At 67.1% G+C, this 56,990-nt stretch carries 56 protein-coding genes, 4 tRNA genes and 3 pseudogenes (2 of these 63 running past the window's edge); 31 read left to right on the top strand and 32 right to left on the bottom strand.

Features of this window, described 5'->3' with window-relative positions; all coding sequences use genetic code 11:
• The 3 genes from pstS (QJR12_RS05210) to pstA (QJR12_RS05200) all read left to right on the top strand — a co-directional run.
• The coding region annotated (pstS, locus tag QJR12_RS05210; RefSeq protein ID WP_300579611.1) for a phosphate ABC transporter substrate-binding protein PstS crosses the window boundary (this coding region is incomplete at its 5' end): on the top strand, positions 1-149 show 149 of its 720 nt. 571 nt of the annotated region lie to the left of the window's left edge.
• Positions 150-216: 67 nt separating this feature from the next.
• A complete protein-coding gene (gene pstC, locus QJR12_RS05205; RefSeq protein ID WP_300579644.1) occupies positions 217-1,221 on the top strand; it encodes a phosphate ABC transporter permease subunit PstC in 1,005 nt (334 codons plus the stop codon).
• Between the two features lie 2 nt (positions 1,222-1,223).
• A complete protein-coding gene (gene pstA / locus QJR12_RS05200; RefSeq protein WP_300579610.1) occupies positions 1,224-2,129 on the top strand; it encodes a phosphate ABC transporter permease PstA in 906 nt (301 codons plus the stop codon).
• Between the two features lie 84 nt (positions 2,130-2,213).
• Here pstA (QJR12_RS05200) and QJR12_RS05195 read toward each other — a convergent pair whose 3' ends face one another.
• Positions 2,214-4,238 (bottom strand): protein kinase, encoded by a 2,025-nt coding sequence (locus tag QJR12_RS05195; protein ID WP_300579609.1) that lies wholly within the window; start codon positions 4,236-4,238, stop codon positions 2,214-2,216.
• A 37-nt stretch (positions 4,239-4,275) separates the two neighbouring features.
• Positions 4,276-5,379 (bottom strand): phosphate ABC transporter substrate-binding protein PstS, encoded by a 1,104-nt coding sequence (gene pstS / locus QJR12_RS05190; RefSeq protein ID WP_300579608.1) that lies wholly within the window; start codon positions 5,377-5,379, stop codon positions 4,276-4,278.
• A 336-nt stretch (positions 5,380-5,715) separates the two neighbouring features.
• On the opposite strand from pstS (QJR12_RS05190), the gene QJR12_RS05185 reads away from it, so the two are divergent.
• Positions 5,716-6,162, top strand: coding sequence for a pyridoxamine 5'-phosphate oxidase family protein (locus QJR12_RS05185; RefSeq protein ID WP_300579607.1), 447 nt, complete (start codon positions 5,716-5,718; stop codon positions 6,160-6,162).
• A gap of 26 nt (positions 6,163-6,188) precedes the next feature.
• Here the strand turns inward: QJR12_RS05185 and QJR12_RS05180 are convergent, their stop codons facing one another.
• The gene (locus QJR12_RS05180; protein WP_300579606.1) at positions 6,189-7,238 is read right to left on the bottom strand and encodes a CoA transferase; all 1,050 of its coding nucleotides are present in this window, start codon (positions 7,236-7,238) and stop codon (positions 6,189-6,191) included.
• A 277-nt stretch (positions 7,239-7,515) separates the two neighbouring features.
• Here QJR12_RS05180 and QJR12_RS05175 point away from each other — a divergent pair, with 277 nt between their 5' ends.
• Complete coding sequence (locus QJR12_RS05175; protein ID WP_300579605.1) at positions 7,516-9,063, top strand: amidase; 1,548 nt, start codon at positions 7,516-7,518, stop codon at positions 9,061-9,063.
• 98 nt (positions 9,064-9,161) lie between these two features.
• Here the strand turns inward: QJR12_RS05175 and QJR12_RS05170 are convergent, their stop codons facing one another.
• Complete coding sequence (locus tag QJR12_RS05170; protein ID WP_300579643.1) at positions 9,162-9,809, bottom strand: M15 family metallopeptidase; 648 nt, start codon at positions 9,807-9,809, stop codon at positions 9,162-9,164.
• 555 nt (positions 9,810-10,364) lie between these two features.
• Complete coding sequence (locus QJR12_RS05165) at positions 10,365-10,679, bottom strand: hypothetical protein (RefSeq protein ID WP_300579604.1); 315 nt, start codon at positions 10,677-10,679, stop codon at positions 10,365-10,367.
• On the opposite strand from QJR12_RS05165, the gene QJR12_RS05160 reads away from it, so the two are divergent.
• The gene (locus QJR12_RS05160) at positions 10,668-11,276 is read left to right on the top strand and encodes a hypothetical protein (RefSeq protein ID WP_300579603.1); all 609 of its coding nucleotides are present in this window, start codon (positions 10,668-10,670) and stop codon (positions 11,274-11,276) included. The two genes, QJR12_RS05165 and QJR12_RS05160, sit on opposite strands and share 12 nt — an antisense overlap.
• Positions 11,277-11,511: 235 nt before the next feature.
• On the opposite strand, the pseudogene QJR12_RS05155 reads toward QJR12_RS05160, so the two are convergent.
• The 4 genes and pseudogenes from QJR12_RS05155 to QJR12_RS05140 all read right to left on the bottom strand — a co-directional run.
• Positions 11,512-11,676 (bottom strand): annotated as a pseudogene (locus tag QJR12_RS05155) (hypothetical protein); the annotation flags it as partial.
• A gap of 105 nt (positions 11,677-11,781) precedes the next feature.
• Positions 11,782-11,855 (bottom strand) — tRNA-Phe (locus QJR12_RS05150).
• A gap of 29 nt (positions 11,856-11,884) precedes the next feature.
• Positions 11,885-11,958: transfer RNA gene (locus tag QJR12_RS05145), tRNA-Asp, on the bottom strand.
• Positions 11,959-11,994: 36 nt separating this feature from the next.
• Positions 11,995-12,068: transfer RNA gene (locus QJR12_RS05140), tRNA-Glu, on the bottom strand.
• Positions 12,069-12,190: 122 nt separating this feature from the next.
• Here QJR12_RS05140 and QJR12_RS05135 point away from each other — a divergent pair.
• From QJR12_RS05135 to phoU, 9 genes are all read left to right on the top strand, one after another.
• Positions 12,191-12,263 (top strand) — tRNA-Lys (locus QJR12_RS05135).
• Between the two features lie 132 nt (positions 12,264-12,395).
• A complete protein-coding gene (locus tag QJR12_RS05130) occupies positions 12,396-13,511 on the top strand; it encodes a F420-dependent hydroxymycolic acid dehydrogenase (protein WP_300579602.1) in 1,116 nt (371 codons plus the stop codon).
• Positions 13,512-13,616: 105 nt separating this feature from the next.
• On the top strand, positions 13,617-14,027 hold the full coding sequence (locus tag QJR12_RS05125) for a metalloregulator ArsR/SmtB family transcription factor (RefSeq protein ID WP_300579601.1): 411 nt from the start codon (positions 13,617-13,619) through the stop codon (positions 14,025-14,027).
• Positions 14,028-14,159: 132 nt separating this feature from the next.
• Complete coding sequence (locus QJR12_RS05120) at positions 14,160-14,363, top strand: zinc transporter Slc39a7 (protein ID WP_300579600.1); 204 nt, start codon at positions 14,160-14,162, stop codon at positions 14,361-14,363.
• A gap of 226 nt (positions 14,364-14,589) precedes the next feature.
• Positions 14,590-15,192 carry a TetR/AcrR family transcriptional regulator gene (locus QJR12_RS05115; protein WP_300579599.1) on the top strand — a complete coding sequence of 201 codons (603 nt, stop codon included), beginning with the start codon at positions 14,590-14,592 and terminating at the stop codon, positions 15,190-15,192.
• Between the two features lie 144 nt (positions 15,193-15,336).
• Positions 15,337-16,353 (top strand): acyl-ACP desaturase, encoded by a 1,017-nt coding sequence (locus tag QJR12_RS05110; protein ID WP_300579598.1) that lies wholly within the window; start codon positions 15,337-15,339, stop codon positions 16,351-16,353.
• Between the two features lie 6 nt (positions 16,354-16,359).
• Positions 16,360-17,493 (top strand): tRNA dihydrouridine synthase DusB, encoded by a 1,134-nt coding sequence (dusB, locus tag QJR12_RS05105; protein ID WP_300579597.1) that lies wholly within the window; start codon positions 16,360-16,362, stop codon positions 17,491-17,493.
• A 202-nt stretch (positions 17,494-17,695) separates the two neighbouring features.
• Positions 17,696-19,870 (top strand): LCP family protein, encoded by a 2,175-nt coding sequence (locus QJR12_RS05100; protein WP_300579596.1) that lies wholly within the window; start codon positions 17,696-17,698, stop codon positions 19,868-19,870.
• A gap of 120 nt (positions 19,871-19,990) precedes the next feature.
• Entirely contained in the window at positions 19,991-20,659 is a 669-nt protein-coding gene (phoU, locus tag QJR12_RS05095; protein ID WP_300579595.1) for a phosphate signaling complex protein PhoU, read from the top strand.
• Positions 20,660-20,687: 28 nt separating this feature from the next.
• On the opposite strand, the gene pstB is transcribed toward phoU, so the two are convergent.
• The 6 genes from pstB to QJR12_RS05065 all read right to left on the bottom strand — a co-directional run bounded on the left by pstB (position 20,688) and on the right by QJR12_RS05065 (position 26,447).
• Positions 20,688-21,464, bottom strand: coding sequence for a phosphate ABC transporter ATP-binding protein PstB (gene pstB, locus QJR12_RS05090; RefSeq protein ID WP_300579594.1), 777 nt, complete (start codon positions 21,462-21,464; stop codon positions 20,688-20,690).
• Positions 21,465-21,473: 9 nt separating this feature from the next.
• Positions 21,474-22,388 carry a phosphate ABC transporter permease PstA gene (pstA, locus tag QJR12_RS05085; protein ID WP_300579593.1) on the bottom strand — a complete coding sequence of 305 codons (915 nt, stop codon included), beginning with the start codon at positions 22,386-22,388 and terminating at the stop codon, positions 21,474-21,476.
• Entirely contained in the window at positions 22,385-23,410 is a 1,026-nt protein-coding gene (pstC, locus tag QJR12_RS05080; RefSeq protein WP_300579592.1) for a phosphate ABC transporter permease subunit PstC, read from the bottom strand. Before pstC (QJR12_RS05080) ends, pstA (QJR12_RS05085) begins: the two co-directional genes overlap by 4 nt.
• Before the next feature lie 83 nt (positions 23,411-23,493).
• Positions 23,494-24,582, bottom strand: a complete 1,089-nt coding sequence (pstS, locus tag QJR12_RS05075; RefSeq protein WP_300579591.1) for a phosphate ABC transporter substrate-binding protein PstS — start codon at positions 24,580-24,582, stop codon at positions 23,494-23,496.
• 171 nt (positions 24,583-24,753) lie between these two features.
• Positions 24,754-25,689 (bottom strand): mycothiol synthase, encoded by a 936-nt coding sequence (gene mshD / locus QJR12_RS05070; protein ID WP_300579590.1) that lies wholly within the window; start codon positions 25,687-25,689, stop codon positions 24,754-24,756.
• On the bottom strand, positions 25,686-26,447 hold the full coding sequence (locus tag QJR12_RS05065; protein WP_300579589.1) for a response regulator transcription factor: 762 nt from the start codon (positions 26,445-26,447) through the stop codon (positions 25,686-25,688). The genes mshD and QJR12_RS05065 overlap by 4 nt, the downstream gene beginning before the upstream one ends.
• Positions 26,448-26,625: 178 nt before the next feature.
• Between QJR12_RS05065 and lmeA the strand changes: the two genes are divergently transcribed.
• From lmeA to QJR12_RS05030, 7 genes and pseudogenes are all read left to right on the top strand, one after another.
• Positions 26,626-27,438, top strand: a complete 813-nt coding sequence (lmeA, locus tag QJR12_RS05060; protein WP_300579588.1) for a mannan chain length control protein LmeA — start codon at positions 26,626-26,628, stop codon at positions 27,436-27,438.
• Positions 27,435-27,854: a thioredoxin family protein gene (locus QJR12_RS05055; RefSeq protein ID WP_300579587.1), complete on the top strand. Its 420-nt coding sequence runs from the start codon at positions 27,435-27,437 to the stop codon at positions 27,852-27,854. The genes lmeA and QJR12_RS05055 overlap by 4 nt, the downstream gene beginning before the upstream one ends.
• 50 nt (positions 27,855-27,904) lie before the next feature.
• Positions 27,905-27,967, top strand: a complete 63-nt coding sequence (locus QJR12_RS17720) for an Ms5788A family Cys-rich leader peptide (RefSeq protein WP_366526290.1) — start codon at positions 27,905-27,907, stop codon at positions 27,965-27,967.
• Between the two features lie 61 nt (positions 27,968-28,028).
• Positions 28,029-28,487: pseudogene (locus QJR12_RS05045) on the top strand (DUF4395 domain-containing protein); the annotation flags it as partial.
• A gap of 113 nt (positions 28,488-28,600) precedes the next feature.
• A complete protein-coding gene (locus QJR12_RS05040) occupies positions 28,601-29,434 on the top strand; it encodes a sulfurtransferase (RefSeq protein ID WP_300579586.1) in 834 nt (277 codons plus the stop codon).
• A 2-nt stretch (positions 29,435-29,436) separates the two neighbouring features.
• The gene (locus QJR12_RS05035; RefSeq protein WP_300579585.1) at positions 29,437-29,739 is read left to right on the top strand and encodes a DUF1416 domain-containing protein; all 303 of its coding nucleotides are present in this window, start codon (positions 29,437-29,439) and stop codon (positions 29,737-29,739) included.
• A 196-nt stretch (positions 29,740-29,935) separates the two neighbouring features.
• Positions 29,936-30,565: an FABP family protein gene (locus tag QJR12_RS05030; RefSeq protein ID WP_300579642.1), complete on the top strand. Its 630-nt coding sequence runs from the start codon at positions 29,936-29,938 to the stop codon at positions 30,563-30,565.
• A gap of 31 nt (positions 30,566-30,596) precedes the next feature.
• Here QJR12_RS05030 and QJR12_RS05025 read toward each other — a convergent pair whose 3' ends face one another.
• Positions 30,597-31,457, bottom strand: coding sequence for an aminodeoxychorismate lyase (locus tag QJR12_RS05025; protein WP_300579641.1), 861 nt, complete (start codon positions 31,455-31,457; stop codon positions 30,597-30,599).
• Positions 31,458-31,566: 109 nt separating this feature from the next.
• Between QJR12_RS05025 and QJR12_RS05020 the strand changes: the two genes are divergently transcribed.
• Together QJR12_RS05020 and QJR12_RS05015 are read left to right on the top strand one after the other, a co-directional pair.
• A complete protein-coding gene (locus QJR12_RS05020; RefSeq protein WP_300579584.1) occupies positions 31,567-32,661 on the top strand; it encodes a folate-binding protein YgfZ in 1,095 nt (364 codons plus the stop codon).
• 135 nt (positions 32,662-32,796) lie between these two features.
• Positions 32,797-32,988 (top strand): DUF3073 domain-containing protein, encoded by a 192-nt coding sequence (locus QJR12_RS05015; RefSeq protein ID WP_300579583.1) that lies wholly within the window; start codon positions 32,797-32,799, stop codon positions 32,986-32,988.
• A gap of 116 nt (positions 32,989-33,104) precedes the next feature.
• Here QJR12_RS05015 and purM read toward each other — a convergent pair whose 3' ends face one another.
• The 8 genes from purM to QJR12_RS04975 all read right to left on the bottom strand — a co-directional run bounded on the left by purM (position 33,105) and on the right by QJR12_RS04975 (position 42,934).
• Positions 33,105-34,187: a phosphoribosylformylglycinamidine cyclo-ligase gene (gene purM, locus QJR12_RS05010; RefSeq protein ID WP_300579582.1), complete on the bottom strand. Its 1,083-nt coding sequence runs from the start codon at positions 34,185-34,187 to the stop codon at positions 33,105-33,107.
• Between the two features lie 153 nt (positions 34,188-34,340).
• Entirely contained in the window at positions 34,341-35,906 is a 1,566-nt protein-coding gene (gene purF, locus QJR12_RS05005; RefSeq protein ID WP_300579581.1) for an amidophosphoribosyltransferase, read from the bottom strand.
• A 116-nt stretch (positions 35,907-36,022) separates the two neighbouring features.
• Positions 36,023-36,412: a sterol carrier family protein gene (locus QJR12_RS05000; protein WP_300579580.1), complete on the bottom strand. Its 390-nt coding sequence runs from the start codon at positions 36,410-36,412 to the stop codon at positions 36,023-36,025.
• A 67-nt stretch (positions 36,413-36,479) separates the two neighbouring features.
• Positions 36,480-36,812 (bottom strand): YnfA family protein, encoded by a 333-nt coding sequence (locus QJR12_RS04995; protein ID WP_300579579.1) that lies wholly within the window; start codon positions 36,810-36,812, stop codon positions 36,480-36,482.
• A 79-nt stretch (positions 36,813-36,891) separates the two neighbouring features.
• Positions 36,892-37,524 (bottom strand): CPBP family intramembrane glutamic endopeptidase, encoded by a 633-nt coding sequence (locus tag QJR12_RS04990; protein ID WP_300579578.1) that lies wholly within the window; start codon positions 37,522-37,524, stop codon positions 36,892-36,894.
• Complete coding sequence (locus tag QJR12_RS04985) at positions 37,524-39,290, bottom strand: alpha/beta hydrolase (RefSeq protein ID WP_300579577.1); 1,767 nt, start codon at positions 39,288-39,290, stop codon at positions 37,524-37,526. The genes QJR12_RS04990 and QJR12_RS04985 overlap by 1 nt, the downstream gene beginning before the upstream one ends.
• 4 nt (positions 39,291-39,294) lie before the next feature.
• Positions 39,295-41,616, bottom strand: a complete 2,322-nt coding sequence (gene purL / locus QJR12_RS04980) for a phosphoribosylformylglycinamidine synthase subunit PurL (RefSeq protein WP_300579640.1) — start codon at positions 41,614-41,616, stop codon at positions 39,295-39,297.
• Positions 41,617-41,677: 61 nt separating this feature from the next.
• On the bottom strand, positions 41,678-42,934 hold the full coding sequence (locus tag QJR12_RS04975) for a M18 family aminopeptidase (RefSeq protein WP_300579576.1): 1,257 nt from the start codon (positions 42,932-42,934) through the stop codon (positions 41,678-41,680).
• Between the two features lie 44 nt (positions 42,935-42,978).
• Between QJR12_RS04975 and QJR12_RS04970 the strand changes: the two genes are divergently transcribed.
• The 5 genes and pseudogenes from QJR12_RS04970 (at position 42,979) to QJR12_RS04950 (ending at position 46,163) form a co-directional block, all read left to right on the top strand.
• A complete protein-coding gene (locus QJR12_RS04970; protein ID WP_300579575.1) occupies positions 42,979-43,998 on the top strand; it encodes a Dyp-type peroxidase in 1,020 nt (339 codons plus the stop codon).
• The gene (locus QJR12_RS04965; protein ID WP_300579574.1) at positions 43,995-44,792 is read left to right on the top strand and encodes a family 1 encapsulin nanocompartment shell protein; all 798 of its coding nucleotides are present in this window, start codon (positions 43,995-43,997) and stop codon (positions 44,790-44,792) included. Before QJR12_RS04970 ends, QJR12_RS04965 begins: the two co-directional genes overlap by 4 nt.
• Positions 44,793-44,843: 51 nt before the next feature.
• A pseudogene (locus QJR12_RS04960) lies at positions 44,844-45,008 on the top strand (pyridine nucleotide-disulfide oxidoreductase); the annotation flags it as partial.
• Between the two features lie 72 nt (positions 45,009-45,080).
• A complete protein-coding gene (locus tag QJR12_RS04955; protein ID WP_300579573.1) occupies positions 45,081-45,536 on the top strand; it encodes a cupin domain-containing protein in 456 nt (151 codons plus the stop codon).
• Positions 45,537-45,674: 138 nt separating this feature from the next.
• The gene (locus QJR12_RS04950) at positions 45,675-46,163 is read left to right on the top strand and encodes an RICIN domain-containing protein (protein WP_300579572.1); all 489 of its coding nucleotides are present in this window, start codon (positions 45,675-45,677) and stop codon (positions 46,161-46,163) included.
• On the opposite strand, the gene purQ is transcribed toward QJR12_RS04950, so the two are convergent.
• Positions 46,164-46,838, bottom strand: a complete 675-nt coding sequence (gene purQ / locus QJR12_RS04945) for a phosphoribosylformylglycinamidine synthase subunit PurQ (RefSeq protein ID WP_300579571.1) — start codon at positions 46,836-46,838, stop codon at positions 46,164-46,166.
• A complete protein-coding gene (gene purS, locus QJR12_RS04940) occupies positions 46,835-47,074 on the bottom strand; it encodes a phosphoribosylformylglycinamidine synthase subunit PurS (RefSeq protein WP_300579570.1) in 240 nt (79 codons plus the stop codon). The genes purQ and purS overlap by 4 nt, the downstream gene beginning before the upstream one ends.
• Before the next feature lie 76 nt (positions 47,075-47,150).
• Here purS and QJR12_RS04935 point away from each other — a divergent pair, with 76 nt between their 5' ends.
• Positions 47,151-47,789 (top strand): MBL fold metallo-hydrolase, encoded by a 639-nt coding sequence (locus QJR12_RS04935; protein WP_300579569.1) that lies wholly within the window; start codon positions 47,151-47,153, stop codon positions 47,787-47,789.
• 19 nt (positions 47,790-47,808) lie between these two features.
• On the opposite strand, the gene QJR12_RS04930 is transcribed toward QJR12_RS04935, so the two are convergent.
• Both QJR12_RS04930 and QJR12_RS04925 read right to left on the bottom strand, forming a co-directional pair.
• Positions 47,809-49,473: an FAD-binding dehydrogenase gene (locus tag QJR12_RS04930; protein WP_300579568.1), complete on the bottom strand. Its 1,665-nt coding sequence runs from the start codon at positions 49,471-49,473 to the stop codon at positions 47,809-47,811.
• Between the two features lie 26 nt (positions 49,474-49,499).
• The gene (locus tag QJR12_RS04925) at positions 49,500-50,204 is read right to left on the bottom strand and encodes a DUF2334 domain-containing protein (RefSeq protein WP_300579567.1); all 705 of its coding nucleotides are present in this window, start codon (positions 50,202-50,204) and stop codon (positions 49,500-49,502) included.
• A gap of 343 nt (positions 50,205-50,547) precedes the next feature.
• Here QJR12_RS04925 and QJR12_RS04920 point away from each other — a divergent pair, with 343 nt between their 5' ends.
• Positions 50,548-52,122, top strand: a complete 1,575-nt coding sequence (locus QJR12_RS04920; protein WP_300579639.1) for a DHA2 family efflux MFS transporter permease subunit — start codon at positions 50,548-50,550, stop codon at positions 52,120-52,122.
• A gap of 126 nt (positions 52,123-52,248) precedes the next feature.
• Here QJR12_RS04920 and QJR12_RS04915 read toward each other — a convergent pair whose 3' ends face one another.
• The 4 genes from QJR12_RS04915 to QJR12_RS04900 form a co-directional block, all read right to left on the bottom strand.
• Positions 52,249-54,393 (bottom strand): S9 family peptidase, encoded by a 2,145-nt coding sequence (locus QJR12_RS04915; protein WP_300579566.1) that lies wholly within the window; start codon positions 54,391-54,393, stop codon positions 52,249-52,251.
• Positions 54,390-55,283, bottom strand: coding sequence for a phosphoribosylaminoimidazolesuccinocarboxamide synthase (locus QJR12_RS04910; protein WP_300579638.1), 894 nt, complete (start codon positions 55,281-55,283; stop codon positions 54,390-54,392). Before QJR12_RS04910 ends, QJR12_RS04915 begins: the two co-directional genes overlap by 4 nt.
• Before the next feature lie 86 nt (positions 55,284-55,369).
• Entirely contained in the window at positions 55,370-56,305 is a 936-nt protein-coding gene (locus tag QJR12_RS04905; RefSeq protein WP_300579565.1) for a tellurite resistance/C4-dicarboxylate transporter family protein, read from the bottom strand.
• Between the two features lie 326 nt (positions 56,306-56,631).
• Positions 56,632-56,990 carry the end of an IS110 family transposase gene (locus QJR12_RS04900; protein ID WP_300575550.1) on the bottom strand. The gene runs 739 nt beyond the window's last position, so only the last 359 of its 1,098 coding nucleotides appear in the window; its start codon lies off the right edge, out of view; its stop codon occupies positions 56,632-56,634.

Below are 56,990 nucleotides of genomic sequence, written 5' to 3'. Positions count from 1 at the left end.
CCGCCACCGCCCAGACGCTGCAGGCGTTCCTGCACTGGGCGTTGACCGACGGGAACAGCCCCTCGTTCCTGGATCAGGTGCACTTCCAGCCGCTGCCGGCCCCGGTGGTGAAGCTCTCCGACGCCCAGATCGCCAAGATCACCAGCTAAGTTGGCGTTCTCCACGCGACAGCCGGGCCCGCGCGGTCTGACCGCGCTGCGCCGCGGGCCGCGCCGGGTGGGTGGGGTGCGCCGCGGTGGGGGGCTGGTGCGCTGGGCCGGCGGGGTGGGGGCGGTGGTCCCGCTGCTGGCGCTGGTGTTTGTGCTGGCGACGCTGCTCATCGAGGCGCTGCCGGCGATGCGGGTCAATGGGCTGCATTTTTTCACCGCCACCGCCTGGGATCCGGGCAACACCTACGGCAGCACCGAAACCACCCACGGGGTGGCCCACCCGGTGGGCGCCTACTACGGGGCGCTGCCGCTGATCGTGGGCACCCTGGCGACCTCGGTGATCGCCCTGATCATCGCGGTGCCGGTGTCGATCGGGGCGGCGCTGGTGATCGTGGAACGCCTGCCCCGCAGGCTGGCCACCGCGGTGGGCATGACCCTGGAGCTGCTGGCCGGCATCCCCAGCGTGATCGTCGGGTTGTGGGGGGCGATGACCTTCGGTCCGGTGATCGCCCACCACATCGCCCCGCTGATCGCCCGCAACGCCCCCGACGTGCCGGTGCTCAACTATTTTCGCGGCGACACCGGCAACGGGGAGGGCCTGCTGGTCTCGGGTCTGGTGCTGGCGGTGATGGTCATCCCCATCATCGCCAGCACCAGCCGGGATCTGATCCGCCAGGTGCCGCTTTTGCCCCGCGAGGGCGCGATCGCGCTGGGCATGTCCGAGTGGGAGTGCGCCCGGCGGGTCACCCTGCCCTGGGTGTCCAGCGGCATCATCGGCGCGGTGGTGTTGGGGCTCGGGCGCGCCCTGGGGGAGACCATGGCGGTGGCCATGGTCTCCGGGTCGGTGCTGGGGGCGCTGCCCACCAACATCTACGCCACCATGACCACCATCGCCGCCACCGTGGTCTCCCAACTGGATTCCGCGCTGACCGACTCCACCGGCTTCGCGGTGAAAACCCTCGCCGAAGCCAGCCTGGTGCTCATGGTGATCACCCTGCTGACCAACGTCGCCGCCCGCGCCCTGGTGCGCCGGGCCTCCAGCACCGCCCTACCCGTCGGACGAGGAATCTGACCATGAGCCACACCGGCGCGACACGAACCCCTCGGGTATCGATCGAGGGTCGGCGATTATGGCCGGTGCCCACTCGGCGCAAAATCGTCAACGCGTTGTGGTGGACCGGATGCTACTGCTGTTTGGCGTTGGTGGTCGGCCCGACCTTGTGGATGCTGATCGGGGTCGTGGGCCGGGCGTTGCCGGTGTTTCACTGGAGTGTCCTGGTCCAGGACACCCGGGGCGCCGCGGGTGGCCTGCGCAACGCCATCGTCGGCACCGCGGTCCTGGGTCTGGGGGTCATGCTGGTGGGTGGCACGGTGAGCGTGCTGACCGGCATTTATTTGTCGGAGTTCGCCACCGGCAGAACACAGTCGGTGCTGCGGGGCGCCTACGAGGTGCTCTCCGGGATCCCCTCCATCGTGCTGGGCTACGTCGGCTATGTGGCACTCGTGGTGACGTTTCAGTGGGGGTTTTCCCTGGCGGCCGGGGTGCTGACGCTGTCGGTCATCAGCATCCCGTATATCGCCAAGGCCACCGAGGCGTCGCTTCGTCAGGTGCCGACCTCGTATCGGGAAGGGGCCGAGGCGCTGGGGCTGCCGGTCGGCTGGACGCTGCGCCGGATTGTGCTGAAGTCGGCATTGCCGGGAATAGTCACCGGCATGCTGGTGGCACTCGCGGTAGCGATCGGCGAGACGGCGCCGATGCTGTATACCGCGGGCTGGTCGGATTTCCTGCCGACCGGACAGCTCACTCACTCCGCGGTGGGCTACCTGACCTACCCGATCTGGACGTTCTACGACCAGCCGTCAAAGACGGCCCAAGACCTGTCCTACAACGCCGCCTTCTTGCTGATCGTGTTCTTACTGCTACTGATCACCCTCGGGCGGGTGATCACCTGGCAGGCGCGGCGGCATTCGGAATCCTGAGCATCAGCGGACGGCCGCGGCTCGTCGGTAGCCCGGCCGGATCGCCCGGTCTCAGGGCCGGTAGCGCCACCGCACACGCAGGCCTCAACCTGCCAGTTTGACCACTCGGTCGTTGCCGCGGTCGGCGACATACACGGTGCCGGCGTGATCCACCGCCACCGCCAAGGGGGTGTTGAGCCCGGTGAACGCCAGCACACTGGGGGTGCTCGAGCCCGCCGCCAGCTTGAGCACCCGGTTGTCGTCGTGTTCGGTGACATAGACGTTGTCGGCGGTGTCCACCGCGATGCCCCAGGGCACGGTGACCCCGGTGAACGGCAGCACACTGGGGGTGCTCGACCCCGCCGCCAGCTTGAGCACCCGGTTATTGTCGGTGTCGGTGACATAGACACTGCCGTCGGTGCCCACCGCCACCCCATCGGGGTGATTCAGGCCGGTCAACGGCACATCGGTCGGGGTGCTCGACCCGGCCGCCAGCTTGACCACCCGGTCGTTGCCGCGGTCGGCGACATAAACGTCGCCCTGGGCGTCCACCGCCACCCCTTCGGGGTAGTTCAGGCCGCTGAAGGGCAGCACGGTCTGGTTGTTCGACCCGGCCGCCAGCTTGACCACCCGGTTGTTGAAGTCGGTGACATACACCGCGCCGTTGGCGTCCACCGCCACCCCCTGCGGCTGGTAAAGCCCCACGAACGGCAGCACCGTCGGGGTGCCCGACCCCACCGCCAGCTTCACCACCCGCCCGCGCATGGTCTCGCTGGCCACATACACGTTGCCGGCGCCGTCCAGCGCCACCCCGCCCGGGGACAGGCGAAAGTCGATCCCGCTGAACGACACCACGGTTTGCCCGGACGGCGGCGTCGATGGATGCGACGGCCGTGTCACCAGGAGGGTGACGACGGCGGCGACAACCAGGAGCGTGACCGCGCCGACGATCGCCAGCCGGCGCTGGATGCGGGGCCGGGGCACCCCGGGAGTGAAGTCAGGTCCGTGGGGGTGAGGCGGTTGACCAAACGTCGGTGCGCCCGCGGGCCCGACCGACGACGACGGCTCCGGCCGGCTGCGCCAGCTGCCGCCGATCGCACCCGGCGGCACCGGCCCCGCCATCGTCTCCGCGCCGGGCGACGGCGCCGAAGAGCCCGCCCCACCGGTACCGGCCCCCGGGGCCGGGTAACCGGCCCAGGCACCGGCGGGGCCGGTGTCGGTGGCGTCGGTGTGCGCGGTTGCTTGCGCGCCGTGGCGCAGGATCGCGGTGGCCTCATCCCGCTCGGGGGCGGTCAGCGCCTGGTGGGCGGCCGCGGCCAGCTCACCGGCGCTGCGGTAACGCTCCCCGGGGTTTTTGGCCATGCCCTTGGCGATCACCTGATCCAAGGCCACCGGGACCGTTCCGGGCAGCAGCTGGCTGGGCCGCGGAGCGGGTTTCGTCAAATGCGCGGCGACCAGCCGCTCGATGCTGTCGGCCGCAAACGGCGGCGAGCCGGTCACACACTCGCTTAACACACAGGCCAGCGAATAGATATCGGCGCGATAGCTGACCTCATCACCGGTGAACCGCTCCGGGGCCATGTAGTAATAGGTGCCCATCGCTATCCCGGTCTGGGTCAGCCCGGGATCGGCGGCGGCGCGGGCGATACCGAAATCCGTCAGATACGCGAAATCCTCCCCGGTGATCAGGATGTTGGCCGGTTTGACATCGCGGTGGGTCACCCCGACCGCGTGCGCGGCGTCCAGCGCCGCGGCGACCTGGCGCACGATGGCCACCGCCCGCGGCGGGCTCAACGCCCCCGATCGGCTCAACAGCGTGGCCAAATCGGTGCCCTCGACCAGCCGCATCTCCAAATACAGCTGACCGTTGATCTCCCCGTAGTCATGGATGGGCACCACATGCGGCTCGCTCAGCCGCCCCGCGGCCACCGCCTCGCGCTGCAGCCGCGCCCGAAACACCGGGTCACCGGAGAACTGCTCCGAGAGCAGCTTCAACGCCACCAGCCGGTGTTTGCGGGTGTCCTCGGCCTCATAGACCTCACCCATCCCGCCGCGGCCCAGCAGCCGCCTCAACCGATAGGGCCCAAACCACGACCCCACCCGCGACCTCGGCTCACCGCCGCTTACCATCGAGCTCCCCTCCCCCGGTCAAGGGACAGTCAAGCAGTCAAGAGATAGCATTCACCGCCGCAACCAGCCTCGATTGAAACGATCCCGGCAGCGGAATGGACCCGTACTGCGCCAGGCCGTCTTGACCCGGGCCGATTGCTGCCTGCATAAACGCCCGCACCGCGGTGCCGGTCGCGGCGTCCGGATATTTCGAGCAGACGATCTCATAGGTCGGCTCCACGATAGGATAGGCGCCGGGCTGCGACGGCTTGTAGAACGACGACGTGTCCAACACCAGGTCGTTGCCCTGGCCCTTGAACCTGGCCCCGGCAATCGTCTTGTCGACCGACTCGGTAGTGATCGACACCGGGTCCGGACCCGCTGACGTGATGATCTGGGCCATGTTCAGCTCTTTGCCCACCGCGAACGACCATTGGTTGTAGGTGATCGACCCGTCGGTTTGCTGCAGCAGAGCCGAGTTGCCGTTATCCCCCACGGCGCCGTCGCCGACACCGCCTTGGAAGGTTTCGCCGTCGCCCTTACCCCACGCCCCATCGGACGCGGCCTCGAGGTATTGCTGAAAGTTGGCCGAGTTAGCGGATTTGTCGCTCCGAAAAATCACGTGGATCGGCGCGGAAGGGAGAGTGCTGTCCGCGTTGAGCGCCTTGATCGCGGGGTCGTCCCACCGGGTGATGGTGCCGTTGAATATCTTCGCAGTCGTGGGCGCATCCAGCTTCAGCGAACTCACGCCGGTGATGTTGTAGGTGACGGCGATGGGTTGAAACACCACCGGCAGGTTCCACGCCGGTGAACCGCATCGTTCCGCCGCTCGGTCGGGCTCACCCTTCGATGGGTCCAACGGCACCCCCGAACCCGCCAAATCAGTTTTGTTATTGATAAAGTCGCTCACCCCGGCGGCCGAGCCGTTGGCGTTGTAGTCCAGTGTGTACCCCGGGCAGGCATGCACATAGGCGTAGACAAATTGCTCTATCGCGTTCTCCTGCGCGGTAGCACCGCTGGCCTTGAGTTGCTTCTTGCCCCCACAATTCACTTTCACCGACGCGCTTGGCGAGGTTTTGGGGCCGCCGCCACCGCATCCCGATAACACCAGTGCGCCGACGGCCAACAAGCTTAGGATGGCACCGGCTCGGTTGGACTGCACAGCACCTCTCTCTGAAGGTCTCTGAAGGCTCGGGGCACCAATATGCCCACTCTGCCACCCGGGCAAACCGAACTGTCAAACCGCCAGACCGCTGCGTTGACGGTTCTCGCTTCCCCGGCCATCACCGTAGAGGAACGGGCGATGAATTGCCGCGCATTCGCGGCTATTTATTTCGGGTTAGCTCGAGACGATTGCTGGTGGCAACCCTCGCCGCCGTCGAACTCGCGGGGGACACCGGAAAGTAAACTGCGCTAATAATGACGCCAATGATGCGCACGGCGGGCGGGAAAGCCGAAACGAAGCCATCGTGGCCGATAGCGGAAGGAAATCCCCATCATGACCGATCTTTCCCCCTTCGGCGAGCTAGCGGCCGCCGATCACGGCCTGTGCGTGGTGAGCACCTTGCGCGGCGACGGCACCATCCAGTCTTCGGTGGTCAACGCCGGCATCCTGCAGCACCCGCTGACGGGCGTGCCGGTCGTCGGGCTGGTGGCCTTCGGCGGGGCCCGCAAGCTGCGCAACCTCCGCGCCCACCCCCGGGCCACGATCGTCGCCAGAGCCGGCTGGCAGTGGGCGGCGGTGGAAGGTCCGGCGCAGCTGATCGGACCCGACGATCCCCACCCCGATGTGGATAGCGAACGGCTCCGGCTCCTGCTTCGGGATATCTTCACCGCAGCCGGGGGAACCCACGACGATTGGGACACCTACGATCGAGTCATGCGTGAGGAGCGCCGAACCGCCGTCCTCATCGCCCCCGCTCGGGTGTATTCCAACCCCACATGACAGCTATTCGCCATCGGGCCCACGGCTCATTCCCCGCCCGGGTCGCCGGCATCCTCGTTCAGCTTGGGCGGTCGACGGTACTCAGGCTGATAACCGAAGACCCGGATCGGGCTGCCGACGAGGCGGAAATGACCCGCCGTGACAACCATCTCCGGAGTAGCGTCCAACGCTTCGGGCAGCGTGCGAACGGCCGCGGCGGGCACCCCCAGCCGACGAAGTCGCCGTTCCCAGCCGGCCGCAGTGTCGTTGGCCAGCGCGGATGCGACCGCTGCAAGCACCTGCTCACGGCGAGCAACCCGCTCGGCCATCGTTTCGAAGCCGGCGATATCCGCCTCGGCGGAAAAGGATTTCCAGAACCCGTCGTGGGTAATGAACAGCGCCAGATAGCCCTCGGCTGTCGGGAATAGCTGCGCCGGAACGTAATACGAGTGAGCCCCGAAGGGCCGGCGCTGGGGTTCGACGCCGTCGTTGAGATAGGCGGCCGCGTGATAGTTCAGCTGCGAGAGCATCACGTCGCGCAGCGACACGTCCACCTGACCACCGCGGCCCGAAACGATCTGAGCCAATAACCCAAGAGCCGCGCTAATCCCGGTGGAGTTATCCGCCGAGGAGTAGCCGGGCAGCGTCGGCGGCCCGTCGGGCTCACCGGTGAGGGCCGCCACCCCGGTGGCCGCCTGAATGATGTAGTCGAAGGCGGGGTCGTCCCCGCCGTCCAGGCCATAGCCGGTGATTGCGACACACACGATCCGCTCGTTGAATCGGCGCAGCGAATCGTAGGTCAACCCTAGCCGGCGAATCGCCGACGGTTTCAGGTTCACCAGCAGCGCATGGGATTTCGCTACAAGTTCGCCCAGCCTCCCCTGGCCCTCCGGTGAGCTCAGATCCAGGCAGATACTGCCTTTGTTGCGATTGATGCTGGCGAAGTAGCTGTCGGACACCTGCCGTGAGATCTCGCCGCCGGGGGGTTCGAGCTTGATGACCTCCGCACCGAGGTCGGCCAGCAGCATGGTGGCGTAGGGCCCGGCCAGCATGGTGCCCACCTCGAGGATCCGGATGCCCGCCAGCGGCCCGGTCATCGCGGTTCGCCACCGGTCGCGGCGTTGCCCACCGGGTCGCCACGCTCTGCGACGGTGATGAGTTCCAAACGCACGGTTCCTCCAGGGTGGGTTCGGGATATGCCGGTAAGCCGGGGATCTGACGGCGAGGACACCCCGGTGGTGTCTCGCGGTAAACGCACCCGGCGGCACCGGCAGCCGGCAGCCTGGGGATGCCGACTGCAGGGTATTGTCCCACCGGCGAGAACGGCGGTGTCGGCGGTGCCTGCGGCCGGCCGCGGCGACGACGGAGGTCCACATGGCGATTTCGAAGCCATCGATAGCGGACATCGACTCTGCGGCACGACATTTCGGCTTTCACCTCGACGCCGGCGCCCGGCAGGATTATCTGGCGGTTGTCACAGCCATGTTGGCCTCCTACGACGTGGTCGACGCACTCTACGACGAGGTTGCGCGCCCACGGATCCCCGAGCGGGCCTACCGATTCCCGACGGCCGACGCCAACCCGCTGGGCGCCTGGTATGTCACCTCCGAGATCACGGCGGGCACCCAAGGGCCGCTGTCCGGCAGGGCGGTGGCGGTCAAGGACAACATCGCCGTGGCGGGCATTCCCATGATGAACGGATCGCGAGCCCTGGAAGGTTTCATCCCGAGCCGCGACGCCACCGTCGTGCAGCGGTTGCTCGAGGCGGGCGCGATCGTCGCCGGCAAGAGCGTCTGCGAGGACCTGTGCTGCTCGGGTTCCAGCTTCACCTCGGCTTGCGGTCCGGTGCGCAACCCGTGGGATCTCACGCGCGAGGCGGGCGGTTCGTCGAGCGGCAGTGCGGCGCTCGTCGCCGCCGGTGAGGTGGAGTTGGCCGTCGGCGGCGACCAGGGCGGGTCGGTGCGCATTCCGGCGTCGCTGTGTGGCGTGGTCGGGCACAAGCCGACTTACGGCCTGGTGCCCTACACCGGAGCGTTCCCCATCGAGCGAACGATCGATCACCTCGGTCCCATAACACGCACCGTCGACGACGCGGCGCTGATGCTCACGGTGCTGGCCGGAGCCGACGGGCTGGATCCGCGCCAGCCGAAGGACATACCGCTGATCGACTACCGCACCGCGCTCACCGGCGATGTCACCGGGCTGCGGGTGGGTGTGGTCACGGAGGGCTTCGGGCAGCCGGGCTCGCGGCCGGAAGCCGACGAGCTGGTGCGGTCCGCGGCGCAGCAATTCACCGAGATCGGCTGCACTGTGGGTGAAATCAGCGTGCCCTGGCACCGGCATGCGTTTCATCTCTTTACCGTCATCATTACCGACGGGGCCAGCTATCAGCTGCTTGACGGCAACGGTTACGGGCTCGGCGTAGAGGGCTTTTATGACCCGGAGCTGATGGCGCACTTCGCAACTCAACGAGTCGCCATGGCGGACCAGCTCTCCGGCACGATCAAGGCGACGGCGCTGGGCGGTCACTACAGCCTGAAAACACTCGGCGGCGCGGGCTATGCCAAGGCACGCAATCTGCTGCCACAGGTGCGGGCCGCCTACGACGAGGCGCTCACGCAGTACGACGTGCTCGTGATGCCCACGGTGCCCGGCACGGCGGACACCCTTCCGGCCGGCGACCCGCACGATGTCAGGTTGCTCGTCAACGCGCACGGCAAGGCGATCAACACCGCACCGTTGGACATCACCGGTCATCCCGCGATCTCGGTGCCCGCCGGCCTCCTGAACGGGCTGCCCGTCGGAATGATGATCATCGGCAAGCGATTTGACGATGCCACCGTGCTGCGGGCCGCTCATGCTTTCGAGGGGCTGTGCGGGGGATTTCCTACCGCGCCGAGAACACCGTCGCCCGAGCCTTAACCGTGGCAGCGCAATCCCCGGCGAAGCATCGCGAGCGCGGCCCGGACACCCGGGGGCGGTGTGTGGCCGGTGCCTTCCGGCTCCCCGCTGCGGCGGACTTAGTCGACGGGGACGTCGAGAATCGGGCGTTCGACGGCAGCGCCGGGCCCATCGAAATGCCACCACTCCCCGGAGTACCCGGTTAACCCACCGGCACCCATGGCTTCGCGTAACCGGCGCCGGTTTGCCTGGGCGCCCGCGCTGACCCCGTCGGTGGCGAAGGCCAGAGCTCGCGGCGAAAAGTCGTCGAAGTCGGTTCCCATATCGAGCAGACAGCGGGTGCTCGCCTGCTCACTCGGGCACGGGGCGCGCGCCATCGTCACGTCGACCGAGCGGCCGGCCTCGTGGCTGCGCGCAAACGGGCCCGGCCGCGCCACCCAGGCGGGATTGGGCACGGCCTGAAACATCCGGACCTGAACGTCGTGCGGTCGATAGCAGTCCCAAAAGACCAGCACGGCTGCCTGCCGGCGAACGACCGCAGCGGCGGCCGCCAGCCCCGGCGCCAGGGATTCATGCACCAGGCAGCGCGCGTCGGCGGGATACAGCTGCGTTCCGGTGAAGTTGTCCGGTGTCGCGTAGCGCAGGGCGATGATCGCGTCCGGAACGACGCTTCGAACGTCGAGGAAGCCCGCCGCCTGCGCCGGCGCGCTCACCGCAGGCACGTCGGCATGGGCGGGGGCAAACTGCCCGGTCCCCGCCGTCACGATGACGAGGGCGACCGGCAGGGCCGGAAAAATCCGCACCTTGGTATTCTCTCCGCCGCTCGGGCCGGCTCAAGCGGCGCGTCGGGATTTCTTCCCGAAATTCGCGAGGCCGCAAGCCTCGAGGAACTCTCCCACGTCACCCACTTGGTAGCGCGGGGAGCGGCCCTCAGGATCGGGTCGTCCTGCGTGCCGGCGCGTCCGTACCCCCCGACATCGGGTGCTGCTGGTCATGCGCGGCCCCAGGGCTCAGCACCCTCCTCGATCGCCGCGCCGGGTCGTCCGCCACACGGTGCGGCCCCCGGGTTTAGTGGCTGGTCGAGGGAATCGGCGCTGTGACGATCCCTGGTGTGTCTGTCACCCGGGTCGCCAGGGAAGGTGCTGGCCAGCGGGCTGCACCAGCTGGGCGGCCAATGCGAGAAGATCAGCGGCGAGCCGACCGCGGCCGGCGCCTACACCCCTTGGACGAGGACGGGGCGCAGCGGTTTCGCGGGCTGGTGCCCTGATGGCCGGTGCGCCGGGCTGGCCCACGCTGTCGCAGCTGAAGGCGTCGACATTTGATCACCTCGGGAATTTTGCCGACTGGTGTGACCGTGTCTCAGGTGAAGCCGAGAGCGCCTTGGAGGCGTTGGCGCGTGACGTGCGCGCACCCGGCGGCGTGCAATGGGAAGGCCAGGCCGCCGAGGCGGCGATCACCCAAGCCGAGATGGATGTGGTGAGGTCGCGGCCCTTGGTGTGGAGCTTGCCCGAGGCGGCCCCATTGCCCGCCGGGGTCAAGATACCTTGCAGCACGCGCGGCGCCTCGCTCTCGACGCGGTCGACGACGCCGAGCACGACGGCTTTCGGGTCGGCGAGGACTACAGCGTGGTCGCCCACGACCAGCACATCACCGGCGAACTCAAAACCGTCAGCGCGGGCTGGGGCACGCTCACCTTCGAGGAATCCGGGGGCGCCCAACCCCTCGACAACAGGACAGTAAAAGACGCGCCGCCGCCAAGTACCCCGCCATACCCGGTCAATGACGTGATCGCCGAGGCCACCGACCTCGACGGCAACCATGTCATCCTGCGGCGCGTTACTACGATGCACGATCCTTCTTCCGCAAACCAGGCGAACCAGACACTATTCTTTGGTGTGGCCATCCGCTGGAAGACGATCTCCCCCAGCGTCTTTCGGATATTCCTGACGCATATCGCTACACGCCCCCGCCAAGAACTTCGTCAACAACACGCGAACAGGGTCAAAACCGGCAGGTGGTCAGCGAGCCTCGCCGATATGCCGATCCGCGATGAACAACTTTTCTCTCCCGCGAAAGCCGTTGCGGATCAGTATATTACTGTGGCTTTATCGTTTACCGCAGGTTCTCGGCCATCCGGCAGTTCTGGGCTCGCCAGATCGATGGATCAGTGTGCATCGCGCACAAGTCGCAGATGCGTTGTAAGAGCGGCTATCGTTGGTCATCGGCCCATGTGACCAGGTCCGCACCTGCAAATTTCAACAGTGCATCATGGGCCGAGTGAAGGTTGTCGGGATCAGTTGTGAGCTCGAGGGTGGCATCAGCCAACGATGCTCGGCCCCCGGGGCAACCGTGTGCCGCGACCCTTCGCGCCGCAGATCGCACAGCTTCGGTATAGCCACTTAGCCGAACAACGTCGCGTGTGGCCATTTGCCAGGATGACGGGACCGCCGTGTCGCCGCCGGATTCCAGTGGGACCGTGAGATGAATGCGCGAAGGGTGGACGTCAGCGAGCCTATGAAGCGCCAATGCCGACTCGCGCAAGACAACACCGCGGCTCAACGTCCACCAGACGGCGACGGCAAGATCGTCGTGCTCACCCCGCGGCAGCATGGGCACCCGATCCACGCTGCGACCTGCTCAAGGCGTCCCTGTGCGGTACCGAGCCAGCGCACCCCCGAGACCGGACAAGACCAACCAACCCTAGGGTGCCGCACCCGTGTCTATGCAGGTCAACCCCGGTGGCCAGGGGCGGGATCGAACCGCCGACCTTCCGCTTTTCAGGCGGACGCTCATCCCGACTGAGCTACCTGGCCGGAAGACAGCGTGTGTCTCGCCGCCGCAGCGACCCTGACGGGACTTGAACCCGCGACCTCCGCCTTGACAGGGCGGCGCGCTAACCGACTGCGCCACAGGGCCTTGTCACAATGTTCGCTCCGCGTCACCGCGTCACGGTACCCCCTACGGGATTCGAACCCGCGTTACCGCCTTGAAAGGGCGGCGTCCTAGGCCGTCTAGACGAAGGGGGCCAGAACCGAATCTCTCCGGGGTACTCGCCACATGGTTACGTTGGGAGCCAAGCCAGCTTAGGCCACCGCCGGGCTAACTCTCAAACGAACTCCACCACGACGGCAGTATCCTGACGTTCGCGGCCCCTATAGCTCAGTTGGTAGAGCTACGGACTTTTAATCCGCAGGTCCCAGGTTCGAGTCCTGGTGGGGGCACCGTGGCATCCGACGCCGCGTTCGCCCTGGTCAACGCGCCGCAGCGCGGCTGGCCGCATCGATCGACGGATGGTCGCCCGTCGCGATGTTGACGTCGGGTCGGCTGGTGGGTATGCCAGGCCCATGAGACCTATGTCACGGCGCGTGTCACGGCGCGCCTTCGGAAGGCTCACGGCGGGGTGCGGCGTGGTGGGCGCCACCGGCGTCGTCGCCGTGGCGGCCGCTGGCTGCGCTGCAAAACCCGCCACCAAACCGGCGGCCCCCGCCGGTCCGCCGCCGCCGTCGGGCCCGGGTGTGGGGTTTGTGCTGTCCCATGAACAATTCCCCACGCTCCAACTGGTCGAGCAGGCCCGGGCCGCCGAACAGGCCGGGTTCCGCTACCTGTGGGCCAGCGACCATATCCAGCCGTGGCAGGACAACGAGGGCCACTCGATGTTTCCCTGGATCACCCTGGCGCTGGTGGGCCAGCAAACCAGCCATGTGACCTTCGGCACCGGCGTGACTTGCCCCAGCTACCGCTACCACCCCACAACCGTCGCCCAAGCGTTCGCCTCGCTCGCGGTCCTCTACCCCGGGCGCGTCTTCCTCGGCGTCGGAACCGGCGAACGGCTCAACGAGCAGGCCGCCACCAACCAGTTCGGGTCCTATCAAGAGCGACACGACCGCTTGGTCGAGGCCATCCAGCTCATCCGTCAGCTGTGGAGTGGTCAGCGAACGTCGTTTCAGGGCCGCTATTTTCAGACCGACCAGCTGAAACTCTATGACCTGCCGGCGGCACCGCCGCCGATCTTCGTGGCCGCGAGCGGCCCGAAAAGCGCGCACCTGGCCGGACGCTACGGCGATGGCTGGATCAGCGAGGCTCCCGATATCAAAAACCCGAAGCTCGTGGCCGCGTTCAACCGGGGCGCCCAGGAGTCCGGGCGTGATCCCGCCACCCTGGGTAAGCGAGCCGAGGTGTTCGCCGTCGTCGGCGACCGCGACGAGATCCGTTACGGGGCGGAGCTTTGGCGGTTCACCGCCGGCGCCGTCGACCAGCCCAACCCGGTAGCCATCCAGCAGGCCGCGCAGGCCAACCCCCTGGACAAGGTGATAGCCGGCTGGACGACGGGCACCGATCCGAACACCCACATCGCCGCGGTGCAGGGCGTTCTCGACGCCGGCGCGACACCCTTCATGCACTTTGCCCAGCGAGATCCGAAAATCGCGATCGAGTTCTATCGCACGAAGGTGCTGCCGCGGCTGCACTGACCCGGTTCGAGACCGCCCGGGGCATCGCAACCCGGCCAACCACTCCCGGTAGCGGTCGCCCTCGGTACTTGACATCGGAAACCCCCACTACGCTATTATCTTCGTATGCACGCAGATATTAAAGAAAGCAAGCTACCCGATGATCAGGTGGGCCTGGTCGTCGAGGTCTTCCGGATGCTGGCCGACGCGACCCGCGTGCAGGTGCTGTGGTCGCTGACCGACCGGGAAATGTCGGTCAACGAACTCGCCGAACACGTCGGCAAGCCCGCGCCGTCGGTCTCGCAGCACCTCGCCAAGCTCCGGATGGCTCGCCTGGTGCGCCCCCGCCGAGAGGGAACCACGATCTTCTACAGCCTGGAAAACGACCACGTGCGCCAACTGGTCGTCGACGCCGTCTTCAACGCCGAGCACGCCAGTCCCGGGGTTCCACGGCACCATCGGTCCGCGTCCGGCCCCGATACCGGCCTGCACGCGGTCGCCCCGCAAGGCCGCGGCGCCGCCACGGAAAGCCGGTGATGGCGGTGGACGCGACCCAATGTCGCGCCGACCGGCCGCGACCTCGGGCGGCCGGCCACCACCCACCACATCGTCAGATCGCCCGACAGTAGTCAGGTAACCAGATAGGGAAAACACCGAGAGAGGATGACCATGACCACACCGCACACCCACGACGCGCCGCACTCCCACGACCATCAGCACGGGGCCGTCTCCCACATCCATGCCCATACCGCCCATGAGCACGACCATGTCGAGCACGAGCACTCGCACACCCACGATGACGGGACCCAGCACGCCCACACCCACGTGCACCAGTCGGGCTTAGAGGAACCCCACAACCACGCCCACGGGTAATCCCGCGCCGTCGCACCGGGCCCGGCGCTCCGGCGGGCGGGCCCGGTGCCCGCACGTCTCGGGCCCGGCGCCGGGCAGGAGGTACCCGCGCTGGCCGGCGAGCATGCCTGCGACGTATGTTGAGTCACTGACGTACGTCGAGTCACTGGGGAGGTTTGCCGTCAAGGCGCCGGCGCGGCTGACTACGGGCGTTGTCGCAATGCCCTAGGAGTTGCTGAGGAGTGATGTGCCTTCCGGTCAACGACGGGGCCGATGGTCCGGTGTCCCGCTGCACGATCGTCAGGCACTGCGCCGGGAGAGGCTCATCGCCGCCGGGGTGCAACTGCTGGGCGACACGAACGGCCCGGCGCTGACCGTCCGCGGCGTCTGTCGCGCGGCCGGGCTGACCGAGCGCTACTTTTACGAAAGCTTCGCCGACCGCGACGAATTCGTGCGCGCGGTATACGACGACGTGTGTACCCGGGCGATGGCGGCGTTGGAGTCGGCGAACACTGCTCGCGAGGCCGTGGAACAATTCGTCACCTTGATGGTCGACGATCCAATCCGGGGGCGGGTGCTGCTGCTGGCACCGGAGGTGGAGCCGGTGCTGGCCCGCTCGGGCGCCGAATGGATGCCCAGCTTCATCGAATTGCTGCAGCGCAGGCTCACCCGAATCAGCGACCCGGTGCGGCAGAGCATGGTTGCCACCGGCTTGATCGGCGGGCTGACCGCCCTGTTCACCGCGTATCTGAACGGGCGGCTGGCCGCCACCCGCAGCCAGTTCATCGACTACTGCGTCGAGATGCTGCTCGGCCGCGCCGGCTCCGCCGAAGACGCTGACCGGCGCTGACAGCCGTGTTCGGCGGTGCCCGACCGCTGGGGCCCGCCGCCGAGCGAGGCCACGGGGCATGACCCACCGACGATGAACTTGAATGCTACCGGGATACACAGATATATTGACCGCTACCAGCAGACACAGATAACCGGAGGGGCCATGCCGTCCGAGCTGACCGACCTGCAGCTATTGCACGAGCTTGAGCCGGTCGTCGAACAGAACTTGAACCGGCATCTGTCGATGCACAAGGACTGGAACCCGCACGACTACATCCCCTGGTCGGACGGCAAAAACTTCTCCGCGCTCGGCGGGCAAGACTGGGAGCCCGGGCAGTCCAGGCTCTCCGACGTCGCGCAGGTGGCGATGGTGCAGAACCTGGTCACCGAGGACAATCTGCCGTCCTACCACCGCGAGATCGCGATGAACTTCGGCATGGACGGCCCCTGGGGGCAATGGGTCAACCGCTGGACCGCCGAGGAGAATCGCCACGGGATCGCGCTGCGCGACTACCTGGTGGTGACCCGCGCCGTCGACCCCGTCGAACTGGAGAAATTACGAATCGAAGTGGTCAACAGGGGCTTCAGCCCCGGCCAGAACCACCAGGGCGAGTACTTCGCCGAGCGGCTCACCGACTCGATCATCTACGTCACGTTTCAGGAGTTGGCCACCCGGGTCTCGCACCGCAACACCGGCAGGGCGTGCAACGAGACCGTCGCCGACCGCCTGCTGGCCAGGATCTCAGCCGACGAAAACCTGCACATGATCTTCTACCGCGACGTCAGCGAGGCCGCGTTCGACATTGCCCCCAATGTGGCGATGTGGTCGCTGCACCGGGTGTTGCGCCACTTCAAGATGCCGGGATTTTTAGTGCCCGAGTTTCGGCGCAAGGCCGTCATCATCGCCGTCGGGGGCGTGTATGACGTGCGCATCCACCTCGAGGATGTGGTCAAGCCGGTGCTGAAGAAATGGCGCATCTTCGAACGGGACGATTTCACCGGCGAAGCGGCCTGGATGCGCGACGATCTCGCGCTGCTCATGGACGAGCTGGAGAAAGAGTGCGAGAAGTTCGAGGCGTCCAAACAGCGCTACCTCGAGCGCCAGGCCCGAAAGCAGGAGAAGATCACCGCCGAGCGGGTGCTCAACACCGCGGGGACGCTGCGGATGAGCCGCCGGTAGCCGCCGTTGCGGATCGGCTCGATCGCGCCGCGCAGCCCCGTGGTGGTGGCCCCGATGGCCGGGGTCACCAACGTCGCATTCCGGACCTTGTGCCGTGAGCTCGAGCACGCCAAGGTCGGCACGGTCAGCGGGCTGTACGTCTGCGAGATGGTGACCGCGCGGGCCCTGGTCGAACGCCATCCCACCACGATGCGCATGACGGCGTTCTCCCCGGCGGAATCACCGCGATCGCTGCAGCTGTACACCGTCGACCCGGCCACGGCGTACACGGCCGTCAAAATGATCGCCGACGAAGACCTGGCCGACCACGTCGACATGAACTTCGGCTGCCCGGTGCCCAAGGTCACCCGCCACGGCGGCGGCGCGGCGCTGCCGTTCAAGCGGCGCCTTTTCGGGCAGATCATCGCGGCGGCGGTCCGTGCCGCCGCAGGGACCGGGATACCGGTGACGGTCAAATTCCGGATCGGCCTCGACGATCACCACCACACCCACCTGGACGCCGGTCGCATCGCCGAAACCGAGGGCGCGGCAGCGGTCACGCTGCATGCCCGTACCGCGGCGCAGCGCTACTCCGGAACCGCTGACTGGTCGCAGATCGCCCGGCTCAAAGAACACCTGACGAGCATCCCGGTGCTGGGCAACGGGGACATTTTCCACGCCAATGATGCGCTGGCGATGATGGCCGTCACCGGCTGCGACGGCGTCGTCGTCGGCCGCGGATGCCTGGGTCGGCCATGGTTGTTCGCGGAGCTGTCGGCCGCGTTCACCGGCGGCCCGGCACCGGCCCCGCCGACACTTGGTGAGGTGGCCGCCATCATCGCCCGGCATGGCGCCCTGCTGGCCGAGCATTTCGGTGAAGCCAGGGGGATGCGCGACCTGCGTAAGCACATCGGTTGGTATCTGCATGGCTTTCCGGTGGGGCCGGCGTTGCGACGGTCGTTAGCCCTGGTCAAAACGCTCGATGAACTCCAGCTGCTGCTGGGCCGGCTGGACGCCGACGTGCCGTTTCCCGCCGCCGCGTGCGGGCCGCGGGGCCGGCAAGGCTCCCCCGCGCGCGTGGTTTTACCCGAGGGCTGGCTCGACGATCGTGATGACTGCACGGTGCCGAGCCGGGCGGACATCATGCACTCCGGTGGCTGACCGGGGACGATCTCGACGTCGCGTCGGCGCGAAAGTCTCAGTACCATGGGGTACTTGTTGCAATTCGCTCCGGCGGCGGCGCGATGTCCGGTGCCGCCCGCTTGAGTGTGACGGCTAGGCGCGATCCTGAGGACGGCGTGGTTGGCAGCACTGTGCAGTTGTGCGCGCGGCGGCGATAAGCGGTTTCGGAGGCCGGTAGGCGATGAGTGACGGCCGCGACACCCTTGCCGATCGCCGGTGGGTATCTAGCGCTGACGACGGGGATGACCGGTTCGCCCGCCCGGCGCAGCGGCCACCGGGCGCCGCGCCCTGGGAACGATTCGCCGGTGCCCGCCGACGGTCGCAGACCACCGCGCCCAACCGGACCGAAGAGGAGCACCCCGGTGCCGCCGGCTGCCACACCACCGGTGAGCTCACCGTCGCCGACCTGATCGCCAAGCTCGGTGGCCCGGTCGCCGGTCAGCCCAGACACCGCCGCGCCGCGCCGGACGCCGAACCGCGGCACGCCGAACCGCTGGGTTTGGGGTCGCGAGGACCGTCGGGGCTCGATGACCCGCAGCGCACCGACCGCGTCATCACCCCGTCTCCTTTCAGCGCCGACGCCGTCTCGGAGCCGACCGATCTCGATCCCGCCGAGGACCCGGATGACCCCGAAGGCGACGGCGAATCCGGGCGAACCGTCGTGCTGCCGGCGGCGGTGCGGGCGGCGCCGGTGCGAATCCGGGCGTCGATCGCCCAGAAGCCGCCACCCGAACCCGAAGCCGGGCCGCGGCGCCGCCCGATGCTGCTGGCCGGCCGGTTGATAGCGGCGATGTTTGCGGTGTCGGCGCTGGCCCTGACCGGCGGCGCGTGGCAGTGGAGCACCTCGAAAAACAATCGCCTCAACACGGTCGTCGCGCTGGATCCGCAGTCACACGATATCGTCGACCCCGGCGCGCAGTTCGGCGACGAGAACTTCTTGATCGTCGGTGTCGACAGCCGCGCAGGGGCGAACAGTCAGATGGGCGCCGGCGACACCGAAGAAACCGGGGGCTCCCGATCGGACACGGTGATGCTGGTCAACATTCCCGCCAGCCGCAAACGTGTCGTCGCGGTGTCGTTTCCTCGTGACCTTGCGATCACCCCGACTCGATGCGAGGCCTGGAATCCAGACACCGGCGCCTACGGGCCGCTCTACGACGCGGACACCGGAAAATATGGCCCCCGATACGTTTACACCGAAACCAAGCTGAACTCGGCCTACGCGTTCGGTGGCCCGAAGTGCCTGGTGAAAGTCATTCAGAAGCTCTCCGGCCTGTCCATCAACCGCTTCATCGCCATCGACTTCGTTGGCTTCGCCAAGATGGTCGACGCGCTCGGCGGGGTCGAGGTGTGCACCCCGACGCCGCTGAAGGACTACAAGCTGGGCACGGTGCTCGCGCACAGCGGGCGTCAAGTCATCGACGGTCAAACCGCGCTGAATTACGTGCGCGCCCGCTCGGTCACCACCGAGGACAACGGCGACTATGGACGCATCAAACGCCAGCAGCTGTTCTTGTCCTCGCTGCTGCGCTCACTGATCTCCAAGAACACGTTCTCCAGCCTCACCAAGCTCAACAACGTCGTCAACATGTTCATCAGCGAGAGCTATGTCGATAATGTCAAGACGAAAGATCTGGTGGACCTCGGCCAGTCGATGCAGGGGGTGACCGCCGGGCACATCACGTTCGTGACCGTGCCGACCGGCGAAACCGACGAAAACGGCAACGAACCACCCCGCACGGCCGACATGCGGGCACTGTTCGACGCCATCATCAACGACGATCCGTTGCCCAAAGAACCCAAAGAACCCAAAGAACCCAAAGGCCACGACCAGAACACCCAGACCCTGGGGGCGGCGCCGACGGGATCGGCACCGACCGGCAAACCGACCGTCGGCACACCACCGGGGCGCAGCACCGAAAGAGCCGAAAGCCCGGAACAGCTGCAGGCGGTGACGACCGCGCCGCAGGACGTCACGGTGCAGGTGTCCAACTCCACCGGCAGGTCCGGCCTGGCCACCACCGCCACCAACGAGTTGGCGCGCCGCGGCTTTAAGGTCTTGGCCCCCGACGACTACCCGAGCCCCCTGAAATCGACCACGGTGTTCTTCTCACCCGGCAACGAGCAGGCGGCGGTGACGGTGGCATCGACGCTGGCCAATCCCAAAATCGAACGGGCCACCGGAAGCGGGTCCGTGGTTCAGGTGGTCCTGGGCCCGGACTTCTCCTCGATCGCCGCTCCCGCGCCGAGCGGCTCGTCGGTGCGGGTGCTGATCGACCGCAACCCCGACAGCACACCGGCTAAACTGCCCGAGGACCTGACCGTCACCAACGCCGCCGACACCAGCTGCAAGTAATCCGCTCGACGATCAGCACAACGGTGCGGGGGCACCCGGGCGGGCCCGTTGCGGACATTCATCGGCAATTCATCGGCCACCTGCTGCATCACCGGCCCTTGACAACGTAACCTGGACCGCATGCGGGCCGCCTACCAAGAGCAACTCTCGGAATTGACCGGTCTGCTCGGCGAGATGTGTGAGCTGGCCGGGGTTGCCATGGAACGGGCGACGCAGGCGTTGCTGCAGGCCGATCTGGTGCTGGCCGAGCAGGTCATCTCCGACCATGAGCGGATCTCGGAGCTGAGCACCCGCGCCGAGGAAAGCGCCTTCGTGCTACTGGCGTTGCAAGCGCCGGTCGCCGGTGATCTGCGCGCGATCGTGAGCGCTCTTCAGATGGTTGCCGACATCGACCGGATGGGCGCGCTGGCGCTGCACGTCGCCAAGATCGCCCGCCGCCGGCATCCCCAGCATGCCCTACCCGAAGAGGTCAACGGGTATTTCGCCGAAATGGGAAGGGTCGCGGTCGAATTAGGCAACAGCGCCCAGGAGGCCCTGTTGACCCGGGATCCCCAGAAGGCCGCCCAAATCCGCGATGAAGACAAAGCGATGGACGATCTGCACCGCCACCTGTTCACCGTGCTGATGGATCGCGAATGGAAACACGGGGTGGCCGCGGCCGTCGACGTGACGTTGCTGGGCCGATTCTACGAACGGTTCGCCGATCACGCCGTCGAAGTGGGGCGGCGCGTCGTTTTCCAGGCGACGGGCCGCTTCCCCGAGGACGATAAGGTACCGGCGTCGGGATAAACACCCCATCCGGCGACCGCGGGACCGGTTAACCGAAGCGCCCCGAAATGTAGTCTTCGGTGGCCTTCTGGGTGGGATTGGAGAAAATCTTCTCGGTGTCGTCGATTTCCACCAGCCGACCCGGCTTTCCGACCGCTTCCAGGTTGAAGAAAGCGGTCTGATCGCTTACCCGCGCTGCCTGCTGCATGTTGTGGGTGACGATGACGATGGTGTATTCCTGCTTGAGTTCTGCGATCAGGTCCTCGATCGCCATGGTTGAGATCGGGTCGAGCGAGGAACACGGCTCATCCATCAACAACACGTCGGGCCGCACCGCGATGGCCCGCGCGATGCACAGCCGCTGCTGCTGTCCCATGGACAACCAGACCCCCGGCTTATGCAATCGGTCTTTGACCTCATTCCAGAGGTTCGCGCCCCGCAGCGCGTATTCCGCGGTCTCATCGAGCACCTTGCGATTGCGCACTCCTTGCAGCTTCAACCCGGCCACCACGTTGTCACGAATCGACATGGTGGGAAACGGGTTGGGCCGCTGAAACACCATACCGACGGCCCGGCGCACACCAACCGGGTCGACACCGGGCGCGTAGATGTCCTGATCGTCGAGCAGCACCGTACCCTCGACCCGGGCACCCGGAATGACCTCGTGCATGCGGTTGAGGGTGCGCACCACCGTCGTCTTCCCGCAGCCCGACGGGCCGATGAACGCGGTCACGCTGCGCGGCAGAATCGACAGGGACACATCGGCGACCGCATGAAACGACCCGTAATAGACGTTGAGACCCTTCAGGTCCAACCGCTTAGCCACCGAGAGCTCCTAAAACCTCTTGGGAGCAAAGATTTTCGCAACCACCCTGGCTATCACGTTGATCGCGGCTATCAGCGCGATCAGCGTCAGCGCGGCACCCCAAAGCCGCTCGGTGGGAATCGAACCGGCGCCCGCCCCGGCCGATGTCTGGTCGTACATCATTCCCGGAAGCGACCCGATAAAGCCGCTGAACACGTTGAAGTTCATCGCCGGTGAGTAGCCCACCAGGATCAACAGCGGAGCCGTCTCGCCCATCACCCTGGCCAACGCCAGCAGAATCCCGGTGATGGTTCCGGACAGCCCCGTGGGAATCACAACCATAGCAATGGTTTTCCACTTCGCTACCCCGAGCGCGTAGCTCGCCTCGCGCAGGTCCAGGGGCACGATCCGCAGCATCTCCTCGGTGGCTCGCACGATCACCGGGACCATCAACAACACCAACGCCAGCGATACCGCGAATCCGGAGCGGGGAAGACCCAGGGTGGCCACGCACAGCGCATAGATGAACAGCGCCGCAACGATCGACGGCACCCCGGTGAGAATATCCACCATGAACGTGGTCAGCCTGCCCAAGCGGGTTCCGCCGCCGTATTCGACCAGAAAGATCGCGACGAAGACGCCGATCGGGATGGCGATGACCGCGCACACCAGGCCCAGCAACACGGTGCCGACGATCGCGTGGTACGCACCGCCGCCGGTGACGAATGGCGTCATCCCGGCCTGAGAATGTGTCCACCACACACCGGAGGTGACCGCCCGAAAACCCTTGGCGACCACCGAGTACAGCACCCACAGCAACGGAACGAGCGCGACGGCCAGCGACAGGATAGCCAGCGCGGCCGCCAGGTGGTTGACGGCCCGACGGCGACGGCTGACCCCGGGGAGTGTCCGCGCCTTGACTGGGCGGTCCAACATCGACGTCATCGGGTTCCCTTCCCGGTCGCAGCGGCACGTGCCAGCGCGTTGACCACGAAGGTGAGCACGAAAAGCACCAGGCCGGCGGCGACGTAGGCGCCCGCCTGGTATTGATCGTTGAATTCCGAAGCGGTAGAGGCGATCTTGGTGGCGAAAGTGTAACCGCCGTCGAACAACGACCAGCCGAGGCGCTGTTGGGTGCCACGCAAGATGATCAGCAGCGCGACCGTCTCACCGAGGGCGCGACCCAGGCCCAACATCGCGCTGCTGAAGTAGCCGAGCCTGCCGAACGGCAGCACCGCGATTTTCACCACTTCCCACCGGGTAGCGCCGAGCGCCAGCGCGGCCTCGATGTGGCCCCGTGGTGTCTGAACGAACACCTCGCGGGTGACCGCGGTGATGATCGGCAGGATCATCACCGCGAGCACGATCCCGCCGGTGAAGATGGTGCCACCGCCGGCCACCGACACGTTGCCCGAGCGGAACAGGAAAAGCCAACCCAGGTTCTCGTTGAGCCACGTCGCGATCGGCCGCAACCGTGGCGCCAGCACGTATAGGCCCCAGACACCGTAAATGATCGACGGCACCGCGGCCAGCAGGTCGACCATGTAGGCCAGCGGCCCGACCAGTCGCCGGGGTGCGTACTGGCTCAGAAAAATAGCGATACCCAAGGCTATCGGCATCGCCAAAACCAGCGCGAACAGTGCCACCCAGACCGTCACCTCGACCAGATCGAGGATCCCGAAGTGCATCGCTGCGGTGTTGGTGGTGATCCAATTACCCCCGTAGCTGAAGAAGTTCTCTTCGTCGCGGGCCAGGGCCGGTATCGCGCGCCACAGCAAAAACACCCCGATCGCGCCGATCAGGACGACGATCAGGACGCCGGACCCGGCTGCCAGCGCCCGAAATATCCGGTCGCCCAGGGGTGGTTTGGCTTTGCCCCACGGGCTCAGCGGCGTGGGTGCGGGCTGAAGCACGGGTACGGCAACGACATCGGCCGAACCCGCATCCGCTGGATTTGGTGTGCTCATTGGGGTCCTATTGATTCCGACACTTTTCGGTTTGCCTTCCATCGTTCGGCACCGTCACAAATAGATCAATTACCGCATTTGGATTATTGGATTGCGTTGATCGCGGCGATCAGCCGCCGCTTGAATTTATCCGGCAAAGGTACGTACCCGGCCTGCGAAAGCTCGCTTTGGCCATTGTTGGCGGCGACCGTCAAAAACGACTTCACCGCAGCAGCGGTGCCCGGATCGTAGCCCTGCGAGCACACGATTTCGTACGTCGCGAGCATCACCGGGTAGGCCCCGGGCTCTTTGGTGGTGTAAAGCGAATTCAAGTCCAAGATCAAGTCGTCACCCTTCCCGACGAACGTGACGCCATCGATGGCCGTGCGTGCCGTGTCTTCGGTGAGCGGGACCGTCTGGCCGCCGACGTGCATCCGGGCGTATGGCATCCGGGCCTGATCGGCAAAGCCTTTCTCCACATAGCCGATGGCCCCCGGGCTGGCCTGGACGGCTTGAACGACACCCGCCGACTTCTGCGCACCCTCGCCCACGCCACCCTGAAACTCGGTGCCGCCACCCTTGCCCCAGCTTTCGGGGGCGGCGGCGGCCAGGTAATTCTGGAAGTTGTCGGTAGTGCCCGAAGAGTCCGACCGGTAGACCGGTGTGATTTTGGTGTCGGGCAGGGCAACCCCGGGATTCAGCGCGACGAGGGCGGGGTCGTTCCAGGTGGTGATCGCACCGCTGAAGATTTTGGCCAGCACGTCGGCGTTGACGACGAGCGGGTTGACGACTGCCAGGTTGTAGACCAGCGCGATCGGCCCGAACACCAGCGGCAGCTGCCAAGCGGGATGCCCCGCGCAGCGCTTGACCGCAGCGTCGATTTGCCTTGGGGCCAGCGGAGCGTCGGAGCCGGCGAAATCAACATGCCCGGCGATGAACTGCTCGCGGCCGGCGCCCGAGCCGGTCGGGTTGTACGCCACGCTCTTACCGGGGCACAGCCGCCCCCACACCCGGTTGAACACCGCGATCGCGTTCTGTTGAGCGGTCGACCCCTCGGCGGTCAGGTCATTCTTGCCGCCACAGTCGATCTGCGCGGCCGCCGCCGACGGTCTGGTTGACGCGCCGCCGGCATTGTCATCGCTGCCGCACGCTGTCACCATCATCATCGCTGCCGCCGATAGCGCAGCGACCATTTTGCCAACCGTATTGAGCCTCACCTGATCTCACTCTCGTTACGCTCGCCGGCTGCCTTTCGCATGACTTTTCGCGTATCACATGTGCCCGAAAGCTCGCCCGGACTATCGGCAACGTATGTCGCGCTGGTGGCCGAAACCAACATGGACGGTAAACGGCGGGTTAACAGCTCAGCTCGCCGCGCCGCCGGCGGCCGCGTAGGCGGTATCCACGCTGTGGGGGGTGAAACCCAGGCGCCGATAGGTGCGGATCGCGGCGCTGTTGCCCGATTCCACATAGAGCATCACCGTGGGCGCTTCCGCGTCGGCCAGTCGGCGCGCCAGCCACGCGACACCAACCGCCGTCAACGCCCGTCCCAGCCCGCGGCCCTGTGCCGAGGGGTCAACGCCGACGATGTAGACCTCACCCAAACCCGGCTGCTCGGGATGCACCTTGGTCCAGTGAAAGCCCAGCAGCCCGTTCGTTGTCTCGTCGAAGGCCAGAAACAGTCCGTGGGGATCGAACCACGGCTCGCTGCGCCGCTCCGCTATATCGGCCTCGGTCCAGCCGCCCTGTTCCGGGTGCCCGGCGAACGCGGCGTTGTTGACCCGCAGCAGCTCGGCATCATCGGCCGCGCCCGCGTAGGTCCGGAACCGCACCCCGCGCACCCGGCCGAGGGACTCCAATTCCCCGATGTCGCGCAGCGAGCGTCGCATCTGCACCAGCTCACGCACCGGAACCAGACCCAGCGCCGCAGCGGTCGCGCGGGCCGGTTCCAGGGTGCCGTGCGCCCAGAAATGCGCCCGCCCGCCCGTTTTGGCCAACGCGGCACGTGCCAGCGCGGTGCCAACGCCACGGCGACGCGCCCGTGGGTGCACGACCAACTCCGCCATCGGGGCGGCCGCGCCGCGCGAGCTGAGGTTCAGGTAGCCGGTGAGAACCCCGGCTGCGGCGTCCGCCGGCCCGCCGGTGACCAGTAGATGCTGGGCGCGATCCCGGGAAAGTTCCCGCAGCACCTGCTCACCGACGGGTGCCACACCGTCGAATTCACTTGCTACACCGACAAGTTCGCGTACCTGCTGCTGCGCCTCGGCGGCCAGGGTGCGGCGCCACGGAGACCGCTTCACTGACTGGGCAACGGATGGGCCACGTGGCCGCTGTGCGGTTCGGGCTCGGTGTCTGCGGCGCTCTCGGACTCCGTCCCGGACGCTCGTCCCCGAACCGGGCGCACCGCCTTGTACCCCACATTGCGGACGGTGCCGATCAACGACTCGTGCTCGGGGCCCAGCTTGGCCCGCAACCGCCGGACATGCACGTCGACAGTCCGGGTGCCGCCGAAGAAGTCATACCCCCACACCTCGTGCAGCAATTGCGCCCGGGTGAACACCCGCCCGGCATGCTGCGCCAGGTATTTCAGCAGTTCAAACTCCTTGTAGGTGAGATCCAGCGGACGCCCGCGCAACCGTGCGGTGTAGGTTCCCTCGTCGATCACCAGGTCCCCCAGACTCACCTTGTCCGCGCTTTCCTGGGCGGCCAGGTCGCCACGGCGGCCGTTGACGAGCCGCAGCCGGGCGTCAAGCTCGGCGGGCCCGGTGCCGGGGAGCAGGATGTCGTCAAGCCCCCAATCGGCGTTGACCGCCACCAGCCCCCCCTCGGTGACCACCGCCACCAGGGGAACCAGCCGTGCGGTGTTGCCCAGTAGCCGGCACAGGCCACGCGCCGCCGCCAGATCCAGACGAGCATCGACGATCACCACGTCCGCGTCCCGTGCGTCCAGCAAAGATGAAACGTCGGGTGGCGCCGTCCGCACGGTGTGGGAAAGCAGCGACAACGACGGCAGGACCGAGTCGACATGCGCCTCGGCGGTGAGCAACAGCAGTTCCAACTGGCTCCTCCAGCGCCCGGGAAAGGCGTCTACCGGTTTGTGGCCACCCCGTTAACGGCAGGTCAACTAACGATAGCGTGCTACCAGGCCGGCCCGCTCGGCGCCGATGCGGAGCGCGCGCTGCGCCGCGGCCGACCCATGCCGCCCCTCTCGGATTCCGGCGGCGGTAGGCCAGAATATGCGGATGCGCAAGGTGCTGGTCGGGGTGGCCGCGGCGATGCTCGCGGTCGCCGTCGCCTTCACCGCGGCCGTCGCCGTGGACTTCGGGACCAACATCTATGCCGAATACCGGTTGTCGCGCGCGGTGCGCACCGCGGCCGACCTGGGGTCGGATCCGTTCGTCGCCATCTTGGGATTCCCGTTCATCCCCCAGGCGGTAGGCCACCACTACGACGAGCTGGAGATCAAGGCCAACGCCGTCGACCATGCGATGGTCGGCAAGGCCACACTCGAGGCCACCATGCACTCGATCGACCTGGCCTATGCATCGTGGCTGATCCGGCCTCATGCGAAGCTCCCGGTCGGCAAACTCGAGAGCCGCATCATCATCGACTCCGTTCACCTGGGCCGGTATCTGGGCATCAGCGACCTGATGGTCGAAGCGCCGCCGCAGGAAACCAACGACGCCACCGGCGGCACCACCGAGTCGGGGATTTCCGGCAGTCGCGGACTGGTGTTCACCGGGACGCCGAAGTCAGCCAACTTCGACAAGCGGGTCAGCGTCTCCGTCGACCTGTCCATGGCCGGCGACGACCGGACCACCCTGGTGTTCACCCCCACCGGCATCCTGACCGGCCCGGACACCGCCAACCAGAAAGTTCCGGCCGATAAGAAGGACGCGGTGCTCGCGGCGTTCCGCCAACGGCTGCCCGATCAGAAGCTGCCGTTCGCGGTGGCCCCCACCGCTCAGGGCGCCCGCGGCTCAGATGTCATCATCGAAGGCATCACCGAGGGGGTCACGATCACGCTCGACGAGTTCAAGCAGTCATGATCGCCGCCATCGTCGCGATCGTCAGCGCCGGGGCGCTGTCGGCCGCGGTCGGCTGGCTGCTCACCCGGCGTTCGGGGCAGCTGCGGGAAACCGTTGCCGACCCGGGTCCGGGAGACGTGGACACCGCATCCCTGGGCTTATCCGACTCCGGGCCGACGGTGGTGCATTTCAGCGCCCCCTGGTGCGGACCGTGCGCCCTGGTGCGCCGGGTGGTCAGCCAAGTCTGCGGCGATCTCGGTGACGTGGCCCACGTGGAGGTCGACCTGCAGGCCAATCCCCTTGCCGCACGCCAGCTTTCGGTGCTCTCCATACCGACGACGGTGATCTTCGACGTCAATGGCCGGCCGCGGTACCGCGCTGTCGGCGTTCCCACCGCAGACGATTTACGATCGGCTTTGCAACCGCTGTTGACGTGACCGCCACCTCATTCGGTAAGCTGTGCGCCGTGTCAGCCCGCCTGGAGCCCATGCTCACCAAGCGCCGCGCAATCGATTTGTGCCGCGTCGCGGGTTGTTGCTGTAGCCGCTGAGTAGCCGTCGCCTTCCGGGCCGTGCTCCGCGCAGCCGTTGTGGTCTGCTTTTTCTTCCCACATCACCAGGAGTAGCACCGTGTCGACCACCACCACCATCGCCGAGGTAGACGTGCGGGGACCGCGCTTTGCCGCCTGGGTCACGACGGCGGTCCTGGTGATCACGTTGGTCCTCTCGGCGGTCAACACCACGGCGGCCGCCGTCGTTTTGGCCCTGCAGGCCGCCGTCTTTGGTATCGGCGCTCGCTACGGGCCGCGCCGGCACCCCTACGGTTGGGTGTTTCGCGCCGTTGTCGCGCCGCGGATCGGTCCGGTAGCGGAACGCGAGCCCGTGCCACCGCTGAAATTCGCCCAATTGCTCGGTTTCATCTTCGCGGCCGCCGGCACGGCCGGATTCGCCGCCGGCGTTCCGCTGCTGGGGGTCATTGCCACCGGGGCCGCGCTAACCGCAGCGTTCCTGAACGCGGGTTTCGGCATCTGCCTGGGCTGTCGGCTCTATCCGCTGATCGCGCTGCTGCGCCACGCGGCGCGCCCGGTCACCAGGCCAACCGCAACGATCCCGGAAAAAGCCGGGGAACCACCGGCTAACCCGAGCAACCACGTTGTCCATCAAAACAATTGAAAGGAACCGCCATGGCACGCTCCGACGTCCTGGTCACCGCTGACTGGGCTGCGAGCAATCTCGACGCGCCCGGTGTCGTCTTCGTCGAGGTGGACGAGGACACCAGCGCCTACGACCGCGGCCATATCGCCGGCGCGGTTAAGCTGGACTGGCGTACCGATTTGCAGGACCCGGTCCGGCGCGACTTCGTCGACGCCCAGCAATTCTCGAAACTGCTGAGCGACCGCGGTATCTCTAACGATGACACGGTGATCCTGTATGGTGGCAACAACAACTGGTTCGCCGCCTACGCGTACTGGTATTTCAAGCTCTACGGCCACGTCGGCGTCAAGCTGCTCGACGGTGGCCGCAAGAAATGGGAGCTCGACGGCCGCCCACTGTCCACCGACACGGTGAACCGCCCTGCCACCACATACACGGCGAAGCAGCCGGACAACAGCATCCGGGCCTTCCGGGATGAGGTGATCGCAGCCATCAACGTGAAGAACCTGGTCGACGTGCGCTCCCCGGAGGAGTTTTCCGGTAAAATCTTGGCGCCGGCGCATTTACCGCAGGAACAAAGCCAGCGACCCGGTCACATCCCCGGTGCGATCAACGTGCCGTGGAGCAAAGCCGCCAACGAAGACGGCACCTTCAAGTCCGACGAGGAACTGGCCAGGCTCTACGCCGCCGCCGGGTTGGACGGGTCGAAGGAGACCATCGCTTATTGCCGAATCGGCGAGCGGTCGTCGCACACCTGGTTTGTGCTGCACGAACTGCTCGGACACCGAAATGTTAAAAACTACGACGGCAGTTGGACGGAATACGGCTCCCTGGTGGGAGTCCCGATCGAGTTGGGAAGCTGAATATGTGCACACCGCCCAGACAAGGACAGACGTTGCCGGCCAGCGTCGACTTGGAGAAGGAGACCGTGATCACCGGCCGGGTCGTGGACAGCTCCGGGGAGCCCGTGGCGGGCGCGTTCGTTCGGCTGCTGGACTCATCGAACGAGTTCACCGCCGAGGTCGTAGCGTCGGCCACCGGTGATTTTCGGTTCTTCGCCGCACCCGGAACCTGGCGGCTGCGCGCGCTGTCGGCGGTCGGTAACGGCGACGCCGTGGTGACGCCCTCGGGTTCGGGTCTCTACGAGGTGGACATCAAGATCGCCTGACGGAAGCCGTTGGCGAACCCCCATGCCGGCACCGAAGAATTAGACTCGTCGCGTGGTGCTGTTTTTTGAGATCATGCTGGTCGCCTCCGTCGGGGTGATCGCATGGGTTGCGCTATACGCGCTGTACCGGCTCATCGCCAACGAGTCGTGACCGCTTGTGACCGCTAACGAGCAGGCCGATCGACCGGTCCGCCCCATGGGCCCGGGAGGCCGTGCGGTGGCCGCGGCGGCGGAACGCGCCAAACTGACCGCGGCCCGCAACATCCCGGTCTTCGACGATCTCCCCGTCCCCCCCGACACCGCGAACCTGCGCCAAGGCGCCAACCTGCACGACGCGCTGCTGGCGCTGCTGCCTTTGGTCGGCGTCTGGCGGGGGGAGGGTGAAGGCCGCGACGCCCGCGGCGACTACCGCTTCGGTCAACAGATCGTCGTGTCGCACGACGGCGGGGATTACCTGAACTGGGAAGCTCGATCGTGGCGGCTGAGCGCGTCCGGCGACTACCAGGGTCCGGACCTGAGGGAGACCGGCTACTGGCGCTTCGTCACCGATCCCGCCGACCCAACGGAGTCGCAGGCCATCGAGTTGCTGCTGGCGCACTCGGCCGGCTACGTCGAGTTGTTTTATGGCTGCCCGCGCACGCACTCCTCATGGGAGCTGGTGACCGATGTGCTGGCACGCAGCAAATCCGGCGTGCTGGTCGGCGGCGCCAAGCGGCTCTACGGCATCGTCGAGGGTGGGGATTTGGCCTACGTGGAGGAACGCGTCGACGCGGACGGCCGGCTGGTGCCGCGGCTCTCGGCGCGGCTGTCGCGGTTCGCCGGATAACAGCCCCCGGGTTTCACCCGAAATCGCCGCCTCAGAGGTCGCTGACGATCGCCGCGTCAACGAGCTCGGGAAACTCGGCGGCCATCACGGCCCGGGGCAGCGCCCGGCCGTCAAGGGTGTGGACCCGGGCGGCCAACGTCATCGCGGACACCAGCCAGACCCCTTGCGCGGCAAAAAGGTCGGCGACACGGAGGGCACGGTAGTCGCAGTCGTAGCCCTTGGCGCGGGCGACCTGGAAAAGCGCCTGTTGGGTGGTGCCGCGCAAGATCGGGTACCAGGGCGGTGGGGTAAGCAGGCCGGTCGCCCCGTCGAGATCGGCGGCGATCACCACCGTCGAGCGTGGGCCTTCCAGGATGTAGCCGTCGGAGCTGACAAAGACCACGTCGTCGAAGCCCTGCCGGGCGGCATACCGCAGGGCGGCCATATTGACCGCGTAGGACAGCGTTTTGGCGCCGGCGAGCAACCACGGCATGTCGTCGGCGCCGGTGACGCGCAGTCCCCGATCCAGGGTGATCGCAGCCACCCCGTCGCGGCGCACCGTCGTGACCCGCGGCGGCAGCGCGTTGACCATGACGTAGGCGGTCGGTGCCGAGCCGCTCTCCCGGCCGCGGCTGTAGATCAGCCGCATCGCCCCCTCCTCGGGGGTGCCCGCCGCCCACAGGTGGGCCGCCCTGTCGATGGCGCGTCGCCATCCCGGCAGATCCGGCTCGGGCAACTCCATCAGCCTGGCCGAATGGGCCAGGCGCTGCAGGTGCGCCTCAACCAAACACGCCCGGCCGTCACGAACCAGCAGCGTCTCGAAAACGCCGTCGCCGCGCACCACAGCGAGGTCGTCCGCACACAGCAGAGGCGTGCCGGCAGCGAGTATCTCGCCGTCGAGCGTAACGACCACACCCGTCTGGCCTGCCATCGACGAGAAGCCTAGCGTGACGACGAAACGCGCCGGAACGGCCCGGAAAAGCGGCCCGGTGAAAGCCGCGCAGTACCCGTAGAGTTGGGATGTGACCGCAGTTTTTGCCCCCGATTACGGACCCGACGCGGGTGTGGTCTGGCAGTACGGCGACCCGCTGGGTGAGCAGCGGGCGGCGGATACCGACGCCGTGCTGATCGACCGTTCGCACCGGGCGGTGCTCACGTTGACCGGTGACGATCGACGGCGCTGGCTGCACAGCATCTCCACGCAACATGTCAGCGAACTCCCGGAAGGGGCCAGTACGCACAACCTGAGCCTGGACAGTCAGGGCCGGGTCGAGGACCACTGGATTCAGACGGAATTAGGGGGCATCACCTATCTCGATACCGAGCCCTGGCGGGGGGAGCCACTGCTGGCCTATCTGCGCAAGATGGTGTTTTGGGCCCAGGTGTCGCCGGACGCCGCCGACCTGGCGGTGTTTTCGCTGCTGGGTCCGCGGCTGGGGGACCCTCGGCTGCTCGACGTGCTGGGCTTGGATGCCCTGCCGGCCGCGGCAACGGCGGCGCCTCTGGCCCGCGGCGGTTTTGTGCGCAGAATGCCCAGCGCCCGGGAAGGCCGGATCGAACTGGATCTCGTGGTACCACGGTCCGACTCGGCCGAGTGGAGGCAGCGATTGACGGCGGCGGGAGTGCGGTTAGCCGGGGTCTGGACCTATGAGGCTCACCGGGTCGCGGCGCTGCGCCCGCGGCTCGGCGTTGACACCGACGAACGCACAATTCCCCACGAAGTGGGCTGGATCGGCGGTCCGGGGGTCGGCGCCGTCCATTTGGACAAGGGTTGCTATCGCGGCCAGGAAACCGTTGCACGGGTGCATAACCTCGGCAAGCCGCCCCGGATGCTGGTGCTGTTGCACCTCGACGGCTCGGCGGAGCGGCCGTCAACCGGAGACGCTGTGTTGGCCGACGGCCGCGCCGTGGGGCGTCTTGGAACCGTGGTCGAGCACGTGGACCTGGGCCCGGTGGCGCTGGCTCTGCTCAAACGCGGTCTGCCGGCCGATACCGCCCTGGTCACCGGGGGCGCCGCGGAAACCGCAGCGGCGATCGACGCCGATTCTCTGCCGGCGGCCGAGGGGCCCGGCGCCGGGCGGCTGGCCGTCGATCGATTGCGCGGCGTCGCGAGATGAGCGTGACGGCGGGCGGGCCCGTACCGGCACACGCCTGCAAGGCACGGTAAACTGTCGGCAGGACAATAACGACACTGACAGATCGGAGCCGCCTACTCGTTGGGCCGCTCCGTTATTGTGCGAGGGGGTTCCCCCATGGGCCGCGGCCGGGCAAAGGCAAAGCAGACCAAGGTTGCTCGAGAACTGAAGTACAGCTCCCCGCAGACCGATTTCGAGCGGCTTCAGCGCGAGCTATCGGGAGCGCGCGCAAACGAATCGGACCGGTCGGACGGCAACCACCGGTTTCCCGAGGAGACCTGGGACGACGCGGACGACTGGCGTCGCTAAGGGCTGGTAACTGCCGGCTGTCCCACACCGCTGCGCGGGCGGGGATCCCCACCCCCGGGCCGCCCGGCCGGCGTCGCCGTCGGAGTTTATCCGGGAGAAAAGCTTATCGGTTCCCATTAGAAACGCGGGTGTTCCCCGACGAGTCTGGCGCGAGGTCCTCTTTTTCCGCCCTTGTTGACGGTCCCCAACACCCAACAGTCCAGGTGCCGCGCCGTCAGGATGGCCAGGGCGCGGTCGGTGTCCTCCGGAGCGACGACGGCGACCATGCCAACCCCCATGTTGAACGTCTTTTCCATCTCCGCCCGGCTAACGCGCCCGCGCTGCGCGATCATCCCGAAAACGGGCGCGGGTGTCCACGTGCCGCGGTCGACCTCGGCCACCAGCCCGTGGGGGATGACACGTTCCAGGTTGCCGGCCAGGCCGCCTCCGGTGATGTGGCTAAACGTGCGGACCTGGGTTTCGGCGGCCAGCGCCAGGCAGTCCTTGACATAGATCCGGGTGGGCTCCAGAAGTTCTTCGCCCAAGGTGCGGCCGAACTCCTCCACATAGCCGCTCAGGTTCATCCGGTCGATCTCCAGCAGCACCTTGCGGGCCAGCGAATATCCGTTGGAATGCAGACCGGAGGATCCCATCGCGATCAGAACGTCGCCGGGTTTGACCCGGTCAGGTCCCAGCACATCGTCGGCCTCGATCACGCCGACGGCAGTGGCCGAAAGATCGTAGTGGGCCGGCTCGATCAGACCCGGGTGCTCGGCGGTCTCACCGCCCAGCAGCGCCACACCCGCGCGCAGGCACCCGTCGGCGATCCCGGCGACGATCGCGTTGAGCCGTTCCGGCACGATCCGGCCGACGGCGATGTAGTCCAGCAGAAACAGCGGCTCGGCGCCGCAAACCACCAGGTCATCGACCACCATCGCCACCAGGTCCAGGCCGACGGTGTCGTGTTTGTCCATCGCCTGCGCGACCGCCAGCTTGGTGCCCACACCGTCGCTGGATGCCGCCAGCAGCGGTTCGCGGTAGCCGCCCCGCAAGGCGAACAGTCCCGCGAATCCGCCCAGCTGGCTGCGCACTTCGGGTCGGGTGGCCTTGGAGGCGAGCGGTTTGAACAGTTCTACTGCGCGTTCACCAGCTGCGATGTCCACCCCGGCCGAGGCGTAGGTAATGCCCTGATTGCCGGGGTGTTTTCCGGGGTCCGTCATCGCCCTAAAGGCTACCGGGCGGCGTCGACCGCCGGTCGGCGCCGCCCGGGGCACTCCGCCCCGGAACCGGCCGACCGGCTCTTTCCGGCCGGGGCGCCGATCCCCCGGATCCACCCATCCGGCCATGCCGAACCGGCATCGAGCGGGAGCCAACTAGTGATTGCGCAGCGTGGCGGAGTTTTCAGCGGGGAAACGGAGGTTCACACCCGCCCGGGCGACTGCGCCGCCCGGCGGGTCTGAAACGCCGGCGTCGCGGGCGGCGGTGGCAAGCATGTGTTCGATGACGTTTTTGCCCAGCGCGGTTTCGCCGGGCAGCTCGATCGGATACCTGCCGTCGTAGCAGGCGGTGCAGAGCCGCGAGGCGGGCTGCTCGGCCGCGGCGATCAGACCCGGCAACGAGATGTAGCCCAACGTGTCGGCGCCGATCGCGTGGCGCACCGCATCCGCCAACTCGTGTTCATCTTCGACCGCGTTGGCGATCAACTCCGCGGGCGACGGGAAATCGATGCCGTAGAAACACGGCCATTTCACCGGCGGCGAAGCGATGCGCACATGTACCTCGACGACCCCCGCTTCCCGCAGCATCCGCACCAGGGCGCGTTGGGTGTTGCCACGCACGATCGAGTCGTCAACGACCACCAGCCGCTTGCCGCGGATGACTTCTTTGAGCGGATTCAGCTTCAGCCGGATGCCGAGCTGCCGGATGGTCTGCGACGGCTGAATGAACGTGCGGCCGACGTAAGCGTTTTTCATCAGCCCCTGCCCGTAGGGGATGCCCGCCTCCCGCGCGTAGCCGACCGCGGCGGGGGTTCCCGAGTCCGGCACGCCGATCACCAGGTCGGCCTCGGCCGGGCATTCGCGGGCCAGCCGGCGACCGATCTCGACCCGCGCGGCGTGCACCGAGCGGCCGGCGATGGTGCTGTCGGGCCGGGCCAGGTAGACGTATTCGAATACACAGCCCTTGGGGGTGGGATTGGCGAAGCGGCTGGAGCGCACCCCGTCGGCGTCTATCGCCAGCAACTCTCCCGGCTCGATCTCCCGGACGAAGGAGGCACCGACGATGTCCAGCGCGGCGGTTTCGGAGGCCACCACCCAGCCGTGATCGAGCCGGCCCAGAGACAGTGGTCGCACCCCGTAGGGGTCGCGGCAGGCGTACAGGGTGTTTTCGTCCATGAACGTCAGACAGAACGCTCCCCGCACGGTCGGCAGCAGCTCCAGCGCCGCCTGCTCCAGGCTGAGGTCCGCCGCGCCGTGGGCCAGCAGCGCACCGAGGATGTCGGAGTCGGTGGTGGCCGCGCCCGGCACTCGCGGGTGGATCAACCCCGCCTCGCGGGCGCGGGCGAGCAGTGCGGCGCTGTTGACCAGGTTGCCGTTGTGTCCCAGCGCCACCCCGGTGCCAGCCGCCGTGGTGTGAAACACCGGCTGGGCGTTCTCCCACGTGGGGTGACCGGTGGTGGAGTAGCGGCAGTGCCCGATGGCGACGTGACCCTCCATGGCCGCCAGCGTCTGCTCGTCGAACACCTGGCTGACCAGGCCCAGGTCTTTGAACACCAACACCTGCGACCCGTCGGCGACGGCGATCCCGGCCGCCTCCTGCCCACGGTGCTGCAATGCGTACAACCCGTAGTAGGTGAGCTTGGCAACATTTTCCCCGGGAGCCCAGACACCGAAAACGCCGCATTCTTCACGGGGGGAGTTCTCAAACTCCGGTGCGGTCACGGTCGGGGCTGCTCCCTGGGCCGGGGTGTTGACATCAGCGAGTCTACGTGCAAAGCCGCCGACGGCGAACCCGACACACGTGTTTTGCCTCGGCGCCCGGCCCCGCACCGGGACGTCTACCCGCCCAACGGCAACGGCAGCCACGACGCGATGGCACCGGCCCGCGATCCGGAGAGCCGCAACGCGCCCGACGACACCGCCTCCGAAACCGCCAGCAAACCCATGACCAGCAACAGCCAGGTCCGGGGATCGGTCTCCACGACATTGGGGGGATTCCCGCGGGTGTGCCGCGGCCCGGCGATGCACTGCACCGCGACAAACGGCGGCACTCTGACCTCGACACTCGCTCCCGGCGCCAACGCGGCCAGGGTGCGCGCGGTAAGCCGAACGGCGGCGGCCAGTTGGTTTCGGTCGGGGGCGGGACGGCTCTCGTCGCGCAGCCACTGCTCGACAGCCGAAACGGCCCGGCGGGTGGCGGCCGGATCGGCTTTCTGACGGGTGGCCATACCTTATCGTCTCAACGTCATGACTCCGCGCCGGCGCCCCCGGGATTAGACCGTGGGCGGCGAGGGTTCAAGGACGCGGCGCGTACATGATGGTGGCGACGCCCACTAGACAGATGGTGGCGCCGAGATAGTCCCATCGGTCGGGATGGAATTTGTCGACGAGCATGCCCCAGGCGAGCGATCCGGCGACAAAGATGCCACCGTAGGCGGCAAGGATCCGGCCGAAGTGCGGATCGGACTGAAACGTTGCGACGAAACCGTAGGCGCCGAGCGCGAGGACTCCGGCGGCAATCCAGGCGGCCCCACGGTGTTCACGCCAGCCCTGCCAGACGAGCCAGGCTCCGCCGATTTCCGCGAGCGCGGCGAGGACGAAGAGCAGCAGAGATTTGGCGACCGTCATAACGGTGAACGTACCCGGTGGAAATCGGTGACCCGACGGCTCGCCGGGCCGACGTGACGGGTGACCAACCGGGCAGCGTTCAGGGTGCCTGACGCCGCCGGATCGTCAGCACGGCCGCCGCTGCGGTCTCGTTGATCACCAGGTGCGCCAGCATCGGCGCCACCAGGCCGCCGGACCGGTCGGCGAGCCAGCCGAACAACCAGCCCGCCAGGCCGGTTGCCAGCACAGTGGCCACCACTGGCTCGCCATGAGCGCGTGCGTCGGTGATGTGGGAGAGGCCGAAAGCCGCGGCCTGAACGATCCGTCCCGCGGTCGGGCCGAAGGCCGCGGTTCCGGCGGTGGCCAGTGCCCCGCGGAACGCGGTTTCCTCGGCCCACACCGTGCCCAGCGGTATCTGCAGCGCCAGCCACACCGCCGCCGGCGTGGCCGGCTCCCGGGCGGACATCGACAGCCGGACCCTGCGCACCGCCGTCGTCGCCGCAACCACGGCCCCCGCCACCGCTGCGCCCGCCGACCCCAGCCGCAACCCCACCACCAGCCGCGGCGCGGTCAGACCCAGCGGTGCCCCGCTGACCAGCATCAGCAGACCGCCGGCGACAACCTGGGCGGGCACCCGCCACCTCGTCGGCAACCGGGGAGCGACGAAACTCCAGCCGACCAGTGCCGAAGCCAGACTCACCGCACAGATACTGCGAAAATCCCTGCCGCGCATCACTGTTCGGCGCCATCAGCGCTCTGTGATCGGTTCAGGGCCGCCCGGATACGCTCGGTGTCGGCCGGTGTCCAGCCGTCCGGTGGCACCACCGCCACCCAGCCGTCGAGGATGGTGTTGCGGTAGTTGTGGCCGTGCCCGGCGGGCATGCCCATGGCATTGGTCAGGTCGGCGCTGACTTGCCAGAACGTGACCACCGGATACCAGCGCATCGAGGGGCTGCGATCCCGGCCCGGGGGTTCGACAAGCCAGTCCGGGCGGCGGAACAGCAGCCGGGACGACCACCAAATCACCGGGTCGGAGGGGTGTTGCAGGAACATCACCCGGGTACCCTCCCACGGCGGCGCTGCGATCCGGGCCACGTCCGCGGGATCGATGGCCTCGGAGAACCGCACGGTTCGCCCGTTGTCGTAGCTCGGCTGCACCTCGGTGGTTCCCGGATCCCGGCGCACGACCAGCGCATGCCACAACGGGCTCGCGTGCGGCGGCCCCACCCACAGCACGGCGTCGAAACCCATCTTCGCGATGTCGGGCAGGAAGCCGAACGCGGCCTGCCCGGCCATCGAGCCCAGGCTCTCCCCGTAAAGCACCAGCTTCGGGCGGTGATGTGCCGGCAGGCGCTGCCAGCGCTGGTGGATGGCGTCGATCAGCTGACGGCCGGACTGCATGGACTTCTGCCGGTCGGCCAAAAACGAGATCCAGCTCGGCAGATACGAATACTGCACACCCGCTATCGCGGTGTCGCCGTTGTACATCATCTCCAGCGACCGCGGGGCCACCGCGTCGATCCAGCCGGTCCCGGTGGTCGGGGCGATGACCAGCAGCTTACGGTCGAAGGCCCGGGTGCGTTCGAGTTCGGCGACCACCAGTCTCATCCGTGACTGGTCGTCGCCGGCGCTTTGCAGCCCGGCGTACACCCGGATGGGCTCTTTAGCGGGCCGGCCGTTGAGCCGGCTGAGTTCGGCGGCATGCGGGCCGGTGGCGACGAAGGTGCGGCCCTGGTAGCCGAGCGTGTCCCACGGCGCCAACGATGCCGGGCTACCGGACTTTTCGGGAAGCAGCGGCTGGGTAATACCGGCCCGGGTGCTGCTGTTCTGCGTTTGAAAGAGCGCGCTCGCCGCCGCGAAGAAACCCCGGACGAGAACACCGTTGATCAAAGTGACCAGCAGCGCGACGACGATCGTGGTGCCGATGAACAGCGCCACCTCGTCGTTGACATGCCAGCGCCTGATTAACATCCGCGCCAGCAGCCTGACCGAGTCGATGAGCACCCGCGACGCGCTGACCAGCAGTGCGCCAACGGCACTCGCGATCAGCAGGGTGCGCATATACCCCAGGGTTGCCGGGCCCTCGATACCCAGCAGCGCCGATACCTGCCGCTGCCAGGAGGCGGCGGGGATGAGCATCAGCACGCATCCCGCCGTCGAGAGCCCCACGACGGCCGCCTTCATCCAGAACAGCGCCCGCGCCGAGGGCGGCCACCAGCGGGCATTGCGCAGCACGAAGCGCTGCACCAGCCGGCCGATCACCACGCCTAGCCCGTAGCCGAACGCGGCATTGATGCCGCCGATCAGCCCCTGAAACAGCCAGTCCCGGGGCAGCAACGAGGGCGTCAGCGACAAGCAGAAAAACAGCGCCCCGAACGCAATCCCGACGAACTTCAGCCGCACCAGGCTCCACGCCCACGCCAGCAGCGGGTGCCGGCCACGGGTCTTGGCCGGCTGGGTAACCAGCTGTCCGGCGATGTCGGACACCGGCGTGCTCATCGCCTCACCCGAAGAGCCGCGGCAGCACCGCCTCGGCGGTGCTGCGCAACTCTGCCAGGGACACGGTGAACAAGCCCTGGACCTCGACCGCGTCGGACTCCCGGTCGACGACGCCGATGGGAGTGGCCGGCAATCCCTTTGCCTCGCACATCGAACGGAACCGGGACTCCTCGCTGCCTGGCACCGCGACCAGCACCCGGCCAGTCGATTCGGAGAACAGCATGACGAAAGGGTCGCAGCCCTCGGGAAGCACGATGCGGCACCCGGTTTCGCCTGCCAGCGCCGATTCCACGACGGCCTGGGCGAGCCCGCCCTCGGAGAGGTCGTGCGCGGCAGACACCAACCCGTCACGCGAGGCGATGGACAGCACATCGGCCAGCAGCCGCTCGCGGGCGAAGTCGACGGCGGGCGGCACTCCTCCGAGATGATCGGCGGTCACCTGGGCCCACACCGAGCCATCGAATTCGTCACGGGTGTCACCCAACAGGATCAGTTTCTCGCCCGGTTGGCCGCCGAGGGACATCGACAGCCGCCGGTTCACGTCCGTGATGACACCCAGAACCCCGACCACCGGGGTGGGCAGGATCGCCGTCGAGCCGGTTTGATTGTAGAAGCTGACATTGCCGCCGGTCACCGGAATACCCAGCGCCGCACAGCCATCGGCCAGGCCGCGGACCGCCTGGGCGAACTGCCACATCACCCCCGGATCTTCGGGTGAGCCGAAGTTGAGGCAGTTGGTCACCGCGACCGGGGTGGCGCCGGTGACGGCGACGTTGCGGTACGCCTCGGCCAGCGCAAGCTGGGCGCCGATGTAGGGATCCAGGGCCGTGTAGCGACCCGACCCGTCGGTGGCCACCGCGATCCCGCGACCGGTGGCCTCGTCCACGCGCAGCATGCCGGCGTCGGCGTGCGCGGCCAGCACGGTGTTGCCCCGAACGTACCGGTCGTACTGCTCGGTGATAAACGCTCGGCTGCACAGGTGCGGGCTGCCCAGCAGCGCCAGTAAGGTCGCGCGCAACTCCGCCCCCGTTGCCGGCCGGGGCAGCTTCGTCGAGCGGTCGGCGTTCAGCGCGTCCTGCGACTCGGGACGGATGACCGGACGCCGATACACCGGCCCCTCGTGGGCCACGGTGCGCGGCGGCACGTCCACCACCGTCTCGCCGTGCCAGCTGATTCGCAATCGGTCCCCGTCGGTGACCTCGCCGATGACGCTGGCCGGCACCTCCCATTTGCGGCATACCGCCAGAAAGGCGTCCACGTTCTCGGGGGCGACCACCGCGCACATCCGCTCTTGCGACTCACTGCACAGCACTTCGGCGGGCGTCATGTCCGCGGTCCGCAACGGGACGCTGTCCAGCTCGATCGTCATGCCGGCGTCCCCTGCTGAGGCTAATTCGGATGTGGCACAAGCTAATCCGGCGCCACCGAGATCCTGGATGCCGATCACCAGGCCCGCCGCGTAGAGCTCCAGGCAGCACTCGATGAGCACTTTTTCCATAAACGGGTCACCGACTTGCACCGACGGCAACTTCTTTCGGTTCTTTCGGGACCCGGCCGCGGGATCGAGCGTCGATCCCGCCGCGGATCCTTCCGCGTGGCCCTCGAAGGTGTCCGACGCCAGCACCGACACCCCGCCGATACCGTCCAGGCCGGTGCGTGCGCCGAACAGGATGATTTTGTTTCCGGCGCCGGAGGCGACCGCCAGGCGCAGGTCCTCCTTGCGCAGCACCCCCACACACAGCGCGTTGACCAGCGGGTTACCAGAATAGCAGGCATCGAAAACGGTCTCACCGCCGATGTTGGGCAGTCCCAGCGAGTTGCCGTAGCCAGCGATGCCGCGCACCACGCCGTCGAACACCCGACGGGTATCCGGGGCGTCGGCGGCGCCGAAGCGCAACTGGTCCATCACGGCGACCGGCCGCGCTCCCATGGCCATGATGTCGCGCACAATGCCACCCACACCGGTGGCCGCGCCCTGATAGGGCTCGACGTAGGAGGGGTGATTGTGGGATTCCACCTTGAAGGTGGCCGCCCAGCCGTCACCGATGTCCACCACACCGGCGTTTTGCCCGATGCCGGCCAGGATGCCGGCGCGCATCTCCTCGGTGGTGGTGTCGGCGAAGTAGCGCAGATGGACCTTGGACGACTTGTACGAGCAGTGCTCGCTCCACATCACCGCGTACATGGCCAGCTCGGCGTCGGTGGGACGGCGGCCCAAGATCGCGCGGATGCGTTGGTATTCCTCGTCTTTGAGACCCAGCTCGCGAAACGGCTGCGGATGGTCGGGCGTCGCCGCGGCCCGCTCGACGGTATCGACCGCGTGGATGAGCCCGGACGTCACACCGACAGTCTAGATTCCGCGCCGGCGCAGGCCCGGAGGACAGGTGTCAGCCGGGCGACAAAAACGCCTGCAGCGCCGCCGCGTAGGCGCCGACGTCGCGGGCGCCCATCAGTTCCCGCGCCGAGTGCATCGCCAGCTGGGGGGCGCCGACATCGACGGTCGGGATGCCGGTGCGGGCCGAGGCGATCGGACCGATGGTCGAGCCACAGGACAGGTCGGCCCGGTGTTCGTACCGCTGCAGCGGGACCCCGGCCCGCCGGCAGGCCAGGGCGAAAGCCGCGGCGGTGCGCCCATCGGTGGCGTAGCGCAAGTTGGGATGCACCTTGAGCACCGGGCCCGCATTCACCTCGACGGGGTGGCCGGGTTCGTGACGCTCCGGGTAGTTGGGATGGGTGGCGTGCGCCATGTCGGCCGACGCCAGCATCGATGCCGGCAGCCGGCGCAGAAAGTCCTCCCGGGACCCCCCGGTGGCCAACACGATCCGTTCCAGCACGCTGGTCAGCAGATTCGACTGCGCGCCATGATCAGAGACCGACCCCGCCTCCTCGTGGTCGAAGAGGGCCAGCACCGGCAGGTGGCCGCGCGGCTCGGCCGTCAGCAGCGCCGTCATCCCGGCATAGCAACTGGCCTGGTTGTCCAGGCGGGGCGCGCTCACCAAGTCGGCGTCCGCACCGGTCACCGCCGCGGGCGCCAGGTCGTGGGTCATCAGGTCGGCGCCGAGGATTTCTCGGGCGTCGACGCCGGCGCGTTCGGCGACGTAACCCAGAAACGCGGGGCTGTCCCCGCCAGCTCCCCACACGGCGTTGACGTGGCGCTGCGGGTCCAGGCTCAGCGATGTTCGGTCCTCGGCCAGGTGGATGGCCAGCTGCGGCACCCGCAGGATCGGGTCGTCTATCCGGACCAGCCGGTGAGAGACCCGGTCGCCGTCCCGCACCGATAACCGGCCGCTGATACCCAGATCGCGGTCCAGCCACGAGTTCAGCCAGGCGGCCCCGTAGGGCTGCAACGCCACCACCCGCCAGCCCGCAACCTGACGGTCGTGGTGCTGTTTGAGGCGCAAGTTAGGGCTGTCGGTGTGCGCGCCGACGATCCGGAAGGGGCCTTCCGGCCCCTCGGCGTTCCAGGCCACCAGCGAGCCGGCGCGCACGGTGAAGTACCGGCCCCGCCGGTCGGGCCAACGCTCGGCTTCGTCGAGTTCGATGTACCCGGCCGCACGCAGCCGGCCGGCGACGGTGGCACACACGTGGAATGGCGAGGGGGACGCGTCGATGAAGTCGCACAGTCCCTGTGCCGTGGCCGTCATAGCGCTATGTTTAGCACCACGGCGTTCGCGGGGACGTTAGGGTCGTGGCTGTGCCCGTCGCGCGACCGCAACCTGTCCTCGCGCCGCTGACTCCCGCCGCCATCTTCCTGGTGGCGGTGATCGACGACGGGGGCGAGGGGGCCGTTCATGATGCGCTGCCCGAACTGTCCGGGCTGGTACGCGCCATCGGTTTCCGTGACCCGACGAAACACCTGTCGGTGGTCGCCTCAATCGGCTCCGACGGCTGGGACCGGCTGTTCGCCGGGCCGCGACCCGCGGCCCTGCATCCGTTCGTGGAGCTGGAAGGCCCGCGACACAAAGCCCCCGCCACCCCGGGCGACCTATTGTTCCACATTCGGGCCGAGACCATGGACGTCTGCTTCGAGCTGGCCAAGCAGATCCGAAAGGCGATGGCCGGTGCGGTGACAGTGGTCGACGAGGTGCATGGCTTCCGGTACTTCGACAACCGCGACCTGCTGGGTTTTGTCGACGGCACCGAGAACCCCGAGGGACCGCTGGCGGTGAGCGCGACCCAGGTCGGCGACGAAGACCCGGACTTCGCCGGCTCGTGCTATGTGCACGTGCAAAAGTACATCCACGATATGGCGGCGTGGGAGTCGCTGTCGGTAACGGAGCAGGAGCGGGTGATCGGCCGCACCAAGCTCGACGACATCGAGCTCGACGACGACCTGAAGCCGGTCAACTCGCACATCGCCCTGAACGTGATCACCGACGACGACGGCGCCGAGCTGAAGATCCTGCGGCACAACATGCCGTTCGGCGAGATCGGCAAGGGCGAGTTCGGCACCTACTTTGTCGGCTACTCGCGCAGCCCCGACGTCACAGAACGGATGCTGCGCAACATGTTCCTCGGCGAGCCGCCCGGCAACACCGACCGCATCCTGGACTTCTCCACCGCGGTCACCGGTGGACTGTTCTTTTCTCCCACCGTCGACTTCCTCGACGACCCACCGCCGTTGCCCGAACCACAGACAACGGCTCCTGCAGTTGAACTCGGCGATGGCTCACTGAAGATCGGCAGTCTGAAAGGAAGCGTGCCATGAACAACCTCTACCGCGAACTGGCGCCGATCACCGAAGAAGCCTGGGCCGAAATCGAATTGGAGGCGACGAGGACGTTCAAACGCCACATCGCCGGGCGCCGGGTGGTCGACGTCAGCGGCCCGGCCGGGCCCGTGACCGCCGCGGTCAGCACCGGTCGGCTGATCGACGTGGAGTCGCCCATCGACGGCGTTGTCGCACACCTTCGGGCAAGCAAACCTCTTGTGCGGCTGCGTGTTCCATTTACGCTGTCACGGTCGGAGATCGACGACGTGGAACGCGGTTCAAAGGACTCCGACTGGGATCCGGTCAAAAAGGCCGCCCAGACGCTGGCGTTCGTCGAGGACCGGGCCATCTTCGAAGGCTACGGCGCCGCGTCGATCGAGGGCATCCGCAGCGCAAGCTCCAACCCGGCGCTGAAACTGCCCAAGGAGGTCCGCGACTTTCCCGACGTGATCTCGCAAGCGTTGTCCGGGCTGCGGCTGGCCGGTGTCGATGGCCCGTATGCGGTGCTGCTGTCGGCCGACGCGTACACCAAGGTCAGCGAGACCACCGAACACGGCTATCCGATCCGCGAACACCTCAATCGGTTGGTCGACGGCGAGATCATCTGGGCGCCCGCCATCGACGGCGCGTTCGTACTGACCACCCGCGGTGGGGACTTCGACCTGCAGCTGGGTACCGATGTGGCCATAGGTTACCTGAGCCACGACGCCGACACCGTGCAGCTCTACCTGCAGGAGACGCTGACGTTTTTGTGCTACACCGCGGAAGCCTCCGTTGCCCTGAGCGCATAACGGAAGTAGAGCGCAGTCTTACGGCTGGTCCGGTGGGAAGAATTCTCGAAAATGACGTTGCTCCAACAGGAAAGGTCGACAGCCCAGCGGCAACGCGGTGATCAACCCTATGACGTCATCGTTCTCGGGGCCGGGCCGGTCGGAGAGAATCTCGCCGACCGGGCGCGAGCTGCGGGCCTCAGCGTCGCGGTGGTCGAGCGCGAACTCGTCTGCGGCGCACCCTACGATCAGTGAAGCGTGGGTGCGGCTCCGTGAGGCACACCGGTATTCTGAGAGATAGGAGTTTCCATGGCAACCCAGGACGGATTTCATCCGGACGTCAAGGCGATGGATGCCGCGGGCAGCCGCAGCCGGGTGCGTCACGTCAAGGCGTCAGAGATCGATTCCGACACGGCGCAAAGCGAGGGCATGCGGCGGTTCGCCGTGCTCAGCGGTCGCTCTGTTGGCGCCCAGAAGCTGTGGATGGGCGAGACGCACGTCGCCCCGAACACGGTGTCGGCCAACCATCACCACGGCGACTCGGAGACGGCGATTTACGTGCGTAGCGGCCGCCCGGAGTTTGTGTTTCACGACGGCACCGGCGAGGTGCGCATCTCGGCCCGGCCCGGGGACTACGTCTTCGTCCCGCCGTATCTGCCGCACCGGGAGGAGAACCCCGACCCCACGACGCCCGCGGAGGTGGTGATCGCGCGCAGCACCCCGGAGGCCATCGTGGTCAATGTGCCCGAGCTGTATCCGCTCTGAGCCGTAATGAGTAACCGGACGCGGATGACGGTAGCGCGGGCCGGGGTTTGGCCCCGCTCAGCGGTGGGAAACCGTCGTGGTGGCAGGCTCGACGTGGCCCGCCCCGTCTGCTGGCGGAGGCGGAAGGAGAGGACTGAAATGCAGGGATCGCGGTTAGCGGGATTCGGGCGCCGAGCGCTGGTGGTGGTCGGCGCGGCGTTGGGCGTCGTGCTGCCGGACCCCGGCGTGGCAACCGCCGCCGCGCCGGTCCAGTTGAAGAGCCGATTGGCGGGCAATTGGTGTCTGGATGCCCCCGATGGGAACAACACTTCGACGATGGTCAACCCCTGTGACGGGTCGAAGTCCCAGCTCTGGGTTTTCAGTTCCCCCGGCCACATCGAAAGCGCGGCCTTCCCCGGGCAGTGTGTGAGCATCAGCGACGCGGCCGATGACACCCCCGCGATGCTCTCGCCCTGTCAGACCAATGCCGACCATCAGCGCTGGACGCTCCAGACCGACGGCCATATCACCAGCGCCCTCGGTCCCTGCCTGTGCGTTTCCAGCAACGTGGCCAACCCCGGGACCCCGGTGATCGCCTACCATTGCATCGCCGGTATACCCGACAAGGAGTGGGATATCGTCTCCTGATCACGCAGCCAGAACGGAGTCCAGCGCCGAGCAGAACAAGCCCAGCCCGTCGTCGGAGGGACCGGTGAGGACATCGATGGCGTGCTCGGGGTGGGGCATCAGCCCGACGACGCGTCCATTGGCCGAGCTGATTCCGGCAATATCGCGCAGCGAGCCGTTGGGGTTGTCGAGATACCGAAACACCACGCGGCCTTCGCCTTCCAGTTCGTCGAGCACCTTCTCGGGAGCCACATAGCGACCCTCGCCCGACTTCAGCGGCACCAGCAGATCGGTGTCCGGTTTGAGCCGCGACGTCCACGCCGTCGTCGTAGACACCACTTTCAACCGCACGTCGCGGCAGATGAAGTGCAGCCCGGCGTTTCGGGTCAGCGCCCCGGGCAGCAGGCCGGCCTCGCAGAGCACCTGAAAACCGTTGCAGATGCCCAAGACCGGCATGCCGCCGCGGGCGGCGTCGAGAACCGCGCCCATCACCGGAGCGAATCTGGCGATCGCGCCCGCCCGCAGGTAGTCGCCGTAGGAAAAACCGCCGGGAACCACCACCGCGTCGACACCCTTGAGGTCGGCGTTCGCGTGCCACAGGCTGACGGCTTGGGCTCCGACGAACCGCACCGCACGGGCGGCGTCGACGTCGTCAAGCGTCCCCGGGAAGGTGATAACGCCGATTCGCGCCGTCACCGCGTCTCCCGGCTTACCGTCCAGTCCTCGATGACGGTGTTCGCCAGTACCGACTCCGCGATTTCGGCGAGCGTGGCGTCATCGACGGTGTCGTCGACCTCTAACTCAAACCTCTTACCCTGCCGGACATTAGTGATACCCGTGTGCCCGAGCCGCCCGAGCGCGCCCACGATCGCCTGACCCTGTGGGTCGAGAATCTCGGCCTTGGGCATCACGTTGACAACCACCCGGGCCACAGCGTCCTCCTCAAAGTCTCCGCGCCAACTCTACCGGTGCCGCCGCGGCGCGGGCGTGGGGCGCACAATCGAAGACATGCAATTGACGCATTTCGGTCACTCCTGCCTGCTTGCTGAATTCGACCGCACCACCCTGCTGTTCGACCCCGGGAATTTTTCGCGTGGCTTCGAGGGCCTCGGTGGCTTGTCGGCGATCCTGATCACCCACCAGCATCCTGACCACCTTGACCGGTCCCGGCTGCCGGCGTTGCTGGCGGCCAACCCCACCGCCGCGCTGTACGCCGACCCGCAAACCGCTGCGCAGCTCGGCGAGCCGTGGCAGGCGGTCCACGTCGGCGATGTGCTCACGGTCGGGGAGCTGCGCATCCGCGCAGTCGGTGGCCGTCACGCGGTCATCCACCCGGAAATCCCGGTGATAGACAATATTTCCTATCTGGTAGGCGACGGCGAGCATCCCGCGCGGTTGATGCATCCCGGTGACGCGCTGTTCGTTCCCGACGAGCCGGTGGAGGTGCTGGCCACCCCGGCCGCGGCGCCGTGGATGAAGATTTCCGAAGCCGTCGACTATCTGCGGGCGGTAGCGCCGGCGCACGCGGTGCCCATCCACCAGGGCATCATCGCGACCGAGGCCCGCGGGATCTACTATGGTCGGCTCGCCGAGATGACCACCACCGACTTTCGGGTGCTGCCCGAAGAAAAGGCGGTCCGCTTCTAGCCGCTTCAGGTTCGCCGCTTCAGGCGATGTCGTGGGCGGCGCCGCGCCCGGCGGCCCGGCCGGAGAAAATGCAGCCCCCCAGAAACGTCCCCTCCAGCGATCGGTAACCGTGCACGCCACCGCCGCCGAACCCGGCCGCCTCGCCGGCGGCGTACAACCCGTCGAGCGGCGTGCCGTCGGCCTTGAGCACCCGCGAGTCTAAATCGGTTTCCAGCCCGCCCAACGTTTTTCGCGTCAAGATGTGCAACTTGACCGCGATCAACGGCCCCGCCTTCGGGTCGGTCAATCGGTGCGGCGCCGCCACCCGCGCCAGCCGGTCCCCGAGATAGCTGCGGGCGGCACGGATCGCGATGATCTGACTGTCTTTGCTGAACCGGTTGGCGACCTCCCAATCGCGCGCAGTCACTTCGGCTGCCACCGTCGAGTAATCCAGGGGTGCCACATCGGGCAGGTTATTCATGGCGGAAACCAACTCACGCAAGGTGTTTGCGGTAACGAAGTCAACGCCGCGGTCGAGGAAAGCCTGCACCGGACCCGGCACGCCGCGCCGAGCCCTGGACCGCAGCAGCTCACGAACGCTGCGCCCGGTCAGATCGGGGTTCTGTTCCTGCCCGGACAGGGCGAATTCCTTCTCGGCGATCTTGGCGTTCAACACAAACCAGCTGTAGTCGTAACCGGATTGGGTGATGTGCTGCAGCGTGCCGAGGGTGTCGAAACCGGGGTAGAGTGGCGCCGGCAACCGCCGGCCTTCGGCATCCAGCCACAGTGAGGACGGGCCCGGAATGATGCGGATGCCGTGGCGCGGCCAAATCGGGTCATAGTTGGTGACGCCCTCGGTGTAGTGCCACATCCGGTCGCGGTTGATCACCCGAGCGCCGGCCTTCTCGGCGATGCCGATCATCCTGCCGTCGACGTGGGCCGGCACCCCGCTCAGCAGTTGCCCCGGAACCCGGCCCATCCGCTGCGGCCAGTTCTGCCGCACCAGCTCGTGGTTACCACCGATCCCGCCGCTGGCAACGATCACCGCCGACGCACGCAATTCGAATTGCCCCACTGCCTTTCGGGACGACACCACACCCCGCGGCGCGGCCGACGGCTCCAGCACGGTTCCTCGGACCCCGGTCACCGTGCCGTTCTCGACGATAAGCTCGTCCACCTGGTGGCGATGCATGAAGCGCACTGCCGTCCGGCCCCGCAGCCGGCGGGCGAAGATCTCGACCAGCGCCGGCCCGGTGCCCCAGGTGATGTGGAAGCGGGGCACCGAATTGCCGTGCCCGCGTGCGTCGTAGCCGCCACGCTCGGCCCAGGCCACCACCGGGAAAATCTGCAGCCCGCGGGCCCGCAGCCAGCTGCGCTTCTCTCCCGCCGCGAAATCGACATAAGCATGCGCCCATTGCCGCGGCCAGTAGTCTTCGGGCCGATCGAATCCTGCCGTGCCGAGCCAGTCCTGCAGAGCCAACTCGTGCGAGTCGCGGATACCCAGCCGGCGCTGCTCGGGGCTGTCGACGAAGAACAGTCCACCGAACGACCAGAAGGCCTGGCCTCCGAGATTGGCGCGGTTCTCCTGGTCGAGGATCAACACCCGCATGCCGCGGTCCGCCAGTTCGCAGGCCGCCACCAACCCGGCCAACCCGGCTCCGACGATGATGACGTCAGCTGCCGAACCGGCACCGGAATCTCTCATGCCGCTTTAGGGTAGTAACCCGTTGCTCAGGCGGCATCGAGTATCGCGCCGTCGGGCTCCCAGCGGTAAACGGTCGCGACGCAACCGTGCATCAGGGCCAAATCCACCGCATCCAGCATCGCCTGCGATGGCCCGGACTTGCTCAGGTGACGGGCCGCGACCGCCAGCCGCACGATCCCGCCGCGGCGGGCGACGCGGTCCGCGGACAGCACCAGCATCCGACACCACCAGGGCTCCGAGAGGAAGCCTTCTCCGATGCCGAGCACCCGGGCGCGCACCGTGGTGTGGCGCACCAGATCGGTGATCCCGTGCAAACCGGCTAGAAGCCGAAAGCCGTTGCGTGGCAGTGCCTTGACGGTGCCGGGAGATACCACCCAGCCCGGCGCCGAGAACAGCCGGGTGCGCAGTCCGAGGTGCTCGAGCACCCGGTCGGCGGCCATCAGGCGCAGGTTGGCCTCGTGGGCGGGCAGCAGCGCGAACTCGCCCCGAAGCCTTTTGGTGGCCGCCTCGTCATAACCGTGCAGCACGATCGCGTCGCCGCGAGCGCGCCGCGCGGCTAGCCACTCGACGGTTCCCGGATCACGGTCGAGTGCGTACCCGCCCTTGAGCCGCGGCGCCACCAGCAACGACACCGGCACCGAACGGGCATCCATCTGAGCGCAGAACTCGTCGACATCCGCCAGGGTGTGTCGGCCTATCCCCGAGACCGAGACGATCAATTTCCCAGACACACCCGCAGTCTGGCCAGCCCAGGTGTACAAATGGTGACCAACACGCAGACAGCAGGCATCAAACCCGATCCCCGGCGGGCTAATCCATCGGCCATGGCCTTGGCGGTGGCGGCTTTCGGGGATCGGGCGTCGCGTGACCACAACCGGCTGGCGGGGCCGCCACCGGGATCGCCGCCGACGGTCCACGAGGCATCAGGCATTAGGTTTGGTCATCTATCTAACCGACGCTACCCTCGAACCCGTGACACCCCGCGGCGTCAATCACCCAGCCGGCAAACCCTCAGCACCCTCGCCCAGCGGATACTCCTGCCGCCCCGTGCCCGGTGCGGCCCCCAACGGCGCGGTGCCGGCCCAGCACGCCGCGGTGGAAGACCAGATCTCCTCGGACAAGCTCGACGCCCGCCTGCTGCGGATCGCCGGCGTGTGCGTCCTGGCCATGATGATGGCGATTCTGGACACCACCGTCGTCGCCGTGGCCCAGCGCACCTTCATCGCCGAATTCGGGTCCACCCACGCCGTCGTAGCCTGGACGATGACCGGCTACACGCTCACGGTAGCCACCGTGATCCCGCTGACGGGTTGGGCGGCCGACCGGTTCGGCACCAAACGGCTGTTCCTGGGCTCGGTCGCGGCGTTCACGGTGGGCTCGCTGCTGTGCGCGATGGCGCCCACCATCACCCTGCTCATCGCGTTCCGGGTGGTGCAGGGTCTCGGCGGCGGCATGCTGATGCCGCTGGCCCTCATAATTTTGACGCGTGCGGCAGGCCCGAAACGGCTCGGCCGCCTGATGGCGGTACTGGGCATCCCGATGCTGGTCGGTCCGATCGCCGGCCCGGTTCTGGGCGGCTGGCTGATCGACAGCTACAGCTGGCCGTGGATTTTCCGGATCAATCTGCCGGTCGGCGTGATCACGCTCATCCTCGCCGGGATCGTGTTGGGAAAGGATCGCCCGGCACCGTCGGAGACATTCGACTTCATCGGGATGCTGTTGCTGTCGCCCGGGCTGGCGACGCTTCTCTACGGGGTGTCGTCGATCCCCGCCCACGGCACGGTCGCCGACCGCCACGTGTGGCTACCGGTGATGGTCGGCCTGGCGTTGATCGGCGGATTCGTTGTCCACGCCTGCTACCGCGCAGATCACCCGCTGATTGACTTGCGGCTGTTTAAAAATCGCGAAGTCACCGCGGCCAATGCGGCGATGTTGCTCTCGGTGGTGGCACTTTTCGGCGTCGCGCTGCTGCTCCCGAGCTGCCTTCAGCAGCTGCTGCACCAGACTCCGATGCAGTCAGGGATACATCTGATGCCGGAACGGCTGGGCGCGATGCTGACCATGCCGATCGCCGGGATGGTCGTGGACCGGCGCGGCCCCGGCAAGATCGTGCCGGTGGGGATCACGCTGATCGCCGCGGGCATGGGAACCTTCGGCTACGGTGTCGCGACGCAGGCCGGATACTCGCCGATACTGCTGACCGGCCTGGTGATCATCGGACTGGGCCTGGGCTGCACCATCATGCCCCTGTCGGCGGCGGCGGTGCGCCCCCTGGCAGCGCCCCACATCGCCCGCGGCTCGACGTTGCTCAGCGTCAACCAGCATGTTGCCAGCTCGCTGGGCGCCGCGTTGATGTCGGTGATCTTGACCAGCCAATTCAATCACAGCGAAAACATAGCCGCCCTGGACAAACTTACGAGTCCGCACGGGAAGGGACCCCACGGCATGGCGCCCGGCCCGGTGACGACGCCGGGGCAAACCCTTGCCCCCGACTTCATGAGCGCGGTAGCGCACGACCTGTCACAGGCCTACGCCACGGTGTTCGTGGTCGCGGCGGCGCTGGCGGCATTGGCCTACATTCCGGCCGCGTTTCTGCCCAAGACGCCCACCCCCGCGGTCGCGGGTCAAGGGCCGATGCCGCTGCCGTGACCCGGATCAGCCTTCGAACAGCAAAGCGCGGCGGCCAGCTGCCTGCTGCTTTTGATGCTGGTGATGTTCCCCGCCAACGTCTACGCGGCCCGCATGCCCAACCCGCCGAAGTCGATGACGACGCGGCTATCCCTGCGCACGGCTATAGAGGTCGTCTTTCTGGCCGCTGCCGTAGTGGTCGCGATCGGCAACAGCTAGCAGCCAGGCGTATTGGAAGGCGGTCTCCTTCCAGCGTTCGTAGCGTCCGCTGACCCCGCCGTGCCCGGCGCTCATCCAGGTTTTCAGCAACACCGGGTTGTCGTCGGTCTTGGTGTAGCGCAACGCCGCGACCCACTTCGCGGGCTCCACGTAGTGCACCCGGGTGTCGTGCAGCGACGTCATCGCCAGAATCGGCGGATAGCGTTGGGCGGTGATGTTCTCATACGGCGAGTAGGACTTCACATAGAAATAGACATCGCGATCGCTTAGCGGGTTTCCCCATTCCTCCCACTCGGTGACCGTCAACGGCAACGACGGATCCAAGATGGTGGTCAGCGGGTCGACGAACGGCACTTGCGCCAGGATTCCGGCAAACAACTCCGGTGCCATGTTGGCCACCGCGCCCACCAGCAGCCCGCCCGCGCTGCCGCCCATCGCCACCAGGTTTCGCGGCCGGGTCAGCCCCGTGTTCACCAGATGCTCCGCCACGGCGATGAAGTCGGTGAAGCTATTCTTTTTCTCCAACAACTTGCCGTGCTCGTACCACAGCCGGCCCATCTCGCCGCCACCGCGGACATGGGCGATGGCGAACACCATGCCGCGATCCAGCAGCGAAAGCCGTGCGATGGAAAACCGCGGGTCCTCACAGATCTCGTAAGCGCCGTAGCCGTACAGCAGTGTTGGAGCGGGAAACGTGTTGTCGCTTCGGTGCACGATCGAGACCGGAATCCGGGTGCCGTCGACGGCGCGCGCCCAGTCGCGGCGCTCGACGTAGTCCTCGCGCCGGTAGCCGCCCAGCACCGGCTGCTCCCGAAGCAACGTGCGCTCACCGCTGCGAAGGTCGATGTCGTAGATCCGTGTCGGGGTCACAAACGATGCCGCGCCAATACGCAGTTTCGGTGAGTCCCACGTGGGGTTGGGTCCCAGGGCGACCGACATCAGCTCGGAGTCAAAGCCGATCTCCTCGGGGTGCTCGTAGCGCCCGTCGGGGTTGATGGGCCACACCTGCAGACGGGGCAGCGCCGCTCGCCGATAGCTGACCACCAGGTGATTGGCGAACGCGTCCACCCCGTCCAGCCGGACGTCATCACGGTGAGCAATCAAGGTGCGCTGCCTAGCCGGATCGCTCACCGGCGCCTCGGCCAAAGTGAAGTTGACCGCATTATCGTTGTGCAACAGTAAAAACCGGTCCTCGCCACCGACAACCGCGTGTTCCACCGAATACTCGACACCCTCCCGTCGCGGCAGCACCACGGCGAATCCGCCGTGCGGGTCGGAGGCATCCGCGTAACGCACCTCGGAGGTGACGGCCGACCCCGAGACGATCAGCACGTAGGCGTCGCTTCGGGTGCGGCCCACCGCGAGCCAGAACCGTTCATCTCGCTCGTGATACACCTGTTCGGCCGGCTCACCGGAACCGAGCCGATAGCGCCACACCGTCTCGGGACGCCACGCCGCGTCCAGGGTCGTGTAGTACACCGTGCGGTTGTCGGTCGCCCAGGTGACACCTGCGCCGATGCCCGCGATCTCATCGGGGTATCGCTCTCCCGTACGTAAGTCCTTGAACCGCAGGGTATATCGCTCATCGCCGACGACATCTACCGAGTAGGCCAGAATATTGCCGTCGGGGCTGACACTGGCCGCACCCAAGGTGAAAAACTCATGGCCCCGGGCCTCGTCATTCTCGTCGAGAATCACCTGTTCCCCGGGTATCTCGGTGTCCTCATCGAATACCGGGGGTTGCCAATCGTCTGGATCCGCTACCGGGCACCGGCATTGGACACCGTACTGTTTCCCCTCGAAAGTTCGTGTGTAATACCACCATCCATCACGCCGAATCGGTACCGACAAGTCGGTTTCCTTGGTGCGTGTCTTGATCTCATCGAAGATTCGCTGCCGCAACGGCTCCAAGTGAGCGGTCATCCGCTCGGCGTAGTCGTTTTCAGCTTCCAGGTAGGCGATGACGTCGGGGTCGGATTTGTCACGCAGCCATTCGTACGGGTCGAGGAAAACGTCTCCGTGGAACTCTCGTCGGCTCATTACCCGCTTGGCAACAGGAGGTTTGCCCATCATGCGCCCCGGCCAATCCAGTCGTCGAAACTCTTTCCGGAAATCCGTTCGTAGGCCTCGATGTAGCGCTCCCGGGTGGCCACGATGACATGGTCCGGAAGCGGCGGTGGCGGCTCCGAGCCGGTTCGGTCCCATCCCGACTCGGGGCTGGTGAGCCAGTTGCGGACGAACTGCTTATCGAAGCTGTCCTGGACAACGCCGGCACGATACTGCTGGGCCGACCAGTACCGTGACGAGTCGGGGGTGAAGATCTCGTCGGCCAGCACCAGGTTGCCGTGCGGGTCGAGACCGAATTCGAATTTGGTGTCGGCGATGATAATTCCTTTCGTCAATGCGTGGTCGGCGGCCCGCACATAGGTCTGTAGGGTACGGTCCCGCAATTGGTTGGCGCGCACCGCGCCGACCATCTGGATCAGCCGCGCGAACGGAATGTTCTCATCATGGTGTCCGGGCTGTGCTTTCGTCGCCGGGGTGAACAGCGGGGTGGGAAGCCTGCTGGCCTCAACCAGGCCGGGCGGCAAGCGGATCCCACAGACTGTACCGGTTCGCTGGTAGTCGGATAGCCCCGATCCGGTTAGATAGCCGCGCGCCACGCACTCCACCGGGATCATCTGAAGTCGGCGCACCACCAACGCGCGCCCGAGCACCTCGTCGGGGATCCGCGGGTCATCGGGCGGCCCGGCCAGGTGGTTGGGGACTTCGACGAGGGTGAAAAAGAACACGCTCATCGCGGTTAACACACGCCCCTTGTCCGGGATGGTGCTGTCGAGCACGTAGTCGAACGCCGAGATCCGGTCGGTCGCGACGAACAGCAGATGCTCGTCATCGATGCGGTACAGCTCACGGACCTTACCGCTGGCCAGATGTTGGTACTCGGACAACCGGGGGCGCAGGCGCACCAGGTCAGCGTATCGGGCTGCCCGGCGCTGGGGGCAGGCCCACGAGGTCGCGGTTCGCCCCCGCCCGCCACCGCCGATGCTCACCGCCCCAGCACGCGCCGCAATCGCAGCAGCCCGGCGCCGGCCACGATCAGCCACACCGCCAGCGCGTTCCAGAAGAACACCAGCGAAACCGTCTGCAGCGACCATAAATCCAGCTCGGCCGCCATAGCATGGGTCGCCGCCGAGTACATGCCCAAGGGAAACACCAACGCCCACCAGACACCGGCGAACTGCAGCGCCTCGGGCCGCCGGCCGATACGGTGCAGACCGAAATAGATCAGCGGGGGAATCCATAACGTGGCCAGGGTCCAGGTCAGCACGGTGGCCGCTCGCACCGCACCCGCCAACCACGCGGGGGCCAGTTGGTGGATGTAGTCGCCGGCCAGTGTCGAGATGGCCAAGGCGCCCATCAGAATCCAGGTATCCGGCTCGAAGCCGTCACGATCCTGCCGCTCGGCAACCGCGCGCCAGAGGATCAGCCACGTCATCAGGACGTAGACGCCGATCGCCGCCAGCCAGATCGGCACAGCAGCCGCCAACCACCAACGGTGTCCGGTGTGATGGCCGAGCCGAACCGCCACAATCACCAGACCAGACGTGCCCACGCTGGGCAGCTCCCACGCGCCGTGGGCGTGGTCACGCAGCCGCGGCAGCCGGCGGGCCGCCATGTTACGCACGGTAAGCCCGGTCAGCACCAGCCACGACGACAGCGCCACCACCGCGAGGGCACCGGCCACCAGTACATGGGCCGCAAGCCTGGCGGCCAGCACCGCGCACGCGGCGACGAAGGTGAACAGCCGCAGCGTGACGTCGGGATCCGTCAAATCCCAGATGGCGATCCGACGCGTGACGGCGCTGGCCACCACCGCAGCGACCAGGAGCACCAGGCCCCCGACGGCCAGCGCGTCCAGCGCGTCGCTGATCAGCGGGTAGTGGTGATCGCGGGCGGCGATCGACAAGATGCCGGTGGCCATTACCGCGGCGACACGCTTTGATATGTAATTCGTTTTGTCAACCAGGCAGGGGGAAGCAGGCGCCGCGGCCGTCGCCGGGCGCCTGCTTCCGGTTGACCGAATCGTCCCGGTTGGCGAGCGTGTCGAGGTTGTCGACGCGGGTGTCAAGTCTGATATTCGCGGGTTGGTTACCGCAGGACGGACTGTTCTGCTGGAGTGGATCGCGGATCTAGAGGTCGAGCGTCATCATGTTGTCAGGCAACAGGATTGCTCATAAAGCGTTCGCGGGTCACTCCCAGGCGCTGCCGCCACCAGGCTCGATTCGGGCAGTTGTGGAGGGCGCGGGTTTAGCTGTCGAGGACCGCCAGTGACCAGCACCAGCCCGCCAGTTCGCGGGCGATCGCGGTGTTGGCGACCACCGGGCGCTTGTTACGGGCATCGAAGCGACACCAGCGCTCGTGCAGGCGCCGGTTGGCCTGTTGGCCGCGCGCCCGTGCTGCCGGGCTGGCCGCGTCCCAGCGGCGCCGCATCACCATTCCGGGTCGGTAGGGCTGGCGGTGATGCCAGGCCGCCTCGATGAGCAGTCGGCGGGCGTGGCCGTTGCCGGTCTTGGTGATCGCCCCCTGCGAGCGGGAAGCCCCCGAGCTGTACTCGCATGGCACCAGACCCAGGTAGGCGCCGATCGAGCGGCCGGTCAACCGGTGCC

The sequence above is a fragment of the Mycobacterium sp. genome, assembly GCF_029961025.1.
Taxonomy (GTDB): domain Bacteria; phylum Actinomycetota; class Actinomycetes; order Mycobacteriales; family Mycobacteriaceae; genus Mycobacterium.
This window is presented reverse-complemented; position numbering and strand designations above follow the sequence as displayed.

Coding starts and splice junctions, on each gene's coding strand:
- QJR12_RS05035 (WP_300579585.1), top strand. CDS start 29,437: ATGTGCACACCGCCCAGACAAGGACAGACGTTGCCGGCCAGCGTCGAC.
- QJR12_RS04935 (WP_300579569.1), top strand. CDS start 47,151: ATGCAATTGACGCATTTCGGTCACTCCTGCCTGCTTGCTGAATTCGAC.
- QJR12_RS04905 (WP_300579565.1), bottom strand. CDS start 56,305: ATGGCCACCGGCATCTTGTCGATCGCCGCCCGCGATCACCACTACCCG.
- QJR12_RS05195 (WP_300579609.1), bottom strand. CDS start 4,238: ATGGTAAGCGGCGGTGAGCCGAGGTCGCGGGTGGGGTCGTGGTTTGGG.
- QJR12_RS05040 (WP_300579586.1), top strand. CDS start 28,601: ATGGCACGCTCCGACGTCCTGGTCACCGCTGACTGGGCTGCGAGCAAT.
- phoU (WP_300579595.1), top strand. CDS start 19,991: ATGCGGGCCGCCTACCAAGAGCAACTCTCGGAATTGACCGGTCTGCTC.
- pstA (WP_300579593.1), bottom strand. CDS start 22,388: ATGACGTCGATGTTGGACCGCCCAGTCAAGGCGCGGACACTCCCCGGG.
- QJR12_RS05185 (WP_300579607.1), top strand. CDS start 5,716: ATGACCGATCTTTCCCCCTTCGGCGAGCTAGCGGCCGCCGATCACGGC.
- QJR12_RS04985 (WP_300579577.1), bottom strand. CDS start 39,290: ATGAGCACGCCGGTGTCCGACATCGCCGGACAGCTGGTTACCCAGCCG.
- pstC (WP_300579592.1), bottom strand. CDS start 23,410: ATGAGCACACCAAATCCAGCGGATGCGGGTTCGGCCGATGTCGTTGCC.
- QJR12_RS05120 (WP_300579600.1), top strand. CDS start 14,160: ATGACCACACCGCACACCCACGACGCGCCGCACTCCCACGACCATCAG.
- QJR12_RS04975 (WP_300579576.1), bottom strand. CDS start 42,934: ATGACGGCCACGGCACAGGGACTGTGCGACTTCATCGACGCGTCCCCC.
- pstA (WP_300579610.1), top strand. CDS start 1,224: ATGAGCCACACCGGCGCGACACGAACCCCTCGGGTATCGATCGAGGGT.
- purM (WP_300579582.1), bottom strand. CDS start 34,187: ATGACGGACCCCGGAAAACACCCCGGCAATCAGGGCATTACCTACGCC.
- QJR12_RS05130 (WP_300579602.1), top strand. CDS start 12,396: ATGTCACGGCGCGTGTCACGGCGCGCCTTCGGAAGGCTCACGGCGGGG.
- QJR12_RS05030 (WP_300579642.1), top strand. CDS start 29,936: ATGGGCCCGGGAGGCCGTGCGGTGGCCGCGGCGGCGGAACGCGCCAAA.
- lmeA (WP_300579588.1), top strand. CDS start 26,626: ATGCGGATGCGCAAGGTGCTGGTCGGGGTGGCCGCGGCGATGCTCGCG.
- QJR12_RS05000 (WP_300579580.1), bottom strand. CDS start 36,412: ATGGCCACCCGTCAGAAAGCCGATCCGGCCGCCACCCGCCGGGCCGTT.
- QJR12_RS05110 (WP_300579598.1), top strand. CDS start 15,337: ATGCCGTCCGAGCTGACCGACCTGCAGCTATTGCACGAGCTTGAGCCG.
- QJR12_RS04955 (WP_300579573.1), top strand. CDS start 45,081: ATGGCAACCCAGGACGGATTTCATCCGGACGTCAAGGCGATGGATGCC.
- QJR12_RS04950 (WP_300579572.1), top strand. CDS start 45,675: ATGCAGGGATCGCGGTTAGCGGGATTCGGGCGCCGAGCGCTGGTGGTG.
- QJR12_RS04965 (WP_300579574.1), top strand. CDS start 43,995: ATGAACAACCTCTACCGCGAACTGGCGCCGATCACCGAAGAAGCCTGG.
- QJR12_RS04995 (WP_300579579.1), bottom strand. CDS start 36,812: ATGACGGTCGCCAAATCTCTGCTGCTCTTCGTCCTCGCCGCGCTCGCG.
- QJR12_RS05100 (WP_300579596.1), top strand. CDS start 17,696: ATGAGTGACGGCCGCGACACCCTTGCCGATCGCCGGTGGGTATCTAGC.
- QJR12_RS05175 (WP_300579605.1), top strand. CDS start 7,516: ATGGCGATTTCGAAGCCATCGATAGCGGACATCGACTCTGCGGCACGA.
- QJR12_RS04930 (WP_300579568.1), bottom strand. CDS start 49,473: ATGAGAGATTCCGGTGCCGGTTCGGCAGCTGACGTCATCATCGTCGGA.
- QJR12_RS05125 (WP_300579601.1), top strand. CDS start 13,617: ATGCACGCAGATATTAAAGAAAGCAAGCTACCCGATGATCAGGTGGGC.
- QJR12_RS05180 (WP_300579606.1), bottom strand. CDS start 7,238: ATGACCGGGCCGCTGGCGGGCATCCGGATCCTCGAGGTGGGCACCATG.
- QJR12_RS04990 (WP_300579578.1), bottom strand. CDS start 37,524: ATGCGCGGCAGGGATTTTCGCAGTATCTGTGCGGTGAGTCTGGCTTCG.
- pstS (WP_300579591.1), bottom strand. CDS start 24,582: ATGGTCGCTGCGCTATCGGCGGCAGCGATGATGATGGTGACAGCGTGC.
- QJR12_RS05015 (WP_300579583.1), top strand. CDS start 32,797: ATGGGCCGCGGCCGGGCAAAGGCAAAGCAGACCAAGGTTGCTCGAGAA.
- QJR12_RS04915 (WP_300579566.1), bottom strand. CDS start 54,393: ATGATGGGCAAACCTCCTGTTGCCAAGCGGGTAATGAGCCGACGAGAG.
- QJR12_RS05055 (WP_300579587.1), top strand. CDS start 27,435: ATGATCGCCGCCATCGTCGCGATCGTCAGCGCCGGGGCGCTGTCGGCC.